The sequence below is a fragment of the Pseudomonas sp. H1h genome, assembly GCF_000633255.1.
Taxonomy (GTDB): Bacteria; Pseudomonadota; Gammaproteobacteria; order Pseudomonadales; family Pseudomonadaceae; genus Aquipseudomonas.
This window is the reverse complement of sequence record NZ_AYMJ01000031.1, coordinates 115343-172425: the sequence shown is the minus strand read 5'-3', so window position 1 is coordinate 172425 and position 57083 is coordinate 115343. Positions and strand designations below refer to the sequence as shown.

Genomic DNA, 57083 nt, shown 5'->3' with positions numbered 1-57083 from the left:
CGGTCGGTGTTGATCAGGGTCTGGATTGCAGATTGTGCGCTCATGGTGTTCTCCGTTTTTTTGTTGTGAAGACACCCTTAGTCGTTCAGCTGTCGAGCAGATCGACAGGCAAAACAAAAAATTTCCGGCAAAGACAAAATCGATAGAATCCAGACTCATCTTTGTAGGAAAAAGGAAATTCCCGTGTCAGCCCAACTCGTGCCGTACAACAGCCTGAACGCCTTGCAGCGCCAACAAGTCGAGGCGATTGAGATCCATCCCGAGCAAATCAAGTTTTCCGGTGATATCCACGGCGCGCTGCATACGCTGCTGTCCAAACCCGGCCCCGGCGTAAAAGGTTTCGCGCTGCTGGCCGATCAGGTGCCGGTGGCATTCCTGCTGCTCAAGCGCCCGCCGGTGTTGCCGGCCTGGGCCGATGAACACAGCGCCACCCTGCACGCTTTGCAGGTCGATCACCGGGCACAAGGCAAAGGTTACGGCAAGGCCTGCCTGCAGGCGCTGCCCCAAGCCGCGCGTCAGGCGTGGCCGCAGATCAAGGGCCTGGAGCTGTCAGTGGACGCCGATAACGAAGCGGCGATCGCGCTATACGCCAAACACGGTTTCGTCGACAGCGGCGAAGCGTACAAGGGGCGGATCGGTTACGAGCGGCGCATGGGCCTGTTTTTCTGAGTCATCCGGGGGAATCCTCTGCCAGTACAGCCGCTCACCAACGACGATCCACCTGTGGGAGCGGGGAAGTTCAGAGGGTGAGGATCATCTCGTGCCACGCCATCCCGCCGTGGTCGGACTCCGAGGGTTTGATGTAGGCAAAGCCGAAACCGGCATACAGCGGGATGTGCTGTTCCTTGCACATCAGATGAATCGTCGCCTTGTCCAGCCCGCGCATGCGCTCGATGAACTCGGCCATCAGGCGTTTGGCCAGGCCCTGCCCCTGATAATCCGGGTGCACCACCACCGACATGATCACCACATTGAGGCCTTTCGGATCATGGCCGACCAATTCCTTGAACGCCTCGTCCGACATCTGCACGTCAAACGCCGCGCCCGAATTGACGAAACCGGCGACCACACCGTCCACCTCGGCCACGATGAAGCCGTCCGGCCAGGTGGCGATGCGCGTGGCGATCTTTTCCCGGGTGGCGGCCTCATCGCCTTCGTAGGCAACGGTTTCGATGGCGTAGCAGCGATCCAGGTCGGCGGCGGTGACGTTGCGGATGACGGTGTTCATGGCGGCTCGAAAATCAGCAGAAGAAAGTGCCGAAAGCATAAAGGAATAAGGTGTTCATATCGATCCGCGCGGGCAGCGTAAAGCCTGCGTATAAGCGCTTTTCTTCGCACGGGCGGCGGGATATTTCTGCGGTGTGTCTCTGATCACCCTGGGGGGAAACCGTTTATGAGCAGCGTTGAAATCGGCCTGTTGATGGTATTGGGCATCAGTACGTTCGGCTTTATCACCTTGGGCATCGACCTGTTGCGGGCGCGACGGGTGGGCAAGGGTAAACGCGGTTGAGCAACATGAGGCGGATCAGTGATCCGCCTCATCGTTGTCGGCTCAGGATTTACTGTCGACGGGTACGCAGATTTCCAGCTTGCCGGTGCGCTGCTTCGGATTGAAATCGGCGCTGTAGCGTTCCAGCTCCGGGGCATTGAGTTCCACGTAGTGGGAAGCCGGCAGCCAGGTCTTGTAGATGTACTGCAGAGTCTGCGGCAATTGTTCGAGCGGGCCCTTGTGCTCGAACACCGCGTACTGGCGCGGCAGCACTTCAACCCACTGGTAGACCTTCTGGTCCAGGTCATCGAGCTTGCTGATTTCCACCCCGGCGATGTAATCGAAGCCGCCCTTGCCGTCGAAATTACTGCACACCCCGTAGGTCACTTCGTTTTTTTGTCCCTGTATCTTTCCCAGGTGCGGCAAGAACTTTTCCCACAGCGCGGGGATGTCCTTGGCAGTGTCCTGAGTAAATCGACCACGAAATCCTGCAATCAGCAGGAAGTGTCCATGTTCGAAGCGAGGTTCAGCCACTTCGACGCGTTTTTGCTCATCCATGACTCGACTCCTGGAACAAAAAAGGGGGCTCGGCTGGTGAGTATAGAAAGCCCCATCCGTTTCGCACTGTTATAGCGCGTGCAACTGCTCGACGGCAGCGGAGCCAATAAACTCGTTATAACCAGAAACGATCACGTACACCGCGAAATAGCAGAAGATCGCTGCAGATGCCATATAGGAATAGCGCAAAAGCTTGTCGCCCAGCAACTTGCCGCCATGGCTCGCGGCAAAGCACAGACCGGCTGACCACAGCAGCCCGGCGCAGAGAAAACCACCGAGAAACAGCGCCGAACTCAGCGGGCCACCGCCACCGGAACGGGCGATCAAGGTGCCGCCGACCGCGGCAAACCACAGAATCGCGCTCGGCGAGGACATGGCAAGGAAGATCCCGCGAAAGAACTCCTTGCGATGCGAGTTCTGCCCCACCTCAGCGGTCGCGGCCAGTTGCGCCTCATGATGGATCGCCGAGTAAATCATCTTCGCCGCGAAGTAGACCAGCAGCGCCGAACCACCAATCCACAGCACCCAGCGCACGCTTTCGTACTGCAGCAGCACGGTCATCCCGGCCAGTGCCAGCACTGCATAGATCAAGTCACCGACGCAGGTACCGAGGCCCAGAGCAAAGCCCTGAAAGTAACCGCGCTGCATTGCCAGGGTAATCATCGCGATGTTGGCCACGCCGATATCCAGGCACAGCGAGAGGCTCAGCAAGAAGCCGCTGGTGAATTCCATTAAGCATTTCCTTGGGAAAAATTATTGTCATGCACGCTGGACAGTCGGCCATCGCTGCCCTTATCTTCCGCCACAGGTCACCGCAGTGACCAGCGTCGCTCGGACGGTTCCGGGCGCTTACGTTATCCGAGGCAACAATGGCTGAACAAGGTTCGCCGCGCCGCTTTGCGCGCATTGATCGACTCCCCCCTTACGTTTTCAACATCACCGCCGAGCTGAAGATGGCCGCGCGGCGTCGTGGTGAAGACATCATCGACTTGAGCATGGGCAACCCCGACGGGGCCACGCCGCCGCACATTGTCGAAAAACTCGTCCAGGTCGCCCAGCGCGAAGACACTCACGGTTACTCCACGTCCAAGGGCATTCCACGCCTGCGCCGGGCGATTTCCAACTGGTACAAGGAACGCTACGCGGTCGACATCGACCCGGAAAGCGAAGCCATTGTCACCATCGGCTCCAAGGAAGGCCTGGCGCATTTGATGCTGGCGACTCTGGATCAGGGTGACACCGTATTGGTGCCGAACCCCAGCTACCCGATTCACATCTACGGCGCGGTGATTGCCGGCGCCCAGGTGCGTTCTGTGCCGCTGGTGCCAGGCGTGGACTTCTTCGATGAGTTGGAACGGGCGATTCGCGGCTCGATTCCGAAACCGAAAATGATGATCCTCGGCTTCCCGTCGAACCCGACTGCGCAGTGCGTGGAACTGGATTTCTTCGAGCGGGTGATCGCCCTCGCCAAGCAGTACGACGTACTGGTGATTCACGATCTGGCTTACGCCGACATCGTCTACGACGGCTGGAAAGCCCCGTCGATCATGCAGGTGCCGGGCGCCAAGGACATCGCGGTGGAGTTTTTCACCCTGTCCAAGAGCTACAACATGGCCGGCTGGCGCATCGGTTTCATGGTCGGTAACCCGGAGCTGGTCAACGCCCTGGCGCGGATCAAGAGCTACCACGACTACGGCACCTTCACCCCGCTGCAAGTGGCGGCGATTGCCGCGCTGGAAGGCGATCAGCAATGCGTGCGCGACATCGCCGAGCAGTATCGCCAGCGCCGTAACGTGCTGGTCAAAGGTCTGCATGAGCTGGGCTGGATGGTCGAGAACCCGAAGGCGTCGATGTATGTCTGGGCGAAGATTCCCGAGGCCTACGCGCATCTCGGTTCGCTGGAATTCGCCAAGAAACTGCTGGCCGAGGCCAAGGTCTGCGTCTCGCCGGGGGTTGGTTTTGGTGAGTATGGTGATGACCATGTGCGCTTCGCGCTGATCGAAAACCAGGACCGGATTCGTCAGGCCGTGCGCGGGATTCGCGGGATGTTCCGGGCGGATGGCCTGGCCCCGAAATCCGGCAACTGACACCTACCCCTGTGGGAGCGAGCCTGCTCGCGAAAGCGGTACACCCGTCAGCATCATCATTAACTGACACACCGCCTTCACGGGCAGGCTCGCTCCCACACTGGTTTTGGGTGAACCACGAAATCCGCCCACAAAAAAACCGCATCGCTGCGGTTTTTTTGTGTCTGGCGTTCGGGATTAAACGAACAGCGACAACAGCAGGATAAAGCCCAACGCAACCACCGAGAGGATGGTTTCCATCGCCGTCCAGGTCTTGAATGTCTCGGCCACGGTCATGTTGAAGTACTGCTTCACCAGCCAGAAACCGGCATCGTTGACGTGCGACAGAATCAGCGAACCGGCACCGGTGGCCAGCACCAGCAGCTCACGGTTGACGCCCGGGATCATCCCCACCACCGGCACCACGATGCCCGCGCCCGTGATGGTCGCCACCGTCGCCGAACCGGTGGCGATACGAATCACCGCCGCCACCAGCCACGCCAGCAGAATTGGCGAGATCTGTGCGCTGACCGCCATGTGGCCGATCACGTCGCCCACACCGCTGGTCACCAGCATCTGCTTGAAGCCACCACCGGCGCCGATGATCAGGATGATCGCGGCCGTCGGCGCCAGGCTTGCGTCCAGCCACTTGAGGATCTGTTGCGAACCAATGCCCTGCTTGTGCCCGAAGGTGTACAGCGACAGCAGCAACGCCAGCAGCAGTGCCGAGATCGGGTGACCGATCATGTCCATCCACGTGCGGAAGAAGTGACCGTCCGGTAGCGCCACGTCAGCGAAGGTTTTCAGCAGCATCAGGAACACCGGCAGCAGCACGGTGATCAGGGTGATGCTGAAGCTCGGCAGTTTGGTCGAATCGGTTTCACGGGCCAATTGATCGACCAGTTCCTGATTCGGGTGACCGGGGATGTGCTTGGCGATGAAGGTACCGAAGATCGGACCGGCAATGATGGCGGTCGGCAGCGCAACGATCAGACCGTAGAGGATGGTCTTGCCGATGTCGGCGCCGAACACGCCGATCGCTAGCAGCGGCCCCGGGTGCGGTGGTACCAGACCGTGTACGGCGGACAGGCCGGCGAGCAGCGGGATGCCGATCTTGATGATCGACACACCGGTGCGACGGGCAACGATGAACACCAGCGGAATCAGCAGCACGAAGCCGATTTCGAAGAACAGCGGAATGCCCACCAGGAACGCCGCGAACATCATCGCCCACTGCACCTTGTCCTTGCCGAAGGCGCGGATCAGGGTCTGGGCGATCTGATCGGCACCACCGGATTCGGCCATCATTTTGCCGAGCATGGTGCCCAGCGCGAGGATGATGCCGACGAAACCGAGCACGCCACCGAAGCCGTCCTGGAACGCCTTGATGATGGTGCCGATCGGCATGCCGGACGTCAGGCCAAGGAACGCGGCCGCAATGGTCAGGGAGATGAAGGGGTGAATCTTGAATTTGGTAATCAGGACAATCAGCCCGATTACCGTGACCACTGCATCGAGCAGCAGGAACGTGTCGTGGGACATGCCAAACATTGGGGGTGTCTCCTGGCTTGTTGTTGTTATTAAAGCGGGTTAAACAGAATTCGTGAGGACAGCGCTAGCTCTTTCAACACACTCATACCGCCTGTTTCAGACCATGGGCCTGCCACCAGACGTGCGCCTGGGACGCCAGCTCATCGACGCTGTGGATCGACGCATTCAGCGCCAGGGTCAGCGGCTCGCCGACCGGCGATTCAAGCGTGGCGAACTGGCTTTCGATCAACGTAGCCGGCATGAAGTGGCCCGGACGATGGGACACGCGGTCAGCGGCCACTTCCGGGGTCAGCTCAAGAAACACGAAGCCCAGGCCCGGCAAGGCACTGCGCAGCACTTCGCGATAACTGTGTTTGAGGGCCGAGCAGGTCAGCACCGGACGCTCGCCCAGCGCATCGACACGACGCAATTCAACGCACAGGCTGTCGAGCCAGCCGGCACGGTCTTCGTCGTTCAGGGGGATCCCCGCGCTCATCTTTTCGATGTTGGCGGCCGGATGAAAAGTATCGCCTTCAATGGCAGTGGCGCCGCTCAATTGGCACAAGGCCTCGCTGACGCACGTCTTGCCGCAACCGGCAACGCCCATGATGACCAGGGCGGTGATGGGATGACTCATATAACACCTCAGCGCGCAGACAGCGCTACCTTTGCTAGCTATGACTCTAGTGCACAGGCAGAAGTTGCCGACGCCTTCTTGTCGTTTTTTTGGGTTGCAGCAGGTTTTCGCCCAACGCCAAAAAGCGAGGATCAGGCAGGACCTCGCTTACGCATTTGCAGCTGCATCAGGACAGCGCTACCTTAGTGCCTTGATTTTTGTTTGGCAAGCCGCCCGATGACCACCCCTAAAAACGATAAAAATACCCGCACCACCGGCCGTCCCACCCTCAATGAAGTTGCTCGCCTCGCCGGTGTCAGTCCGATTACCGCCTCCCGCGCCTTGCGTGGGGTCAGCACCGTGGCCACCGAACTGGTGGAAAAAGTCCAGAAAGCCGCACTCGAACTCAACTACGTGGTCAACCCGGCCGCCCGCGCGCTGGCCTCGGCGCAGAGCCATTCGGTGGTGGTGTTAGTGCCGTCGCTGTCCAACCTGTTGTTTATCGATACGCTGGAAGCCATTCATCGGGTGCTCACGCCCAAGGGCTTCGAAGTGCTGATCGGCAACTTCCACTATTCGCGTGATGAAGAAGAAAACCTGCTGCGCAACTACATGGCTTATCAGCCACGTGGTTTGCTGCTGACCGGGTTTGATCGCACGGAAAGTTCGCGGCGGATGATCGAGGCCAGCAACATTCCCTGCGTGTACATGATGGAACTGGACAGCGCCGCCGGAGTGAACTGCGTGGGGTTCTCCCAGCTCAGCGCCGGTGAAACGGCCGCCGAACATTTGCTCTCCCGAGGGCGCAAGCGTCTGGCCTACATTGGCGCACAACTCGATCAGCGCACTTTGTTGCGCGGCGAGGGTTTCCGCAAAGCCCTGCAGAAGGCCGGTCGCTATGACCCGGACCTGGAAGTGCTGACCCCGCGTTCATCGTCGGTGGGATTGGGCGGTGAGCTGTTCCTGCAACTGCTGGCGGCGCATCCGGACGTCGATGCGATCTTCTTTGGTAACGACGACCTCGCGCAGGGTGCCCTGCTCGAAGCGCTGCGCAACGGGATCAAGATCCCCGAACAGGTGGCGATCCTCGGCTTCAACGACTTGCCGATGTCCGAACACATGGTGCCGCGCCTGAGTAGCATCAATACCCCACGAGAGGCGATCGGCCGGCGCGCGGCAGAGCAGATGCTGACGTTGATGGCGGGCAACAATGTTGCACGTCCGGTGGAAGACATGGGCTTTGAACTGAAAGTCCGTGAAAGCACCTGACCTCTGAAATCCCCGTGGTGGTCACAAATGCCGGGTTGAAACCCAACCCCTGTGGGAGCGGGCTTGCTCGCGAAGGCGTCGTGTCAGCTGGCATTTGCTTATCTGGCACACCGCATTCGCGAGCAAACCCGCTCCCACAATGGGCTCTGCGTGGGCTCAGTGGCTGAGCATGTCGACGAGGGCCAAAGCGCCTTTCTGCAGCGGCTGGCTCTTGAGCCACACCGCATGCACCGGCAGCACCAACCCGTTCTCGATGTTGCGGAAATTCAGTCGTTTCAAACGCCCGCTGTCCAGCCATGGCTGCACCACCGACAGCGGGAAATTGCCCCAGCCCAGCCCCGCCTCGACCATCTCCAGCGCCGCCTCCAGAGTGTCGGTGCGCCAGTGGGATTCGGCCACCAGCGGCCGGGTTTCGCTGATCGGCAGGTCACGGCTGGCGACGAAGATCTGCCGCACGTGCACCAGGTCCTCGAGAAACAGATCCTGCCCCTGCAACAACGGACTGTCCGCCGCCAGGGTGGCGATCATCCGTTCGCTGCCGACAAACTGAAAACGCTCCAGCACGTTCATGCTCAAGCCGGCGAACGCCAGGCAGACGCTGACGCGGCCACTGTGCAGCATCGCCAGCACGTCGTCCTGCGGAGCGGTCAGCACTTCGATGTCGAGCAGCGGATGGCGCTCGCAGATCACCTTGATCGCGGTGAGCAAGCGGCGGCGGTCGATGTCTGCGACCACACCGATCGACAACTTGCTCTCCAGCCCCAGCGATAACTCCACCGCGTGCACTTGCAGCTGCTTGAGCTGCTCGGCAATCAGCCGCGCATGGGGCACCAGTGACAGCGCCATGGCCGTCGGCTGCGGTTCGCGATGGCTGCGGTCGAACAGCGGATAACCGAGTTCGGCCTCCAGATTGCCGATGCCCATGCTGACGGCCGACGGCACCCGGCCCAGCGCTCGGGCAGCGGAGGAAAACGAGCCGCGCTCGATCACCGCGAGAAACAATTCGATGCTGTCACTGTTGAAATTCACACCACCACCTATCACCAAAACTGAAAGCTACTGACTTTTTCTGTCACCACTATTGAAGCTATCTTTCGCCGCCTCCGCCAGTCCCGCCGGCCATCGATGTCAAGACAGAGGCAAATCCGCATGCAAGGCGTCAAACGCAAACTGGTCTATGTGTCGCTTTACGAAGTGATCGGCATGACCTTCTCCGCCCTCGGCCTGGCGCTGTTGTCCGGCACCTCGCCCGGCAGCACCGGGCCGCTGGCGGTGATCATCACCACCATCGCCGTGACCTGGAATTTCATCTACACCTCGCTGTTCGAGCATTGGGAAAGCCGCCAGCCGTCGCGCACGCGCACAGTCAAACGGCGCATCGCCCATGCGGTCGGTTTCCAACTGACGCTGATCGTGTTCCTGATCCCGCTGATCGCCTGGTGGATGAACATCAGTCTGGTGCAGGCGTTCCTGCTGGACCTGGCGCTGATCATCTTCATCCCGTGCTACACGTTCGCCTTCAACTGGCTGTTCGATCGCGTCTTCGGCTTGCCGGCTTCGGCGCTGCCCGATTCCGCCGCCGCGGCATAAATCGTTAATGGCTAAACGGTTTTTGCAAGAAATCGGCGGTTCTTCGCGGCAAACCGCCGATATTCACAATCCGTGAACTCCGGTAGCAGGCTAAGCTTTTCCATCAATAAAAAATGGATCAGCCCCATGACTGCTCACGCCCCCGCCGCCGCGCAACGCGACGGCATCGACCCGATACGCGCCGCCGAGATTTCCGCCCGCATCGACCGCCTCCCTGCCGTCGCCACGATCTGGCGGCTGGTGGCGCTGTTGTCGATTGGCGGTTTCTTCGAACTCTATGACCTGTTCCAGACCGCCTACATCAGTCCCGGGCTGATCCGTGACGGGATCTTCGCCACCGGCAATCAGGGCGTGTTCGGTTTTTCCGATCAGGCGGCGTTTGCCTCGGCGACCTTCCTTGGCCTGTTCCTTGGCGCCAGCCTGCTCAGCCCGCTGGCCGATCGTTTCGGCCGGCGCGCGATCTTCACCTTTGCGCTGGTCTGGTACACGGTCGCCACAGTGCTGATGGGCATTCAAAGCTCGGCGCCGGGGATCATCTGCATGCGGTTTCTGGTGGGCATCGGCCTCGGTATCGAGCTGGTGACCATCGACGCCTACCTCTCGGAACTGGTCCCCAAACGCATGCGCAGCTCGGCGTTTGCCTTTGCCTTTTTTGTGCAGTTTCTGTCAGTGCCGGCGGTGGCGTTGATGTCGTGGTGGCTGGTGCCGCAGGCGCCGTTCGGCGTCTCGGGCTGGCGTTGGGTGGTGCTGGCGAGCGCGGTGTTTGCGCTGTTCATCTGGTGGCTGCGCAAGCGTCTGCCGGAGTCACCGCGCTGGCTGGCGCAACATGGCCGGTTCGATGAAGCAAAACGCATTCTCGACGACATCGAAGCACGCTGCGAGAAAGATCACCGCCAACCGCTGGACGCCCCCGAAGCAGTACCCGTCGACGTTGAGGGCAAAGGCCGTTTCGCTGATATCTGGCAGCCACCGTATCGGCGTCGGGCATTGATGCTGATCGTCTTTCACGTGTTCCAGGCCATCGGTTTCTTCGGCTTCGGCAACTGGCTGCCGGCGTTGCTCTCGGGGCAAGGTGTCAGCGTCACCCACAGCCTGATGTACGCGTTCATCATCACCCTCGCCTACCCGCTCGGGCCATTGCTGTTCGTGAAGTTCGCCAATCGTTTCGAGAACAAGTGGCAGATCGTCGGCTCGGCTCTCGGTGCCATGACCTTCGGCACTTTGTTTGCGTTGCAGACCAGTGCCTTCGGCCTGATCTTCTGCGGCGTGATGATCACCTTCTGCAACGCCTGGCTGAGCTTCAGTTACCACTCGTACCAGAGCGAATTGTTCCCGACCAACATCCGTGCGCGGGCGGTGGGGTTCTGCTATTCGTTCAGCCGCTTGTCGACGGTATTCAGCAGCCTGCTGATCGGGATGTTCCTCGACCACTTTGGCACGCCCGGGGTGCTGGCGTTCATCGTCAGCAGCATGCTGATCGTGATGCTGACCATCGGCTACTTTGGCCCGCGCACGCGCAACCTGGCACTGGAAAACATTGCCCATCGCTGACGGCCGCGCGGTCATCCTCTGCCGCCCGACGGCAAGGGATGACCGCTGCACCTAACGCGTAAAACATCCAACCCATTGAAACAAAAGGATATTCATGAAAGGCACGGTAATTGCTCTGATACGCCCGTCAGCAATTATTCATAGGTCCTCATCATGATGTTGGTCAGTGCAAAACAGCAGCAACTCATCCACCTGCCCAAGCGACTGGCGGAAGATGCGACCACGACCGCCGCTGCCGGCCTGCAAAGCGGCCTGCACGGCGCCATGCTGCAATCGATGCAGAATCAGGCCCAGTCACAAGCCACCGATGCAACGTCCAAGGTGCAGGATTCGGCCACGCAGATCGCCACCCAACAGGTCGCCGCCGCCGCGCGCATCAGCGACAACGTCGATGAGGCATTCGCCAAGACCCGTGTTGGTTTGCAAACCACCGACGCCACGGCTGCCGGCAGCACCACCGGCACCTCGGCTACCGACGCGTTCAAGGACTACATGAGCAAGTCGCCGGAACAGCGTCTGCGCGACAGCATCCTCAAGGACATGGGCATTACCGAGGAAGACATCCAGGCCATGCCGCCGGAGAAACAACTGGCCGTCGGCAAAGAGATCGCCCAGCGCTTGCAGGACAAGATGCAGCTGGCGCAGTCGGACAAAGCGAACGTCAATGACGTCAAGGACAGTGACAAGCTGGCGGACAAATTTCTCGCCGCGCTTTGATCTGAAGATTGCGCAGCAACCAATGTGGGAGCGGGCTTGCTCGCGAATGCGGTGTGTCAATCGGTACAAATGTCACTGATACACCGCATTCGCGAGCAAGCCCGCTCCCACATTTATGCGTTGCAGCTAGTTCAGCTGCAGCGTCGCATTGAACTGCCCGATCGCATCCACCACGTGCCGTGATCCCTGCTGAATCTCCAGGATCACCTCCCCCGCCTCATTCGCCAGTTCCACACCCAACCCGGTGCGGCTCAGGCTCGATTGCATGCTCGACACCGCGCTCAGCGACAGGTCATGGTTTTTGCGCACCACTTCGACAATCTCCAGCGTCGCCTGGCTGGTGCGTGCCGCAAGGCTGCGCACCTCATCCGCGACCACGGCAAACCCGCGCCCATGCTCACCGGCCCTGGCCGCTTCGATGGCGGCGTTGAGTGCCAGCAGGTTGGTCTGGTCGGCAATCCCGCGAATGGTCTGGACGATGGTGCCAATGATGTCTGACTGCTTGCTCACCGCATCGATGCTCAGCGCCGCTTCATTGAGGTCGCGGGAAATGTCCTGAATGATCTGCACGGTTTGCTGCACCACCTGTGAGCCTTTTTGCGCGCAGGCGTCGTTCTGTACCGAGGTGCTGTGGGCCGATTCCGCGGCGTTTTGCAACGTGGTCATCTGGCTGGTGATGTCGCTGGCGAACTTGACCACTTTGTACAAGCGGCCCTTGGTGTCGAACAGCGGGTTGTACGAGGCTTCGAGGTAGACCATCTGCCCGGACTTGTTCTTGCGTTCGAAACGGTGCGAGTGATATTCGCCGCGATTGAGCGATGCCCAGAACGCCTTGTATTGCGCAGATTCGGCTTCGGAACGGTGGCAAAACATGCTGTGGTGATGGCCGACGATTTCGTTGAGCGAGTACTGCATCGTTTTGAGAAAGTTGTCGTTGGCGGTAATCACGTTGCCATCCGGGGTGAACTCGATCACCGCCATCGAACGACTGATCGCCGCCAGCATGCTTTCTTCTTCGTGCTCTTTGTTGATCCGTGCAGTGATGTCCGCCGCCACTTTGATCACACTTTTGACTTGTTTATCCGGGCCATACACCGGCATGTAGCTGGCTTCGAGCCAGATCTCCTTGCCGGATTTGTTCAAGCGCAGAAACGTCCCGCTGATCGGTTCACCCCGCGCCAGGTCACGCCACAACCTGGCGTATTCCTCGCTGCGGTAAAACGCTTCCTCACAAAACACCCGGTGATGTTTGCCACGTACTTCCTCGGCGCTGTAGCCCATGGTCTTGCAGAAGTTTTCGTTGGCATCCAGAACAATGCCTTCGGGCGTGAATTCGATCATCGCCATCGAGCGGCTGATCGCTTCGAGCCTGGCGTTGGCTTCGGTCAAGGCGCAGCTGAAACGCTCGATTTCCTGCAGGTCAGCCTTGTGATGTAGGTTGAACATGGTTGTATCACCTTCCGCGCGGTCTTTTGATTTGATGAAAGTTCGGGTCTTTCAGAATCCACCACTACGTTCCACAGAACAGGCACACGCATTCCTCCACAGGAGGAAGTTGTCAGGTGATAAATGACGTTTAATCGGAGAGTCCATGCAGCGACGCTCTAATCAAGACATCCTTCTCTTGATAGCCCGCGAGCGGGCCAGCCCTAACGTGCAGAAGAACTTCCATGTAAAACAGGCTCCTTGTTGGTTCAGTGTCCGGTGCCTTTGATTGCGCACTCTGGCAGCGTTGAAATCACGGCTAACAGATGACGGTCGACATAGTTAGTTACAGCTCAGCATAGCCAGCGCAAAGCCTTGCGCAAGGCCACTAGTCGGCCAGTATCTGGCACTTTTTGCACAAGAATCGGTTCAGCGCGCGGTTGCGCGAGCCGTATCCGCCAGCAGGTCCATCAAGGCCTGCACCGCCGGTGAGGGCGTCTGTCCCGCTGGCAGCACCAACGAAAACACCCGTTCGATGGGTGGCGTCAGAGCAATGACTCGCAGCCCTTGTCTGTCAGCCGGCAAGGTCATTTCCGGCACCAGGCTCACGCCGAGGTTTTCCCGCACCAGGGTGAAAGCGCTGTTCCATTCGCGCACCTCGACCCGCACATCCTGCAACTGCAACCCGGCACTGGCGGCGAGGCTGCGGGCATTGGTCGAGCAACCGCCGGTGGCCAGCACAAACGGCAACGCCGCCAACTCTTGCAAGCTCACGCCCTGCCCGGTTCCTCGCAGTGCGAGCGGGTGCCCCGCCGGCACCACCGCGACCCAGGCATCGCGCCCCAACGGCCCGGCATTGCGCTCAGGTGTTGGGTTGAGCACCACGCCGACATCTACCAGACCGGCCGCCAACAGGGTTTCGACCTCGTCGTCGCTGACCTCCAGCGCTACCACTTCGATGCCCGGGTACAGGCGATTGAACTGGCGTAGCAGCGGCGGCAGAAAACTCGCCAGGACCATGGGAAAACTCGCCAGACGAATTGTCCCGCGCAGCATCGGGCGCACGCTGTCGACGGTCTGGCGAATGGTCTCCAGCGCACCGAGCATCAGCCGCGCTTGTTCGATCACCGGCAGGCCGATGGCGGTGGGCAGGGTCTGGCGGCTTTCGCGGCTGAACAGTTGCACACCCAGGGTTTCTTCCATCAACGCCAGGGCCTGGCTGGCGCCGGACTGCGTCATGCCGACCCGTTCGGCAGCGCGAGTGATGTTGCCGTGATCGGCCACGGCGACTACCAGCCGCCAATGCATCAGGTTCATCATGCCAGTAGCTGTCCTTATGGCTGCTTTCTGAAAGATTAATTTTACCGAGCGAACGCTGCACTATGACACTGGCGCCAAATCCTCACCAGAGAGCTGCCGATGAAGCTGTATTACGCCCCGCAAGCCTGTTCGCTGGCGCCGCACATTGTGTTGCGTGAACTGAAACTGCCCTTCGTGTTGATCCGTGTCGACAACCGCAGCAAGCGCACTGCCAGTGGCGAAGACTTCCTCACGATCAATCCCAAGGGTTATGTTGCGGCCCTGCAACTGGACAACGGCGCGATGCTGACCGAAGGCCCGGCAATCCTGCAGTATCTGGCGGATCTGCAACCGCAATCGGGGCTGGCCCCGGTGCCGGGCAGTTTCGAGCGGGTGCGCTTGCAGGAGTGGCTGAACTTCGTCTCGAGCGAGATCCATGGCGGACTTGGCGCCCTGTTCGACGAGCGCATGCCGGCCGAGGTGATCAAGGAGAAGTTGTTCAAGCGTTTTGCGGTATTGGTCGCGGTGCTGGAGCAGCAGGATTATTTGCTGCCGGGCGGCTTCAGCGTGGCCGATGCGCTGCTGTTTGTGGTGCTGCGCTGGGCCGGGTTGTTCGGGATTGAGCTGGAGCAGTGGCCGGCGCTGGCGCGGTTTCAGGCACGGATTGAGCGACGGCCGACCGTGATGGCGGCGTTGGCGGCGGAAGCGGCGTAGGCCTTTGGATCATTCGCGAGCAAGCCCGCTCCCACAGGGGTTTGAGCACACCACAAATCCAGTGTGGGAGCGGGCTTGCTCGCGAATGCTATCGGTCATTCAACACAAAAGCCCTTACAGACTCCCACTCACCTTGCTCGCCACCTCCCCCGGCACCCACCCCTTCCACACTTGCGGCTGATCGCGCAAAAACGCTTCGGCGACCTGACGCGGTGGCTGGCGTTTCTCGCTCATTACGGCCAGCGTCCGGTTCAGCAGATCAATCGGCAAATCGACCTTTTCAAAGAACGTCACCAGCTCCGGGTACTGCGCCTTGAACGGCGCCGATACGCCAATCGCCAGGCTCGCCGGCATCGAACGGGTGCCCTTGGGATTCGGGTTATTGGCATCGGCCAGGGTCTTCCAGGCTTCGGCATCGAACGGCGGCTCATCGAGCTTCACCAGTTTGAAGCGACCCAGCAACGGCGTCGGCGACCAATAGTAGAACAGCACCGGTTTGCCCCGTTTGATCGACGACGCCACCTCGGCATCCAGCGCCGCACCTGAGCCGGTGCGGAAGTTGACGAAGCTGTCGGTCAGCGCATAGGCCTTGAGCTTCTGGCTGTTGACGATCTCCGAAGTCCAGCCGGTCGGGCTATTGAGGAAACGCCCACGGCTCGGGTCTTCCGGATCGCGGAACACCTCCTTGTAGCGCGGCAGGTCGGCCACCGACTTCAGCTCCGGCGCCAACGGTTTGATCCCGCGCTCGGGGTCACCCTTGATCACGTATTCCGGCACCCACCACCCCTCGGTCGCACCCTTGACCGTGTCGCCCAGGCCGAACACCTTGCCTTCAGCTGCCGCCTTGACCCACGCCGGACTGCGCCCGGCCCATTCCTCGCCGATCACTTGAATGTCGTTTTTCGCCAGCGCCGCTTCCAGGCTGACGGTGCTGCCCGGCAGCGTGTCGGTCGGGTAGCCGTAGCCTTTTTCGACGATCAGCCGCAGCACTTCGGTGATGAAGCTGCCGCTCTCCCAAGTGATGTCACCGAAGTGGATCGGCGCGGTTTTCTCCGTGGCGGCAACGGCGCCGACGCTCAGGCTCAGCGCCAGCAGCGAGCTGCCGAGCAAGGTTTTGATCAATCTCATGCGGACCTCTTGTCTGTCAGGATTTGATTGGCGCTGTGGCGGTCGCACAGGGCTTGGGAGCGGTTCATGTACACGCTGACCGAACGTTGCGAGATGCCCAGTTCGGCGGCGATTTGCGGGTAGGTCAGGCCATCGACGCGCGCCAGCAGAAAGGTCGAACGGACCTTGCCGGGCAGGCGCTGCAGGCTGCGGTCGAGGCGGCTCAGGGTTTGTCGCTGTTGCGTGAGTTCTTCCGGCGAAGCGGCACACTCGGCCTCGACGTGCTGCGCATGGCGCCGCGCCAGATCGGCACGCCGCCAATGCTGATAGAGCAGGCGTTGGGCGATGGTGGTGAGCAAGGCGCGGGGTTCGCGGATGGCGGTCAGCGCGGGCGCTTCGAGCAGTTGCACGAAGGTTTCGCACGTCAGGTCTTCGGCACTCGCCGGGTCTTGCAGTTGGCGGCTCAGATAGTTGCGCAGCCAGTGGTAGTGGGCGCGGAACAGGCCGTCAACGGTGTGGCGATGTAATGGATCGGCGCCGGACATAGGGGCTCCTTGGCAAGGGGTCGCTGAATGTCCGGTGATCCGGTGGCGCGATCGTAGCAAGGCGCCTTATTCGTTAAAAATACTTAAAAAGAATCTTTATATTCCATAAAGAAATTAGCGAAGTAAGCCATACCCCTGTGCCTGGGCCTCGCGTTGATAACCGAGCAGGACTTCATAATCGCTTTCGCTGGCTGGTAATACGTGGGGCAGTCCAAGCGTGCGCGCAACGTCGGGCAGCTCATCCAGCGACTGATTCATCACCCGGAGCAGCTGTTCGATCTGCTCATCCGTGGCGGTGGCAGCGGTAATGAACGGCAGGGTCGGGCTCAATGCACTGCGCGCCACGATCCGCAAACCGCTGACCTCATCCGGCGCATATTGCGCAAGGTACGCATAGGTCACGCTGTCGATGGCCGCCAGATCGCCGCGATCCTCGCGCACCCAGCTCAGGCTCTCGCGGTGCGCCCCACTGATGCCGACAGTGGCGAAGAACTGCCCATCGCGGTGCAACGGCGCCAGACGCTGGCGCAACAGGTTCATGCCGCTGTTGGAGTCGTCACTGTTGATCACCCCGCGACTGCCGTGAAAATCCACCAGGGTGCTGCGTGCATCGTCAGCACGGCTGAGGATCAGGCTGCAGTGATTGCCGGCACTGGCGTCCGGCAGTTCGTAACGTGGACGCCCGACGATGCGCACCCGATTGCGCAGCAAAGTCATCAGCGGATAGCCGCAGGTTTGCGTCAGCAACAGGTTGGGTGACAACCAGGTATCGGGGAGCGACAGGCCTTCTGCATTCAGGCGGGCATGGCCGAGGTGCTCGAGGATGCGGGTGATCCAGCGTTCGCTGGCCGCACGAATGGGCTCGGGGGCGGTGTACATCAGCAGTTCGGCGAGGTGTTGGGGCATACACAGTGTCCCTGCAAATCAATAACCCTGTGGGGGGCGGTGGTGTTCTTCGGATCAGTGGAAGGGATGCTGCGGACTGTCGATCGGCCTGAACCCGTTCTGCCGCCACAACTGCCCATACCCCTGCACCAGAAACCCGCCACTGCGCGCCACCCATTGCTCGCGGCGCATCCGGTAAGCCTGGGGCAGGTCGTACCACGCCAGCCTCGGCAGGTCATGATGCACCAAATGAAAATTCAGATTCAGAAACAGCCAGCGCCACGGCCAACCGGCCTCGTTGAGCACGGTGCGCTGCTCCGGTTGCGCGTGCGGGCGGTGTTCATAGTAGGAGCGGATCAGCGCAATCGACAGCGCCGGCACACTGATCAGCAGCAAGTAATGCCAGACCGGCAACACGCTGTAGCGGGCGATGAACCACAGCATCAACAAGGTGAACGCGCCGTGGGTCAACCACATCAGCCAGGCCTGGCGTTCGCGGTTCTTCAGGCGTTGCAGCTCTTCACCGGCCAGCGTCAGTAACGCCAGCGGCGCACCGAGCAAAAAGCGCCCGAGCACGGTCTTGTTCAACCAGTGCAAGCTGCGCTCGAACAGCGAACTGCCCTGCCAGCGCGCCGCTGTCAGGTAACGGCTTTCCGGGTCGACACCGGGCACGGTCAGGTCTTCATCGCGGTGATGCAACAGATGGCTGTCACGGTACAAGGTGTACGGATACCACACGGCAAAGGGTGCGTAGCCGAGTAGCTTGTTGAGCCCTGTCCAGCGCGTCGGATGACCGTGCAGCAACTCGTGCTGCACCGACAGCCACAGGACCAGCAGCGGAATCAGCAGCAATGTACTCACGCTTCGACCGAGCCACTGGCTGTTGAGCAGGATGGCGAACCAACCGGCGTACACGCCGATCAGCAGCAACCAGGTAGGCCATTCGGTGCGGGCGGTGAAGCGTTGGCGCAGGGTTTCGATCTGTTGCCGGTGATCGGCGTCGAAGTAATGGGACATGGCGTGGCTCGGAACGGGAATCTTCCCCTTCTGTGCAACGAGGCCGCTGAATCTTGCAGATTATTTTTGCGCTTGAGCGGGAGCCCGAGAACCGGGCCCCCGAGGGACATGATCAATGACCGAAAATATCGACTTTCTTGGCCTTCTTCTCCGCACGCTTTTCAATGGCGGTCTTGGCCGGTTTCTTCTTCGCGGCTTTCTTTGAATCCATACCTTTGGACATGATGCGTACTCCACTCACAGGGATGTAGGCTCAGGTATACACCTATCCTGCGTCGCCCGTTCTTTTATAATCGGCGCTTTGCCCGCCGACAGTCCGATCCCATGTCCGATACCCAGTACGTCCTGCTCGACGAGCCTTTGTGGCCGTTGATGAACAAGTTTTACCGCAGCCACCAATCGTCGATGAAGGCGGTACGCGATGCGCAATTGTGGGTGGCACGCCGCGAAGAGATCGTTGCCGCGCTGTGCTTGCGCCCGGTGGCGGGTGGACGCTGGTTGACGGGGTTGTTTGTCGATCCCGCGTGTCGTGAGCAGGGGATTGCCGCCGAGTTGATCGCGGCGGCCGTGCAGGGTGTGACAGAGCCGGTGTGGCTGTTCTGCCATCCGGACTTGCGCGGGTTTTATGAACGCCGCGGCTTCAGCTTCGACCCTGCCCTGCCCCAGGCGATGGCGGAACGGTTGAGCCGGTATGCACGGAGCAAGCCGATGATTGCAATGGGGCTGGAGCCATAAAGATCAAAATGTGGGGCATTGGAATGAAGGTTCTCAGAATCAGTCGTCCGCAGCGGGATCGAGATCCGGGAACATCACTTCGGTAAAACCGAACTTGCTGAAGTCGGTAATGCGCGACGGGTACAAGCGGCCGATCAGATGATCGCACTCATGCTGCACCACCCGCGCATGAAAGCCAGACGCCACGCGCACGATCGGCTCGCCCTTGGGATCGAAGCCTTCGTAGCGAATCTGCTGATAACGATCCACCGCACCCCGCAGACCGGGCACCGACAGGCAGCCTTCGAAGCCCTCTTCTGTCAGCGGACTCAACGGCGTGATCAGCGGATTGATCAGGATTGTCTGCGGCACTGCTTCAGCCTCGGGATAGCGTTCGCTGTGCTCGAAACCGAAGATCACCAGTTGCAGATCGACGCCGATCTGCGGCGCAGCCAGCCCAACGCCGCCGACGCTTTCCATGGTCTGGAACATGTCATCGATCAGTTGCCACAGCTGCGGGCTGTCGAACATCTCGGCCGGCAACGGCGGGGCGATGCGCAGCAGGCGTTCGTCGCCCATTTTGAGGATTTCACGAATCATGATCAGGCTTCGTCAGTGTCCGGCTTGAGCGAGTGGTCGCGTCCCAGGCCCGAGACATGTTGTTTGGGGTGTTCATCGAGTTCGCCGGGGACTTTCTCGCCCTCATCCTTGCCCTCGCTGGACATGTGTTCGATCACCGCATTCATCTCGGCCCCAAGCAGCAGCACGGCGGCGGAAATATAGAAATACAGCAACAGCACGATGATCGCCCCGATGCTGCCATACATTGCATTGTAGTTGGCGAAGGTTTTGACATAGAACGCAAAGCCCAGCGAGGCGACGATCCACACCACCACAGCCAGCACCGAGCCTGGGGTGATGAAGCGGAATTCCTGTTTGACGTCGGGCATCACGTAGTAGATCAGGGCCACGGCGACCATCATCAGAATCACGATCACCGGCCAGCGCGCAATCGTCCACACCGTGACAATGACTTCTTCCAGACCAACCTGCGCGGCAATCCAGCCCATCACCTGCGGCCCGAGCACCATCAGCGCAGCGGCGGCCAGCAGCATGCCGGCGATGCCGACGGTGTAGAAAATCGACAGCGGAAAGCGCTTCCAGATCGGCCGGCCTTCGACCACGTCATAGGCCGCGTTCATCGCGCTCATCATCAGGCGTACGCCTGCAGAGGCGGTGTACAGGGCGATGACAATACCGACCGAGAGCAAGCCACCCTTGGACTGCTGCAACTGATCGATCACCGGGTTGACCTGTTCGAGCGCCTGCGGCGGCAGCACCAGTTCCGATTGCAGACGCAGCCAGGTGAAGAAGTCCGGCAGGTGCAGGAAACCGATCAGGGCAATCAGGAACAGAATGAACGGGAACAGCGAGAACAGCATCTGGTAGGCCAGTGCCGAGGCGTAGGTCGACATCTCGTCGTCGATGAATTCAGTCACCGTGCGCACCATCACCCGGTGCAAGGGCAGACCTTTCATGTCTGGAAAAATCATTCGCGTCTCCTTTCGCCGCAAAACAGGTTGAAGTCGTGGCGACTCAGGGGCCGTTTTTTACATCACGGTAGCCTACTTGGCGACCTTCGTGGATGACCGTGGGGTTTTGACACAAAAACGGCCATCCTTGGATGGCCGTTCCTGTGTTTCGTTCAAGGCTGGATTACGCCTTGTCGATGGTTTTCTTCACTGCATCTTTGGCTTTGCCGACGGCTTGCTGGGCTTCGCCTTTTTTCTCTTGAACCTTGCCTTCGGCCTGCAGCTTGGTGTTGTCAGTGGCTTTACCAACACCTTGCTTGATGTTGCCGACCGCTTCGTTGGCCATGCCTTTTACTTTATCGCCAGTGCTACTCATGGTGTTTCTCCTTGGTGCATTGAAGGGGAAAAGTCAGTACGTAATGATTGACCGGGCGGGTTTGCCGCGAGTTTCATTTATTTTTGCCCTTCATTTCGTCGTGCAACACAGGTTGGGCTTTATGTTTGCCCCGCAAGCCCCGAGAATGCGCACCTATGGGCGCCGTGCGCCAACGATCAGATCCCGCAGGAATGTTATGAAACTCGATAAAAAGCAGGCCATTGCCCGTCGCAATCAGGAACTGGGCGGTGCTGTGCTCGGCACCAACAACTGCCACTTCGCCGAACTGAACCGCAACCGCAACATCTGGTGGTTCGACCTGCCGGTGTCGCGCCTGGCGATCGGTCAGTACGAGTGGATTCACCTGTTGATGCACACCCCGGCCACCGACGAACTACTGCACCTGAAAGTGCCAACAGTGTTCCTGCGGGAAAAACTCGAAGGTCTGGTGATTCGTAATGAAGGCAAGCGCAAGGCGGCATTGAGCCTGGAACTGAGTGCAGACAAGGATTCGTATCTGCAGGACATGCGTCCGGCGGGGACCAACGTGAATTTCGCGCCGTTCCGCCAGTAACAGCAAAGCTTCGCGAGCACGCTCGCTCCCATATTTGACGGTATTCCAACTGACATGTGGGAGCGAGCCTGCTCGCGAAGCCGGCCTCACCGTCACTACAAATCTACCGCCTGCCCCAACAAAAAGCCCCGCATCTGCGGGGCTTTTTATTCAGGCGGCGGACTTCGCCTTGATCTTCTTCAGCTCTTCGTCACGCAATTCGCGGCGCAGGATCTTGCCGACGTTGGTGGTCGGCAGCGCATCGCGGAACTCCACCGAACGCGGGACCTTGTAGCCGGTGACGTTCGCGCGCATGTGCTCCATCACGGTTTCCTTGGTCAGGGTCACGCCCGGCTTGGCGACGATGAAAATCTTGATCGCCTCGCCCGACTTCTCGTCCGGCACGCCGATGGCAGCGCACTGCAAAACGCCCGGCAGCGTCGCCAGCACGTCTTCCAGTTCGTTTGGATAGACGTTGAAACCGGAGACCAGAATCATGTCTTTCTTGCGATCGACAATGCGCATGTAGCCATCGGGCTGGATCAGCGCGATGTCACCGGTCTTCAGCCAGCCTTCGCTGTCGAGGATCTCGTCGGTGGCTTCCTGACGCTGCCAGTAGCCCTTCATCACTTGCGGGCCTTTGACGCACAGTTCACCGATTTCGCCCATCGGCTGCTCGACACCGGCATCGTCGATGACTTTGCACAGGGTCGACGGCACCGGAATGCCGATGGTGCCGATCTGGATGTTCTGGATCGGATTGACCGTGGCCACCGGGCTGGTTTCGGTCATGCCGTAACCTTCGCAGATCGAGCAACCGGTCACCGCTTTCCAACGCTCGGCTGCGGCCAGTTGCAGGGCCATGCCGCCGGACAGGGTGACTTTCAGGTTGGAGAAATCCAGCTTGCGGAAGCCTTCGTTGTTGCACAGCGCCACGAACAGCGTGTTCAAGCCGACAAAGCCGCTGAACTTCCACTTCGACAGTTCCTTGACCATCGCCGGCAGGTCGCGCGGGTTGCTGATCAGGATGTTGTGGTTGCCGATCAGCATCATCGCCATGCAGTGAAAAGTGAACGCATAGATGTGGTACAGCGGCAGCGGCGTGATCAGGATCTCGCAGCCTTCGTTGAGGTTCGAGCCCATCAGCGCTTTGCACTGCAGCATGTTGGCGACGAGGTTGCGGTGCGTCAGCATCGCGCCCTTGGCCACGCCGGTGGTGCCACCGGTGTATTGCAGCACTGCGACATCACTGCTGTGCGGGTTGGCTTCAGCCACAGGCTGGCCCTGGCCCTTGCTCAGCACGTCGTTGAACTTGACGGCCTTGGGCAGGTGGTAGGCCGGCACCATCTTTTTCACGTACTTGATCACGCTGTTGATCAACAGGCGTTTGACCGGCGGCAGCAGGTCGGCGACTTCGGTGACGATGACGTGCTTGACGCCGGTTTTCGGCACCACGGTTTCCGCCAGGTGCGCCATGTTTGCCAGGCAGACAAGGGCTTTGGCGCCGGAGTCGTTGAATTGGTGTTCCATTTCCCGCGCGGTGTACAGCGGGTTGGTGTTGACCACGATCAGCCCGGCGCGGATCGCACCGAAGACGGCGACCGGGTATTGCAGAACGTTGGGCAGTTGCACGGCGATTCGATCACCGGGCTGCAAGTCGGTATGCTGTTGCAGATACGCGGCAAATGCACCGGACAATTCGTACAGTTCACCGTAGGTGATTGTCTTGCCCAGGTTGCTGAAAGCCGGTTTGTTGGCGAAGCGTTGGCAAGATTGCTTCAACACTGCCTGAATATTCGGGTACTCGTCTGGATTGATGTCGGCAGCAATTCCAGCCGGGTATTTATCCTTCCAAAAGTCTTCGATCATGGAAGCCCACTCCTCAGCAACGCGAATTCTTCACCGCATTTGATGCGATTATTATTGGTGTGTGTTTTGTATTGGTGAATCTGGCTTTTAGATAGGCCGAGAAGTCACAAAGCGCGCCGAGAGTAGCAGCTTTGCCGAGGGCCGACTAGAGCCAAAAGCGGCCTCCATGGTCACTTTGATGACTCAAGACTTTCTAACAGTCATTTTAGAGCAAAAATCCTATAAACCCCTGAAAGCCCCGGTTTTCGGGGTCATCAAACAAAAATTCGCGAGCAGGCTCGCTCCCACAGGGACTACATCTATCCCTGTGGGAGCGAGTCTGCTCGCGAATGCGCGAAGCGCAGCCATCAAGGGCTACGCGATATCGCGCAACTCCCGCCGCAGAATCTTCCCGACGGGCGTCATCGGCAACGACTCGCGCAGCACGATGTGTTTCGGCACCTTGTAAGCGGTGAAATTCTCTTTGCAGTAGGCCTTGAGTTCTTCGAGGCTGATCCCGGCTTCCCGCGCCACCACAAACAGCTTCACCGCCTCCCCTGATCGCTCGTCCGGCACACCGATCACCGCGCAGTTGGCGACTTTCGGGTGGGCCATCACCACGTCTTCGATCTCGTTGGGGTACACGTTGAAACCGGAGACGATGATCATGTCCTTCTTGCGGTCGACGATGCGCACGAAACCGTCCGGGTCGATCACCGCAATGTCACCGGACTTGAACCAGCCCTCGGCGTCCAGCACTTCGGCGGTGGCTTCGGGTTTGTGCCAGTAGCCTTTCATGATCTGCGGGCCTTTGATGCACAGTTCGCCGCGCTCGCCCATCGGCTGCTCGACACCTTCGTCATCGATGACTTTCAGCAGCGTGCCCGGCACCGGCAGACCGACCGTGCCCAGACGCGACTTGTCGCCATACGGGTTGGTGCAGGCCACCGGCGAGGTTTCGGTCAGGCCGTAACCTTCGGTGATGCGGCAACCGGTGATCTGCTCCCAGCGCTCGGCGGTGGCCTTGACCAACGCAGTACCGCCGGAGTTGGTCAGCTTGAGGCTGGAAAAATCCAGGGTCTTGAAGTCCGGGTGATCCATCAGCGCAACGAACAGTGTGTTGAGCCCCAGCAGCGCCGAGAAGCGCCAGTTCTTCAGTTCCTTGATGAAGCCTGCGATGTCCCGCGGGTTGGTGATGAGCACGTTGTGGTTGCCGGAAACCATCATGCACATGCAGTTCGCGGTGAAGGCATAGATGTGATACAGCGGTAGCGGCGCCACCATCACTTCCTGTCCTTCGCGCAATAATGGCTGGCCGTCAGGCCCCAACTGCGCGAGACACGCACGCACCTGCTGCATGTTCGCCACGAGATTGCCGTGGGTCAGCATCGCGCCTTTGGCCAGGCCGGTGGTGCCGCCGGTGTATTGCAACACGGCGATGTCGTCGAGGCCGACTTTCAGCGGCTTGATGCCCAGACCACGACCCAGGCGCAGTGCACTCTTGAACGAGATCGCCTGCGGCAGCGAATAGTCCGGAACCATTTTCTTCACTTTGCTGACCACGGTGTTGATCAGCCAGCCCTTGGCGGCGGGCATCAGGTCGCCCATCTTCGCTTCGATCAGGTATTGGATGTCCGTGTCGGGCAGCACTTCCTGGACCTTCTGCCCGAACATGTTCAGGTACACCAGCGCCCGGGCACCGGAGTCCTTGAACTGGTGGCGCATCTCACGCGCGGTGTACAGCGGGTTGGTGTTGACCACGATCAGCCCGGCGCGCAAGGCACCGAACACGGCAATCGGATATTGCAGGACATTGGGCATCTGCACCGCAATGCGATCGCCCGGTACCAGATCGGTATGCGCTTGCAGATAACCGGCGAAGGCGGCGCTCTGGCGTTCGAGCTCAGCGTAAGTCAGGGTCACGCCCATGTTGCTGAACGCCGGACGGTCCGCGAACTTCTTGCAGGAACGCTCAAACACCTCGATCACCGACTTGAACTCGCCCATGTCGATGTCCAGCGGTACGCCAGCGGGGCGTTTATCATTCCAGAAATCAGGTTGCATTGTTCTTGTCCTCTTTACCTGAATCGATCCGGGAGCCGCTTTTCTGTCGTTTTGCTCTTGTTCCTTAAAAGCAAAAAGCACAAAGCGGAGCTTCACGGACACTAGCAGTTATGGCCATTGAGGCAAATATGGGCGATGGCGACATTGATCGTATGAATCTTCCTGCCGTGGCGTGGGCTGATCGGACGCGCTATACAATGCAACGACTGCGGGCCGTTACCGCTCGATAAAAAGGAATTGCCATGATCCACCACGCCTTCTGGCTGGACGCGAGTGACCGCAGCCGCCTGTTCGTCAACCAGTGGCTGCCGGCCGCGCCATTGAAGGCGGTGATCCTGCTGGCCCACGGCATGGCCGAACACAGCGCACGCTACGAGCGGCTGGCAGAGGCGTTTTGCGCACAAGGTTACGGTGTCTACGCTCCGGACCTGCGCGGCCATGGCAAGACCGCCAACCACGGAACACTCGGGCATTTCGCCGATGACGATGGCTGGTGCAAGGTGATCGGCGATCTGGCCAGCCTCAATCAGCACATCGGCCAGCAACATCCCGACGTGCCGATCATCCTGCTCGGGCACAGTATGGGCAGCTACCTCGCCCAGGGCTATCTGCTGCACCACAGCGCCAGCCTGCACGGGGCGATTCTCAGTGGCTCGAACTTTCAGCCGGTGGCGCTCTATGGCGCGGCGCGACAGATCGCCCGTCTCGAGAAACTGCGTCAGGGCGCCAAAGGGCGCAGTGCGTTGATCGAGTGGTTATCGTTCGGCTCGTTCAACAAAAAATTCAAACCGGCGCGCACGCCGTTCGACTGGCTGAGCCGCGACCCGGTCGAGGTCGACCTGTACGCCAATGACCCGTTGTGCGGCTTTCGCTGCACCAATCAATTGTGGATCGATCTGCTCGGTGGCTTGCAGCAAATCAGCAAAGCGTCCAATCTCGCCCAGATCGACCCGGGCCTGCCGCTGCTGGTGATCGGCGGTGAATGTGATCCGGTGAGCGAAGGCAAGCGTCTGACAGATCTGGCCGGTGCGTTGCGCACAGCCGGCAGCCAGAACCTGCAACTGAAGATCTACCCGCAGGCGCGGCACGAATTGTTCAATGAAACCAATCGCGACGAAGTGATTGCCGATGTGCTGACCTGGATCGACCAGTCGCTGAGCCATCGTCGGCCTCACCGCAGCGAATAATTTTTGTGGATTCACTTTAATCCGTCACAGGAATCAAGACCGATGACCCAGGTTACCAACATCCCTTACGAAGCCCTCGAAGTCGGGCAGACCGCCAGCTACAGCAAAACCGTCGAAGAGCGCGACATTCAGCTGTTCGCCGCGATGTCGGGCGACCACAACCCGGTGCACCTGGACGCCGAGTTCGCGGCCGCCAGCATGTTCAAGGAACGCATCGCTCACGGCATGTTCAGCGGCGCACTGATCAGCGCTGCCGTTGCGTGCGAGCTGCCTGGGCCGGGCACCATCTACATCGGTCAGCAAATGAGCTTTCAGAAGCCGGTAAAGATCGGCGACACCCTGACCGTGCGCCTGGAAATTCTCGAGAAGCTGCCGAAGTTTCGCGTGCGCATCGCCACGCGCGTGTTCAACCAGCGTGATGAGCTGGTAGTGGATGGCGAGGCTGAGATTCTCGCGCCGCGCAAGCAACAGACCGTGACGCTGCCGACTCTGCCGGCGATCAGCATCGGTTAAGCAGTTACGCAAAAAAGTGGGAGCGAGCCTGCTCGCGAAAGGGCCGAGTCAGCAACAACCTCGTTGCATGACACACCGCATTCGCGAGCAAGCCCGCTCCCACAGGTTTTTCAGTGAAGCTTACGAACGGGCGCGAGCCTGATTACGCAGGGCTTTGACCTGATCGTGATTGCGTTGCACACCATGGTATTGGCGCTCGACCAGATCACGAATACCGACCAGGTTGTGCTTGTTGATTTTTTCGATGGCTTCACGATAAGCCTTCAGGGCGTGGTCTTCACCGCGCTCGGCTTCGTTGAGTACGGCCTCCTCGTCTTTGCCGGTGAACATCGCTTTGACGTCGACCCAACGACGGTGCAGGTCGCCGCTGACGCTGGTAGAGGTTTCCGGATCACCGCCCATCGAACGCACGGTGGCCTGCAGTTCAGCCGCAGCTGTAGCGCAATCAGCTGAGCGCTTGGCGAACAGCGCCTTGAGTTCCGGATGCTTGATGTCTTCAGCGCAAGTCTTGAACCCTTCCTGACCGTCCTTGCTGGTTTCGATCAGGTCGTTGAGTACGGAGATGGCTTCTTTATTCATGTCGGTCATTTTTCAATTCCTTGCGATCGGTGGAAGATGCAAGGGTTATTGCAGTGTGCGTGCCAGTTTTTAAAATTGATTTTTTCCTTTATTTATCAATCAGTTAAAAATAAATGAACCATCTGTATCACGGTTATTTGCATGAACTGTCATTTGGCCTGCATGCAGAATGCCTGTATTTTCCAGACTGTTTTGAAACCCGATGATTGTCGCTGATGAATCCTGAAAAGCTTGAACTGCTGATCACCCGTGAAATGCCCTTCGGCAAGTACAAGGGCCGGATCATTGCCGACCTGCCGGGGCCGTATCTGAACTGGTTTGCCCGCGAAGGCTTCCCGCACGGCGAACTCGGCGGGCTACTGGCGCTGATGCACGAAATCGACCATAACGGTTTGTCTGACCTGCTCGAACCACTACGCGCCAAACATGGCAAACCTGCCCCGCGCCACTGAAGCGCCCTCCTCCCTGGAACCGAGCCGATCATGCCTGACAACACCCGCCGTGCCCGTGACGAAGCGTTCTGGCAGACCTTCGCCGACCGCTATGAAGCGCAAACCGGCCCGCTGAACCTGGAGAACGGTTATTTCGGACGCATGTCGCGCACGGTGATCGAGGACTACCAGCGCAATATCGAGCAGATCAACACCAGCAACTCGGTGTATGTGCGCCAGCGTTTCGAACAGCACGACAGCCTCGACATCCGTGCGCAACTGGCGGAGATGATCGGCGTGCGAGCGCAGAGCGTGGCCTTCACCCGCAACGCCAGTGATGCGCTGCAGTCGCTGATCCGCAATTACAACCGCCTGCAACCCGGCGACCAGGTGCTGATCTGCGACCTCGAATACGACACGGTCAAAGGGGCCATGCGCTGGCTGGCACGGCATCGCGGCGTGGACGTGATCGAAATCAGCCACACCCACCCGGCCAGTTTCGACAGCCTGCTGGACACGTACCGCGAAACCTTCATCCGTTATCCGAAACTCAAGCTGATGGCGCTGACCCATGTCACCCACCGTACCGGACTGGTGATGCCGGTACAGGCGATCGCCGCGCTGGCGAAACAACACGGGGTGGACATCATCCTCGACGGCGCCCACGCCCTCGGCCAGATCGAGTTCAACCTCGAAGCACTGGGCATCTCGTTTGCCGGGTTCAACCTGCACAAGTGGATTGGCGCGCCGCTGACCCTGGGTTTTCTGTACATCGCCCCACAACGCCTTGCCGACATCGATCCGGACATGGGCGAAATGCACTTTCCGGCCAGCGATATCCGCGCCCGTACCCCGTACAGCACGCCGAACATTCCGGCGCTGATGACCCTGCCACTGGTGTTCGAGGAACACCGCTCGCTCGGCGGCGCGGCGGCCAAAGGCGCGCGACTCAATTACCTGCGCAACCTGTGGGTCAGCGCGGTGCGGCACCTGCCGGGGATCGAAGTCATGACCCCGGACGATCACCGCCTGTATTGCGGCATCACCTCGATGCGCTTCACCCGCCACGCCGACCAACAGGCGATGGTCGAGCGACTGCTCAACGAGTACAACCTGTTCACCGTGGTGCGCAACGGTGCGGCGAGCGGGCCGAGCATCCGCATTACACCAGGGCTGACCACCACCGCTGCCGACATGCAGACGCTGACCCGCGCCCTTAACGAGCTACGCTGATCCGCTCACACGGTGTACTTGTCGAAGTCTTCGGGTTTGATCTGCGATGAGGCGGCAAAGGTGTCGATGCCGATGGTCAAGTGTCCGAAAAATCCGTCCTCGTGAGAGTCACGGCCGATCGGCCACACGATCAGGGTCGAGGCTTCGCCCCCACCGTTCGCGTAATAGCTGTCTTCGGCATTGTTCAAGGGGGCCGAAGCCCGCCCGCGATAATCCCGGGCATTGAGCACCGAGCGGGAAACCACTTCAGGGAAATACAGCTGCCCGACCCAGGCGACGTTGCGCTCCTCGAGATATTCACTGCCGGCCACGATGCGCACCGCGACGTGAATGTGCAGTGCGCGACCAGCGTAGAACCCCGGATAGATCGTGGTGAACCGTGCCCGTCCCAAGTGATCGCAGAACTGGCTGCCGCGCAGGTAGGTGTCATCGTCGGTGCGCGGGATCGAACCGATGGCATCGGTGCCGACTTCCAGATCCGGATTGATCCGACTCCACCCCGAGTAGGCACCCCGCGCGTTGCAGTGCCAGATATCGACCAGCGCCCCACTCACCGGCTCGCCGGTCATGGCGTCGACGATGCTCAGGCGCAGCAGCAATGGCAACCCTTCGGCGCCTTCGCTGATGTCGCGGCGCAGCAGCTTGGGATTGCGGAAGTACGGCCCGGCGATTTGCTCGGGGGCCAACTGATAGATCGGTTGTGGCGATGAGGCTGAAGTATCTCGTTCCATGACACGTTCTCTCTTCCATAAGATGAACGCAGATTAACGACGCACGAGGCTCTCGGTGCGGTAACTATGTATCGCGCCATGTCTCATGACTTTTTCCGGGCAAAAAAAACGGTGCACCGACCAAGCGCACCGTAAAGCCGTAGAACACACAACGAAGTGTCAGGTAAAACTTTCAATCCAGCAGCATCAGTCCAGCAGCGCCAGGGCCTCGGCGGTGCATTCCTGAATGCGCGCCCAGTCGCCGTTCTTGATCCATTCAGGATCAAGCATCCAGCTACCGCCCACGCACATGACGTTTTTCAGCGCCATATAGCTCTTGATGTTGGCCGGGCCGACGCCGCCAGTCGGGCAGAATTTCACTTCGCCGAACGGGCCGCCAAGCGCCTTGATTGCCGCCACACCGCCGCTGACTTCAGCCGGAAACAGCTTGAAGCGGCGATAACCCAGGCCATAGCCTTCCATGATGCCGGAGGCGTTGCTGATGCCGGGCAACAGCGGGATCGGGCTGTCGACGCTGGCTTCGAGCAGGTCACGGGTGATGCCGGGGGTGACGATGAATTGCGAACCCGCCGCTTCGGCAGCCGCGAGCATGTTGCGATCGAGCACGGTGCCGGCGCCGGTCATCAGTTCCGGACGCTGCTCGCGCAGGATCTGGATCGCCTTGAGACCGAACTGCGAACGCAGGGTCACTTCCAGCGCCGTCAGGCCACCGGCCGCCAGGGCGTCGGCCAACGGCAGCACGTCCTGTTCACGGGCGATGGTGATCACCGGCAGGATCCGCGCCTTGGCGCAGAGGCTGTCGATCAGGGCAACTTTGTCCGCCATGGAAACGGTCGGGGATGGGGTTGTCATAGCGGCTGTTCCTTGGCTCATGGGCACCAGTAAATCTCTAACGTAGGTTGCAGAAACGCGCGAACCGGCATGGCCGCGACGTCGTCAGATGCCAGTGCGGCATTCAGGGTGGTCAGTTTCGATTGACCGGAAATCGACAGAATCCTGTGCTTCGCCGAAGCCAGCAGCGCGCGGCTCATGGTCAAGCGCTGACGCGGCACACTTGGCGCCAGCATCGGCCAGCAGCGACGGGTACCGTCCGCCTGTAGCGCTTCAGTCAGGTTCGGGCTGTCCGGGAACAGCGACGCGGTATGCCCGTCATCGCCCATGCCCAGCACCAGCACATCGATCGGCGGCAGTTCGGCGAGCAAGCGGTCGGCTTGTTCAGCAGCCTGCTCGACGTTGGCCGCCGCGCTGTAAAGGCTGAGGAACTGCGCTTTGGCGGCCGGCCCCTTGAGCAGATACTGCTTGAGCAGACCGGCGTTGCTGTCGGCGTGCTCGACCGGCACCCAGCGCTCGTCGGCGAGGGTCACGACGACCTTCGACCAGTCCAGCTCCTGCTTGGCCAGGTGCTGGAAAAACGCTACCGGGCTGCGACCGCCGGACACCACCAGCACCGCGTTGCCGCGAGCGCCGATGGCTTCATTCAGTTGCTTGGCCACGTTCAGCGCCAGACCTTCGGCCAACAGCGCCGGGTTCTTGAACTGGTGGGCGTGCACGCCCGCAGGCAGTTTCACATCAGATATCGCCATACCACGACCTCCCGTCCCGCGTGATCAGTGCAATCGAGCTCATCGGCCCCCACGACCCGGCCGCATACGGCTTGGGCGCGTCACCGGATTTTTTCCACCCGGCGATCAACTGGTCACACCACTTCCACGCGGCTTCGATTTCATCTTTACGGACAAACAGGTTCTGATTGCCGTTCATCACTTCCAGCAACAACCGCTCGTAGGCGTCGGGGATCCGCGCACTGCGCCAGGTGTCGGAGAAATTCAGTTGCAGCGGACCGCTGCGCAGTTGCATGCCCTTGTCCAGGCCCTGTTCCTTGGTCATCACGCGCAAGGAAATGCCTTCGTCCGGTTGCAGACGGATGATCAATTTGTTGCTGATCTGCAGGCGTTGTTCCGGCGCGAAGATGTAGTGCGACGGTTCCTTGAAGTGGATGACAATCTGCGACAGTTTCTGCGGCATGCGCTTGCCGGTACGCAAGTAAAACGGCACGCCGGCCCAGCGCCAGTTGCGGATATCGGCACGCAGGGCAACAAAGGTTTCGGTGTCGCTCTGGGTGTTGGAGTTCGGTTCTTCCAGGTAGCCCGGGACGGACTTGCCTTCGCTGTGACCGGCAATGTACTGACCGCGAACCACTTGCGTGGTCAGGCCTTCCGGGCTGATCGGCGCCAGGGCCTTGAGCACTTTCACCTTCTCGTCACGGATACTGTCGGCGGACAGGTCGGCCGGCGGGTCCATGGCGATCAGGCACAGCAGCTGCAGCAGGTGGTTCTGGATCATGTCGCGCAGTTGGCCGGCCTTGTCGAAATAGCCCCAACGGCCTTCGATGCCGACCTTCTCGGCCACGGTGATTTCCACGTGGGAGATGTAATTCTGGTTCCACTGGGTTTCGAACAGACTGTTGGCGAAACGCAGGGCGATCAGGTTCTGGACGGTCTCTTTGCCCAGGTAGTGGTCAATGCGGTAGGTGCGGTTCTCCGGGAAGAACTGCGCCACGGCGTCGTTCACTTTGCGCGAAGATTCCAGATCGGAGCCGATCGGCTTTTCCAGCACCACGCGTGTGTTTTCTGCCAGACCGACTTTCGCCAGGTTCTCGCAGATCGCGCCGTACACCGCCGCCGGGGTGGCGAAGTAGGCAATCATGCGTTGGGCGCTGCCTGCCAGTTCGGCCAGCGCCACGTAATCTTCAGCCTTGAGGAAGTCGACGTGCAGGTAGCTCAGGCGCGCCAGAAAGCGCTCGGCCACGGCCTCGTCCAGCTCTTTGCCGACGTAACGGCGCAATTCGGCGGCGATGAACGCCAGGTGCTGCTGCTCGGTGCCGTCTTCACGGGCCAGCGCGATGATGCGCGTGTCCTCATGCAGCAGGTCGGCGCCATCAAGGTGATAAAGGGCAGGAAACAGCTTGCGCAGGGCCAGATCGCCGAGAGCGCCGAACAAGGCAAAGGTGCACGGTTCAACCGTAATCGAAGGCATGATGTTTGTTCTTTTATCAAGTTAAGCTACAAATACCTTTTTTCAAGGCATCACTCAAGGGAAAATGTAGTAATAACCACAACATTTTCGCAAAATACAGATTCCGAGTGGTGGTCGGTCGGAGCCATCAGTAGGATAGGCCACCGTCACGGGCCACATCAAAGGCCCAATTTGCATAGCCCGGCGCACCTTTGCGCAGGTGAATTAGGAATTCCATATGGACCGCGTGCGAAATTTACTGGAACAGATCCAGAGTCGCCTTGAAGAGCTGAACAAGGCCGAACGCAAAGTCGCCGAGGTGATCCTGCTCAACCCGCAGCAGGCCACCCGCTTCAGCATCGCCGCCCTCGCCCAGGCGGCGTCGGTGAGCGAGCCGACGGTCAACCGTTTCTGCCGTTCGTTCGGTGTCAGCGGCTACCCTGAACTCAAGCTGCAACTGGCGCAGAGCCTGGCCAGTGGCGCGGCGTATGTCAGCCGTGCGGTCGAGGCCGATGACAATCCCGAGGCGTACACGCAGAAGATTTTCGGCAGCGCCATCGCCTCGCTGGACAGCGCTTGCCAGGCGCTGGACCCGAACCTGATCAGCCGCGCCGTCGACCTGTTGATTCAGGCCCGGCAGATCCACTTCTTCGGCCTCGGCGCTTCGGCGCCGGTGGCGCTGGATGCGCAGCACAAATTCTTCCGTTTCAATCTGGCGGTCACCGCGCATGCCGATGTGCTGATGCAGCGAATGATTGCGTCGGTGGCGCACACCGGCGAACTGTTCGTGATCATTTCCTACACCGGGCGTACGCGTGAACTGGTGGAAGTGGCGCGCATTGCTCGGGAGAACGGGGCTTCGGTGCTGGGTCTGACGGCGGAGAATTCGCCACTGGCCAAGGCGAGTACCTTGAGCCTGAATATTCCGCTGCCGGAAGACACCGACATTTATATGCCGATGACGTCACGGATCATTCAGTTGACCGTGCTTGATGTGCTGGCGACCGGGATGACCTTGCGTCGTGGCGTGGATTTCCAGCCGCATCTGCGCAAGATCAAAGAGAGTTTGAATGCCAGCCGGTATCCGGTGGGTGACGAGTTCAACTGATCCAGAATCTCGGCTGATTGATCCGGCCTCTTCGCGAGCAAGCCCGCTCCCACACTCGACTGTATTTCTCCAGATGGAATGCAGTCACCTGTGGGAGCGGGCTTGCTCGCGAAGGGGTCAGCCGACTCACCGCAAATCTAGGCCGCCGCCCACGCCTGCAAGCTCAAATGCGCCTTCTCTCTCGGCGCCAGATGCAGGCTGTCCGTCCCGCCCGCCGCCGCCTCGACACAGACAAACTCCCACACTCGACTGTATTTCAGTCACCTGTGGGAGCGGGCTTGCTCGCGAAGGCGTCAGCCGACTCACCGCAAATCTAGGCCGCCGCCCACGCCTGCAAGCTCAAATGCGCCTTCTCTCCCGGCGCCAGATGCAGGCTGTCCGTCCCGCCCGCCGCCGCTTCGACACAGACAAACTCGCTCACCTCATCCCAGCTCACACCCAGCAACGGCCGCGAACCCGGATGCCAGACCACCGTGTCGGCGCTGTCGCCCGTATCAATGCACAGCTCGCGCTGCCAGGCGTGATCTTTCAACTGCAATTCGCCGTCATGCTGGAACACCCGCTGACAACCGCCATCGACGCGCAATTCGCCTTCCTGCTGGCAAGACTGGCGGCTCAACTGGTCATATCCTTGCGCGCCTTCGAGCCCAGACAGCGCTATCTCACCGACATCGCCAATACGCCAGTAAGCATGCAAAGCCTGGCTCAACTGGCACGGCATGTCGTCCTGATGCTCGGTGCTCAGGCGCAAGTCCATGCGTTCGCCCAGGTGGGCGTGCAGGTCTGCCTGCCAGTCGCACAACTGCAACTGCCAATGCAGGCGCACGCCATCGTCGGCACTGCTGCTGTCGATCAGTTTCCAGTCGAGCAGCCGCGCCCAGCCATGGGACGGCCAGGCGTTTTCGCTCGGATGACGGCCATACCACGGCCAGCACACCGGCACGCCACCGCGAATGGCACCGACATGCGGCCACTTCGCCGCACACCACAACCACGGTTTCTGTCCGCGTGGCTGAAAGTGCAGCAATTGCGCGCCCTGACGACTGAACACCGCCTGGCACAGCGGATGATCAATCACCAGCACATCGCGCATCTGATAGCGCTCCCAGGCGAACACCGGTTGTTCACGCAGGGATTTGAAGAAGCGTTGCAGCGGATGCTCATGCATTGGCCACGGTCCTGAACTCGTCTTTCACAGGGGGGCGCCTGTCCCCAAAAAAAAGCGGACAGCCTTGGCCGTCCGCAAATATGCGCACATAGAGAGGAGCTTATCGCAGACGCGTTAGAACACCGACTGAATTTTCAGGCCAGCGACCAAAGCGTTGTCCACCGCATCAACACCGCCCGGATGGGTGATGTATTGCAGGTTAGGACGCACCGTCAGCCAGTTGGTGACGTGGAAGCCGTAGTTGATCTCGTAGTTGTATTCAGTATCACGAATTGGCGAGAACACCGGATTGTCGTAGTCCGAAACACCGTTGGAAGCATTCAGCAGCTCGGCGTTTTTCTTCACATCATCGTTGACGTGGATACGCGCCGCACCGATGCCAACGTCATCCTTCGGACGAGCGTCGAACGGGCCTTTGTAGACAAACATCAGCGACTGGTAGTTGTCGATGAAGTTGGTGTCCTTGTCGTGGAAGGTCGCGTTGGCGGCAATGTTCAGACCGCGAGTCGCATCACCGTTGTGGCTGGTGAGTTGCTGTTGCGCGACGAACCAGTAACCGTGCTTGCTGTTGTGTACGCGGTAGGCATCACCGGTGGTCGCAGCGTCGTTGCCGTTGGCGTCTTCACGCACGTCATTGGCGTCAGCGGTGCTCTTGTAGTAACCGACACGGTATTCGCCCGGCAGGCTGTTGACCTTAGGCGACCAGACCAGCTCGACCGGCAACACAGTACCGGCGGTGCCGCTGCCGCTGAGTTTGAAACCGTTGCCGTGTTCCAGTTGCGACGGGTTCTGGTTGTACGCGCCGATTTGTGCGTAGAGCTCGTCGTTGATGTTGTACTTCACGCGGATCGCGGCCTGGCTGACAGGCCAGTTGTACCAGATGTTGGTCGCCCAGTTACCCACTTGCGAGCCGCAGAACGCCAGGTTCTGGAATTCGCACGGGAAGGTATTGAAGTCTTCGCCTTCGCCGAAGTAACCGGCCTTCACGTCGAGCTTGTTGTCGAAGAACTGGTGCTGAATCCACAACTGGGTCAGACGCACCATGTGGCCACGACCGTAGACTTCCTGCGACGACGACAAGGTGCCGGCACGCGGATCGCCAACACGGTCGTTGGAGATGTTTTGACCGTTACGGTTGGTCAGCTGGATCTTGGCCTGAGTGTTGTCCCAGCCCCAGAGTTTTTGCAGGTCCAGTGCCACGCCCAGACCGAACTGGTCGCTGTAGCGGCCGGTCTTGTCGTCGTTATAGCCGCCATGCAGGTTGGCGCCCATTTCCCCGACGTAATCAGCTTTGATGTCGATACCTTGCTCGATCAGCTTGGTACGCTCGCCACCCCAGTCGCCAGTCATCCATTTCGAATCGGAACTGAATGCATCGGCAGCCATTGCATTGCCGGCCAGCACCAATGCCGCCGCAGCTGACACTTGGCAGATCAACCGGGCATTGACGTGTTTCTTTTTCATCCCTACATCCTCGTCTTTATTGTTATTAACTGTTTTTTTCCAACGTGGTTTACATAAAAGTGCGGTGAACGACAGGCCGAACACCACTTTTCCCCTGTGGGAGCGGGCTTGCTCGCGAAGGCGTCATGTCAGTCGACATATGTATTGCCTGGCACTCCGCTTTCGCGAGCAAGCCTGCTCCCACCTTGTTCTTCAGCGGCCCTTGAATTGCGCCACGTTCGCCGACCGCGCTTCGGTTTGCGCCTGGCCCGCAACGCCCAGACGCTCGCCAGTCTTGGCATCAAACAACAACACTTTCGACGGATCGAACTGCAGTGTCAGGGTCTCGCCCACCTGCGGTGCCACGTCCGGTGCCAGACGGCAGCAGACCTTGGTTTCATTCAGGTTGACGAACACCAGGGTGTCCGGACCGGTCGGCTCGGTGACCTGCACCTCGGCCTTGATGCTCGGCAGGCCATTGCCCTCGCCATTCGCCAGGACGATCTGCTCCGGGCGCAGGCCGAGGATCACTTCGCGATCTTCCAGCCCGGCGTCCTGCATGCTCATCGGCAACTCGCAACGCGCCTGGCCGCTGTCGAGCAGCGCCAGCAGGCGACCGTCCTTGCGTTGCAGGCGCAGCGGGATGAAGTTCATCGGCGGCGAACCGATGAAGCTCGCCACGAACAGGTTGGCCGGGTCGTTGTAGATTTCTTTCGGTGTACCGAATTGCTGAATGATCCCGTCCTTCATCACCGCCACTTTGTCGCCCAGGGTCATCGCTTCGATCTGGTCGTGGGTCACGTAAACGGTGGTGGTTTTCAGACGCTGGTGCATCAGCTTCATTTCGGTGCGCATCTCGACGCGCAGCTTGGCGTCGAGGTTGGACAGCGGTTCGTCGAACAGGTAGATCTTCGGCCGCCGCGCCAGCGCACGGCCCATCGCCACACGCTGTTGCTGACCACCGGAGAGCTGGCCCGGCTTGCGGTTGAGCAGGTGTTCGATCTGCAGCAGCTTGGCCACGCGCGCGACTTCTTCGTCGATCGCCGACTGCGGCATCTTGCGGATCTTCAGACCGAACTCGATGTTCTCGCGCACGCTCATGGTCGGGTACAGCGCGTAGGACTGGAACACCATGGCGATGTCGCGATCCTTCGGGCTCATGCCGCTGACGTCCTGATCGCCGATCATGATCGCGCCGCCAGTGATGGTTTCGAGGCCGGCGATGCAGTTCATCAGGGTCGACTTGCCGCAGCCCGACGGACCGACCAGGATCAGGAACTCACCGTCCTTGATCGACAGTTCGATGTTCTTCAGGGTGTCCGGCAGGCCGGCACCGTAGGTCTTGTTTACGTTGCGAAGTTCGAGCGTTGCCATGATTACCCCTTGACTGCGCCGGCCGTCAGCCCGCGCACGAAATACTTGCCTGCGACCACATAGACCAGCAGGGTCGGCAGCCCGGCGATCATCGCCGCTGCCATATCAACGTTGTATTCCTTGGCGCCGGTGCTGGTGTTGACCAGGTTGTTCAGCGCGACCGTAATCGGCTGCGAATCACCGCTGGAGAACACCACACCAAACAGGAAGTCGTTCCAGATCTGGGTGAACTGCCAGATCAGGCAGACCATGATGATCGGGGTCGACATCGGCAGAATGATGCGGCGGAAAATCGTGAAGAAACCCGCGCCATCCAGACGTGCAGCTTTGACCAGTGCATCAGGAATGCTCACGTAGTAGTTACGGAAGAACAGCGTAGTAAACGCCAGACCGTAAACCACGTGGACAAACACCAGGCCAGTGGTGGTGCTTGCCAGGCCCATCTTGCCGAGGGTAAACGACGCCGGCAGCAACACGGTCTGGAATGGCAGGAAGCAGCCGAACAACAGCAGACCGAAGAACAACTGCGAACCACGGAAGCGCCAGAACGACAGCACGTAACCGTTCAACGCACCGATGGCGGTGGAGATGATGACCGCAGGAACGGTGATCTTGATCGAGTTCCAGAAGTAACCGTCGACCGTGGCCCAGGCCTTGACCCAGCCGATGCCGCTGACCACGGTCGGCCAGCTCAGCAGGTTGCCGGTGCTGATGTCTTCCGGGGTCTTGAAGCTTGTCAGCAGCATCACCACCAGCGGGATCAGGTACAGCAATACCGCGAGGATCAGCACCGCGTAGATCGCCACGCGGCTCAGGCTGAAGGCAGGTTTGGCAGCGAGACTAGTCATTGCGCTTGGTCCTCAGCTCGGAATACAGGTAAGGCACGATGATCGCGAGGATCGCACCGAGCATCAGAATTGCACTGGCCGAGCCCATGCCCATCTGACCGCGACTGAAGGTAAAGGAATACATGAACATCGCTGGCAGGTCGGAGGAATAACCCGGACCACCGGCGGTCATCGCCGCGACCAGGTCGAAGCTCTTGATCGCGATGTGCGCCAGGATCATTACCGCACTGAAGAACACCGGACGCAGGCTTGGCAGCACCACTTTCCAGTAGATGGTCGGCATGCTCGCGCCATCGATCTGCGCCGCACGGATGATCGATTGATCAACGCCACGCAGGCCGGCAAGGAACATCGCCATGATGAAGCCCGAGGCTTGCCACACAGCGGCGATCACCAGGCAATAGACCACGCGATCAGGGTCGATCAGCCAGTCGAGACGGAAACCTTCCCAGCCCCAGTCACGCAATAATTTGTCCAGGCCCATGCCCGGGTTGAGCAGCCATTTCCACGCGGTACCGGTGACGATCATCGAGAGCGCCATCGGGTACAGGTAAATGGTGCGGATAAAGCCTTCGCGACGGATGCGCTGGTCGAGGAACACCGCCAGCAGCACGCCGATCACCAGGGTGATGCCGATGAACATGCCACCGAACACCGCGAGGTTCTTGCTCGCCACCCACCAGCGGTCGTTGTCGAACAGCCGTGCGTATTGCGCCAGCCCCGCCCACTTGTAGTTCGGCAGGAAGGTCGAGGTGGTGAACGACAGCACGAACGTCCACAGGATGTAGCCATAGAAGCCCACCAGCACGATGAACATGCTCGGCGCCAGCACCAGTTTCGGTAGCCAGCGCTGCAGCGCATCGAACGGCGAGGCCTTGCTGAACACAGCAACAGAACTCATGGGAAAATCCAGTACAGGGAATAAAACTACGGTGAGTTCCCTTGTGGGAGCGGGCTTGCTCGCGAAATCGGTGTGTCAGTCGACGGATGGAGCAACTGACACGACGCCTTCGCGAGCAAGCCCGCTCCCACAGGGAGGGGCCTGCGCTACTGACGGTTACTTGGCTGACTGCACCGCTGCGCCGAGTTTCTTCGCAGCATCGGCCGGGTCGGCTTTCGGGTCGTTGATGTAGTTGGTCACGACATCAAAGAACGCGCCCTGCACGGCCAGCGTGGTCGCCATGTTGTGCGCCATGCTTGGCTGCAGGCCGCCGGACTTGGCGTCCGCCAGGAAGTCCTTGGCAGCGGTCTGGGCGCAGGAATCGAAGCCGAGCTTGTCCATGTTGTTCAACATGTCGTTGCGAACCGGGATCGAGCCTTTGTTGATGCTGAAGACTTTCTGGAAGTTTTCACCCAGCACCACTTTGGCGATGTCCTGCTGACCGGCCGCGGTGCCCGCGTCCTTCTGCTTGAACACAGCAAGGGAGTCGATGTTGTAGGTGAACGCCTTATCGGTGCCCGGGAACGCTATGCACTCGTAGTCCTTGCCGGCGACTTTCTTGGCGGCGGTCCATTCGGACTTGGCCCAGTCACCCATGATCTGCATGCCGGCCTTGCCGTTGATGACTTTCGCCGCTTCCAGGTTCCAGTCCTGGCCTTTGCCGTCCTGGTCCATGTAGGTTGCGACTTTCTTCAGTTCGGTCAGGGCCTTGACCATTTCCGGGCCGGTCAGCGCCTTGTTGTCCAGATCGACCAGGGCTTTCTTGTAGCCATCAACTCCCATGACCGAGAGCACCACGGCTTCGAACACGGTGCTGTCCTGCCAGGGTTGACCGCCGTGGGCCAGCGGGATGAAGCCCGCAGCCTTGAGCTTGTCGCCGGCGGCGTAGAATTCTTCGAGGGTGGTCGGGTTCTTGGTGATACCGGCTTTCTTGAAGACTTCCGGGTTGATCCACAGCCAGTTCACGCGGTGAATGTTCACCGGCACGGCCACGTAATCACCGTCGTACTTCACGGTATCGGAGACTTTCTTGTCGAGCAGGCTGTCCCACTTTTCCGACTTGGCGACGTCTTTCAGCACGTCGGTGTCGAGCAGACCGGTGGACGCCCATTCCTGGATGTCCGGGCCTTTGATCTGGGCGACGCCTGGCGGGTTACCGGCCACGGCGCGGCTTTTCAGCACAGTCATGGCAGTTGCACCGCCACCGCCGGCGACAGCGCCGTCTTTCCAGGTGAAACCGTCTTTTTCGACTTGGGCCTTGAGCACATCAACGGCGGCTTTTTCGCCCCCGGACGTCCACCAGTGCACGACTTCGACCGAACCTTTGGATTCGGCAGCGGAAACACTGAGAGGCAGAATTGCGAGCGGGAACAGGGAGGCGACAGAAATGACAGTAGCGAGGCGAGAAATCGCATTCATCTGAGATGTACCTTTCTTGTTGTTATGCATGCAAGTCTGGTGCTTGCGCTGCACAGGAGTTTAAACAGGGCGATTCCCTTCGCAGGTAACGAAGGGACGCGCAAATGTCACCACATGGTTACACATGCCGGTGCAGGACAGCGCTCTGGGACGACTGCGCCAGCGCAGTGGCCATACTGGGTGACAAGGGTAGACGAGGAATCAGCACCGCCTGCCACGCGTGGTAGAGATCGGGTTTGCCCGCCCAGATATCGGCGCTTGGCATGTTTTGCGGGTTGAGTTCGTGGTGCCAGCTGCCGTCGCAACGGTCGATGAAATGGCTTTCGCAGAATTCCCAGAACAGCCGGTACCAGGTTTCGTATTGCGCATCGCCGGTGCGCTTGAGCAAGGCACTTGCAGCGGCGCTGGCCTCGGCATGTGTCCAGTGCAGGCGATGGCGCACCACGGCTTTGTTGTCCCAGTCCAGGGTGTAGACGATCCCCGGTGCGCCATCGACGTCCCAGCCGTGGCGGCAGTTCTGCTCGAAGAGTTTCTGCGCATCGGTTGCAAGCCAACCGGGGGTGAGCATGCCGGCCTGGACCCGCGCCGCTTCAAGGTGCAGCAACAGCCGCGCCCACTCGAAACCGTGGCCCGGCGTGGTGCCGTAAGGACGGAAGCCGTCGGCCGGATTGTCGTGGTTGTACTCGCGCAGCGGTTGCCAGTCACGGTCGAAGTGTTCGATGACCATGAATCCGTTGGCAGCGGCGTGACCGTGAATCACCCGTTCGACGATGCGTTGCGCGCGCACCAGCCAGCGTGGATCTTCAGTGACGTCCGCCAGCGCAAGGAACGCTTCGGTGGCGTGCATGTTGCTGTTGGCGCCGCGATAGGCTTCTTCTTCGCGCCAGTCGCGGTTGAAGAATTCGCGCATGGCGCCCTCTTCTTCGCACCAGAAATAAGTGTCGATGATGTCGATGGCGTCATCCAGCAACGCTTGCGCCCCGGGACGTTGCGCGACCACCGCAGAGCTGGCTGCCAACGCCACGAAGGCATGCAGATAAGCATTCTTGCCGGTGTTGCCATCGCGGTGTTCGGCGACCGCAAACCAGCCGCCATGCAGCGCATCACGCAACGGGCCGCGCAGGGCCGCGATGCCGTGATCGACCAGTTCGGCGAACCCCGGCAGCCCCTGAATATGGGCCATGGCGAAGCTGTGGGTCATGCGCGCGGTGTTCATGGTTTCGGCGTGCGCGTGCGCAGGCAAACGGCCGCGCTCGTCGAGGTTGCCGAAACCTTCGGGCAGTCTGGAGTTCCTGGCGAATGCCAGCAGGCGCAGACCTTCGTCGGCGAGCCATTGCTGGTGGGCAGGGGCGTTCAGCCAACTGCTGAAGCCTGGGTGAAAAAGATCCATGGGTGGCCTTTTTTGTTGTTATGACTGCGGGGAGTCTAAACAACGGGCCGGGGTGGTCATGTAACGAAGGGGGCGGGTTTTGTCACCAGTCCGTGACATTTATGGTGTATCGGCTGGCGCCTTCGCGAGCAGGCTCGCTCCCACATTGACCGCGTTCCTCCAGATGGAGCGCCATCACCTGTGGGCGCAGGCTTGCTCCCACATTCGATCGCATTCCTCCAGATGGAACACAATCACCCGTGGGAGCGAGCCTGCTCGCGAAGAACGATAACGCGGTCTGACTAATCAACACTGCGCGGCAACTGCAACGTCACCCTCAACCCACCCTCACGCAGATTCTGCAGCGTCACCTCGCCGCCATGACTGTGAGCGATGTTGCGTGCAATCCCCAACCCCAGACCATACCCCTGCTGCTGCCCCGCCAAGCGAAAGTGCGGCTCGAACACCTGCTCCAGTCGTTGCTCCGGCACACCCGGGCCTTCATCGTCGACGTGCAGGACAAACGCGCGCTCGTCGTCGTCGATGTGCAGATGAGCGTTCTGCCCGTATTTCAACGCGTTGTCGATCAGGTTGCCGATGCAACGCTTCAACGCCAAAGGCTTGCCCGGATACGCCGCCAGCGCCTTGCCTTGCTGGGTCACGCGGCCATTGCCGTTGGGTGCCAGATACGGCTCCACCAGACAGTCGAGCACATGGTTCAGGTCCACCGGCTCGATGTTCTCGTGGATGTCGGTGTCTTTCACGCACTGCAGCGCACCTTTGACCAGCAACTCAAGCTCATCCAGATCGCGGCCGAACTTGGCTTGCAGTTGCTCATCCTCCAGCAGTTCGACGCGCAAGCGCAGGCGGGTGATCGGCGTGCGCAGATCATGGGAAATCGCACTGAACAACTGGCTGCGTTCGGTCAGGTAACGGCTGATGCGCTCGCGCATGGTGTTGAAGGCACGGCCCACTTCCACCACTTCACTGCCGCCGCCCTCGGCCACCGGCTCGACATCGGCCCCCAGCGACAGATCCCGCGCCGCTCGCGCCAGACGCTTGAGCGGTCGGCTCTGCCAGTGCACCAGCAGACCGATGAACAACAGCAAAAAGCCGCTGGTGAGGACGATGAACCACACCTGCTGCGCCGGCAGGCCTTGTTCTTCAAGACTGGTGTAGGGCTCAGGCAACAGCGACGCGATGTACAGCCATTCTCCCGGCGCCATCTGGATCTGCGTGACCAGTACCGGCGGATTCACCGGCTCCAGGGTCAGCGCGTAATGGGCCCAGGAGCGCGGCAGTTCGTCGAGTTTCAGCCCGGCGTTGAAGATCCGCAGATCCTCGGGGCTGACGAAACTGACCGAGATGTCGGTGTCATGGCCGAGCGACTGGCGCAGCACTTCGTCCACTGCTTGCATCACAGCGGCCTTGCGCGGTGTGACGGGCAGCACGTCCATGCCCAGTGGTTTGTCGTTGAGCGTCACCACGAAACGGGTGCCGCCCATGCTGCGCAACTGGTCGAGCACCAGCGGGCGGTACGCCACCGGCAGCGAACGGAAATAACTGACGCTGGCGGTCATCGAATGAGCGAGGCTGCGGGCGCTGGTGACCAGGCCTTCGAGCTGGGTCGCGCGCAGTTGCGAAACCCAGATCACGCTCGACAGCGTCTGCGCAAACAGCACCGCCAACAAGGTCAGCAGCAGCATTCGTCCGAGCAGCGAACGCGGTACCGGCACCCTGCTGGCGAGCCGACGCAGGGACTCAGTGACCATTGCCGGCAACCACATTGGCTGCCAGTTGGTAGCCACTGCCGCGCACGGTGCGGATCAGGCGTGGCGGTTTTTCCGTGTCGCGCAGGCGCTGGCGCAAGCGGCTGACCGCCATGTCGACGATGCGATCCAGCGGCATCAGGTCACGGCCACGGGTGGCGTTGCCGATGGTGTCGCGGTCGAGGATTTCCTGCGGGTGATCGAGAAACAGTTTGAGCAAGGCGAAGTCGGCGCCGGAGAGAATCACTTCCTCGCCGTCGGTGTGAAACAGCCGATGGCTGACCATGTCCAGCCGCCACTCGTCGAAGGCCAGCACCTCACTGCCGCTGCGCTCCTGACCGAACTGCGCACGACGCAGCAACGCCTTGATCCGCGCCTGCAGTTCGCGGGGGCTGAAAGGTTTGCCGAGGTAATCGTCAGCGCCGAGCTCCAGACCGATCACCCGGTCGGCCTCGTCGGAACTGGCGGTGAGCATGATGATCGGCACCTGCGCCTGACGCGGATGCTGGCGCACCCAGCGGCACAGGCTGAAGCCGTCCTCGTCGGGAAGCATCACATCGAGGATCACCAGATCGCTGGGCGCCTCGTTGAGTGCCTGGCGGAAACTGGCGCCATCGGCCGTGGCCCGTACCTGAAACCCGGCACGGGTAAGGTAGGTTTCCAGCAACTCGCGTATTTCCTGGTCGTCATCGACCAACAATATCGACTTGTTGACTGAGCTCACTTCGAAGGCATCCTTGTTGTTGGAATTGGGGCGGATTATGCCTTAAGCATCGAACTTGCAAACACCACAGAACCACTGTGGGAGCGGGCTTGCTCGCGAAAGCGCTGTGTCAGTCACCTTGAATGTCTCTGATACACCGCATTCGCGAGCAAGCCCGCTCCCACAATTTTGATCGTGTTTCAGGCAGGGATTGATTGTTCCAGCGCCACACCGGCACCGACAAGCCCGGAATACGGCGCCGTCACCAGCCACACCGGAATGCCCTTGAAGTAATCACTCATGCAGCCCTTGTCAGCGAAGCTGCGGGCAAAACCGCTTTCGAGGAAGAAGTCGGCAAAGCGTGGAATCACCCCGCCAACGATGTACACCCCGCCACGCCCACCAGTGGTCAGCACGTTGTTGCCAGCCACGCGGCCAAGCCAGCAGCAGAACTGCTCCAGCACTTCCAGCGCAATCGGGTCACCAGCGAGGCCCGCTGCGGTGATCGATTCTGGAGTGTCGAGTTTGGGTTCATGACCATCCACCGCACAGATCGCCCGGTAAACCCGTGGCAATCCACCTCCGCTCAACGCGGTTTCCGCGCTGACGTGGCCGATTTCGTTGTGGATGTGCTGCCAGAGTTGGGTTTCTCGCGGACTGCTCAGCGGCAGATCGACGTGGCCGCCCTCCCCCGGCAATGCGGCAAACCTGCCTTCGCCCAGATCGAGCAACGTGCCGACGCCCAGGCCAGTGCCCGGGCCGATCACCACCGCCGGACGCAATGGCTCCGGCGTGCCTTCGCAGACCACACGAAATTCGCCGGGCTGCAAGCGGGTCATGCCCAGCGCCATCGCCGAGAAGTCGTTGATCAGCAGCAGTTGCTCGACCTGCAAGGTCTTGCAGAACGCCGTGCGGCTCAGGCGCCAGTGATTGTTGGTGAACTTGAATTCATCACCACTCACCGGCCCCGCCACCGACAGGCACACCGAACCGATCGACCCCGGCGCCAGACCGAGGCCGCTCAGGTACAGGCTGATCGCCTCTTCCGGGCTGGCGTGGTCGGCCGTGGCCAGCACTTGAACCGATTCCAGTTGCTGGTTTTTCCACAACGCGAACCGCGCGTTGGTGCCTCCGATATCACCGACCAAAGCCAGTTTCAATTAAGCGTCTCCAGGGCAGAAGTGAAGGCGCTGGCGCCCTGCTCCGCCGAGCTGAAGGCCAAACGCATGAAGCCAAACAGTTCGCGACCGCTGCCGATGTTGTTGCCCAACAGGCCTTTGGCGGGTTCGCGCGCTGCAAATTCGGCGGCGTCGACCTTGAGTTCCAAAGTGCCTTTGACGCCATCGACGCGGATGATATCGCCCTCTTGCACCCGCGCCAAAGCGCCGCCGACATAAGCTTCAGGGCTGACGTGAATCGCCGCCGGGATTTTCCCCGACGCGCCGGACATGCGCCCGTCGGTGACCAGCGCGACTTTGAAGCCGCGATCCTGCAGCACGCCGAGGAACGGCGTCATCTTGTGCAGCTCGGGCATGCCGTTGGAACGCGGGCCCTGGAAGCGCATCACCGCAACGAAATCCTTCTCCAGCAAACCAGCCTTGAACGCATCGGCCAGATCCTGCTGATCCTGGAACACCATGGCCGGTGCTTCGACAATCTGGTTTTCCAGCGCAACGGCAGAGACTTTCATCACGCCACGTCCGAGATTGCCTTCCATCACCCGCAGACCACCCTCGGCCGAGAACGCTCGGGCGACCGGACGCAGGATATTTTCGTCGAGGCTTTCGATCGGGCCTTCGCGCCACACCAGCTCACCGTTATCGAGGAACGGTTCTTTGGTGTAACGGCTCAGGCCATGGCCGAGCACGGTGTTGACGTCTTCGTGCAGCAGGCCCGCTTCGAGCAGTTCGCGGATCAGGAACGACATGCCGCCCGCCGCCTGGAAGTGGTTGATGTCGGCCTTGCCGTTCGGGTAGACGTGGCTCAGGGTCGGCACGACTTCGGACAGGTCGGCCATGTCCTGCCAGGTCAATTGAATGCCCGCCGCCATGGCGATGGCCGGCATGTGCAGGGTGTGGTTGGTCGAACCGCCGGTGGCGTGCAACGCAACGATCGAGTTGACCAGCGCCTTCTCGTCGACGATTTCGCCGATCGGCATGAAATTGCCGTTCTGCTTGGTCAGGCGCGTGACCTGATGCGCGGCTTCGCGGGTCAGGGCCTCACGCAGCGGGGTGTTCGGGTTGACGAAAGACGCGCCCGGCAAGTGCAGGCCCATGACTTCCATCAGCAACTGGTTGGTGTTGGCGGTGCCGTAGAAGGTGCAGGTGCCCGGGCTGTGGTAGGACTTCATTTCCGATTCCAGCAGCTCTTCGCGGGTCGCCTTGCCTTCGGCGTACTTCTGCCGCACGTCGGCTTTTTCCTTGTTGGAAATCCCCGAGACCATTGGCCCGCCCGGGACGAAAATCGTCGGCAGATGACCGAAGCGCAGCGAGCCCATCATCAGGCCCGGCACGATCTTGTCGCAGATGCCGAGCATCAGCGCACCGTCGAACATGTTGTGCGACAGCGCCACCGCCGTGGACATGGCGATCACTTCACGGCTTGGCAGGCTCAGCTCCATGCCCGGCTCGCCCTGGGTCACGCCATCGCACATCGCTGGCGTACCACCAGCGAACTGGCCGACCGAGCCGATTTCGCGCAGGGCGTTCTTGATCTGTTCAGGGAACACTTCGTACGGCTGGTGCGCCGAAAGCATGTCGTTATAGGAAGAAACAATGGCGATGTTCGCCGAGTTCATCATCCGCAGGCTGTGCTTGTCTTCGCTGCCACACCCGGCCACGCCGTGGGCGAAGTTGGCGCATTGCAGCTTGCCGCGCATCGGCCCGTCAGTGGCGGCGCCGCGAATCAGTGCAAGGTAAGCCTGACGCGTGGCGCGGCTGCGGGCGATAAGCCGTTCGGTGACCTCAAGAACGCGGGGATGCATGTGTAGAACTCCAGGCTAACGGATGTGGCGACCTGATTGTCTATGCTGATCAAACGCCGTTGTTGTTGGAATGACAGACGGCTTTTTTGACCATTCGGACCAGTTGATTCAGGTCACTCGTTGTAGATAAAACAAAATATTGCCACTAAAAAGGCTTGTTTTCTATTTTTATGCGAATAATCTTGTAATTCCAACAACAAAACGACGGCGGCGCTGTTCAATGACTCTTCGAATCGCAATCAATGGTTTTGGCCGCATCGGCCGTAATGTCCTGCGCGCACTGTATACCCAAGGCTATCGACAGGATTTGCAGATCGTCGCCATCAACGACCTGGGCGACAGCGCCATCAACGCCCATCTGCTCAAATACGACACCGTTCACGGCACATTCGACGCCGAAGTGGCCCATGACAACGAAAGCCTGACGGTCAATGGCGACCGCATTTCGGTCAGCGCCATCCGCAACCCGGCCGAACTGCCATGGGCTGCGGAAAAGATTGATGTGGTGTTCGAATGCACCGGTCTGTTTACCGACCGCGCCAAGGCGGCCGCGCATATTACTGCCGGCGCGCGCAAAGTCATCATCTCGGCACCGGCCAAAGGCGCGGACGCCACCGTCGTTTATGGTGTAAACCACGACATTCTGCGCCAGTCGCACCAGATCATCTCCAACGCTTCGTGCACCACCAACTGCCTGGCGCCCGTGGCGCAGGTGCTGCATCGCGAGCTGGGAATCGAAAGCGGTCTGATGACCACCATTCACGCCTACACCAACGACCAGAACCTGACCGACGTCTACCACACCGACCCTTACCGCGCGCGTTCGGCCACGCAGAACATGATCCCGAGCAAGACCGGTGCCGCCGAAGCAGTGGGCCTGGTGCTGCCGGAACTGGCCGGCAAATTGACCGGCATGGCCGTGCGGGTGCCGGTGATCAATGTGTCGCTGGTCGACCTGACCGTGCAGCTCAAGCGTGAAGCCTCGGCCGACGAAGTCAACGCGCTGCTGAAGGCTGCCAGCCAGCACTCGAAAATTTTGGGTTACAACACGTTGCCGCTGGTTTCCAGCGACTTCAATCACAACCCGCTGTCGTCGATCTTCGACGCCAACCACACCAAAGCCAGCGGCAAACTGCTGAAAGTGCTGGCCTGGTACGACAACGAATGGGGCTTCTCCAACCGCATGCTGGATAACTGCCTGGCGCTGTGCAACGCGGAGTAATCCCCAATCCCAATGTGGGAGCGAGCCTGCTCGCGAATGCGGTAGGTCAGTCAATACATTTGTTGCCTGACACGACGCTTTCGCGAGCAAGCCCGCTCCCACAGGTTTTTGATTTCAATCTGAAATCAACACTTGACCATTCGACTAGATGATAAGCATTATCATTCGCTAGAAATGGATCAGGTTACCCCGTGAGTCAATCGCGCTTCAACCACGTCTTCCTCTCTCAGCGCACGTCCCTGCTGCGCACGATCGAGCGGATGGTCAACAACCACAGCACCGCCGAAGACCTGCTGCAGGAAACCTACCTGCGCGTCACGCGGGCGCTGAGCGAACGCGCCATCGATCACCTTGAACCCTTTGTGTTCCAGACCGCGCGCAACCTGGCGCTGGATCACTTGCGTGCGCGCAAGATCCGTTCGCGCACCATGGTCGATGACGTGCCGCAGGACGTGGTGCACAGCATCGCCGCCCCCACCAGCAGCGCCGAAGACGCCGCCCACGCCGAACAATTGCTGGAGCGCCTGAACGTGAGCCTCAGTCAACTCAGCCCACGCCAGCAGCAGATTTTCATCCTCAGCCGCCTGCACGGGCACAGCTACCAGGAAATCGCCGACGAACTGAACGTGTCGCTCAGTACCGTGCAGAAGGAACTCAAACTGATCATGTCGATCTGCATCGGTGTCGCCGAACGGCATGACGGCAGCGGCAAGCTGTGAGCTTCGAGCGGCAAGCCAAAGACTGGAAGTCTCGACGCGGGAACGAGCTTTAGCTTGCAGCTTGTAGCGTGAAACTTGAAACTGCTTTGCAAAAGCTCGAGGACCCACCGTGACGGACACCCACCGCTCGCTTTCGCCCGACACGGCGCAGGATACCGCCAGTGCAATGGACCAGGCTCTGGACTGGCTCATCGTGCTTGGCAGTCCGGACGATGAGCAGACCCGGCAGTTTCACGCGTGGCTGGCGGCCGATCCGTTGAATGCCGAGGCGTTCGCCAAGGCGCAGGCGATCTGGGATGGCCCGCAAGTGGTGCAATGTGCGCAGAATCTCGCCGCAAAGCCTGCGAAAGTAACCTTGCTCAAACGTCTGCGCCCGCACTGGAAGCCGCTGGCGACCGCCGCCGTATTGATCCTCGGCCTGTTCAGTTTCAGCAATCTGCCGATGCGCATTCAGGCCGATCACCTGACCGTGGTCGGCGAGCGCCAACGCCTGCAACTGGAAGACGGCTCCAAGGTGTTGCTCAACACCAACTCGGCATTCTCCAGCACCATCAATGAACGCCAGCGCGTCGCACGGTTGTTTCAGGGCGAAGCGTTTTTCGAGATTGCCGCCAACCGGGCTCAACCGCTGGAAATCGACGCTGGCCCGGTACAGGCCAGCGTGCGCGACACTGCGTTCGCCGTGCGTTATCTGGACGGCGTGGCGCAGGTCAACGTGCAACGCGGCGATGTCGATCTGCGCGCCACGCACAACGATGCGCGGGTGCGTTTGACCGCCGGGGAGAGCATCCGCATCGGCCCCAACGGTTTCGATCGTCCGGTCAAACTCGATACCGCCACGGATCTGGCCTGGGTACAAGGTCGGTTGATCTTCGAGAACTGCCCGCTCGACAAGGTGCTGGCCGAACTGCGCCGCTACTACCCGGGCTGGATCATCAACACCAACGAGCAGTTGGCCGACGTCAACGTCACCGGCAACTACCGCCTCGACCAGCCGCTGGACGTAGTGCGCTCCCTCGCCCACATCACATCGGCGCGCTTGCAGGAATTCCCCGCACTGGTGATTCTGAACTAAATGAGAATTATTTTTACTCGATAGCCGAATCCCGTTCGTCTCGTTATAGCCAATGCAATTGATTCGCATCTTCTGACGTGAATCAGCACCTATAAAGATTCGTGCGACACGGAGCGCTATCGATGTCCTCTCGCCTTACCCGCCAGACTGCTTCCCCTTCCCGCGTATTGTCGTTGCTGACGGCCGCCATTCTGATGGCCGGCACCGCACCGCTGATGGCTGCCACCGAACAGCCGGCGCGCAGCATGGGCAATTATTCGTTCTCTATCGGCCAGCAGCCGCTGGCGTCAGCGCTTAATGCCTTCACCGCCGTGACTGGCTGGCAGATCGGCTTGCCAGCAGAACTGGGTCAGGGCGTGTCGTCGCCGGGTGTGCGCGGTTCGCTGCCGCCGGAAAAAGCCCTGGAGCGCCTGTTGGTGGGGACCAACCTGAGCGTCCGCAAGCTGAGCAACAACAACGTGGTGCTGGAAAAGCGCAACAACAGCGGCACACTCAATCTGGATCAAGTGACCATCAGCGCCACCCGTCAGGAACAGTCGGTCAACAGCGTGCCGGCCACCGTCACCGTGCAGACCCGCGAGGATCTGGATCGCAACAACGTCAACACCATCAAGGATCTGGTGCGTTACGAGCCAGGTGTTTCGGTGGGTGGTGCCGGTCAACGTGCCGGCCTGACCGGCTACAACATCCGTGGTATCGACGGTGACCGCGTCCTGACCCAAGTCGACGGCGTGCAAGTGCCGGACAGCTTCTTCAATGGCCCTTACGCACAGACCAACCGCAATTACGTCGACCCAGAAATCGTCAAACGCGTCGAAATTCTCCGTGGCCCGGCGTCGGTGCTGTACGGCAGCAGTGCAATTGGCGGCGCAGTCAGCTACTACACCCTCGACCCGGACGACATCATCAAGCCTGGCCAGGACGTCGGCGCACGTCTGAAAACCGGTTACAGCTCGGCCGACGACAGCTGGCTGACCTCCGGCACCGTTGCCGGCCGCACCGGCGACTTCGATGGTTTACTGCACCTGAGCCAGCGCAACGGTCATGAAACCGAGTCCTACGGCGAAAGCGGTGGCACCGGCCTGAACCGCACAGAGGCCAATCCGGAAGATGTGCGCACCACCAACGTGCTGGCCAAACTCGGCTGGAACTACGCTGACGACGCGCGCTTCGGCCTGACCTACGAACACTACAAAGACGATCGCGACACCAACCAGTTGAGCGCCGTCGGTGGCCCGTTCAACGCTGGGCGCGGGTTTGGTTTCTACAAGGCGCGCACCGGCAACGACACCGTCACGCGCGAGCGTTTTGGCTTGGAGCACCGCTTCTCACTGGACACAGCGCTGGCCGACAACATCAAGTGGTCGCTCAACTACCAGATCGCCAAGACCGACCAGAACACCCAGGAGATTTACGCACCGTCGCGTACCGTGCTGCGCAACCGCGACACAAATTACAAAGATCGCCAGTGGGTATTCGATGCACAGGCTGACAAATCGTTTGCCATCGCCGACACCGATCACATCGTGACTTACGGCACGACCATCAAGCAGGACAAAGTCACCGGACTGCGCACCGGCAACGGCACCTGCCTGACCGTCAGCGGCGCCTGCCGCGTGATCGGTGCGCCAAGCGCCGCCGACACCCTGAAACCGGCCAGCGACTTCCCGGACCCAACCATCAACAATTACAGCCTGTTCGCTCAGGATCAGATCAGCTGGGGGAACTGGACGTTCCTGCCGGGTGCACGTTACGACTACACCGAACTCAAGCCGCACATCACCGATGAGTTCCTCGCGACTGCCGACCAAAGCGGTAACGGTCAGATCAGCGACAAGAAGAAAACCTGGCATCGTCTGTCGCCGAAGTTCGGCACGACCTACAGCTTTAACGATAACTACACCTGGTACGGTCAGTACGCCGAAGGCTTCCGCACGCCAACCGCCAAGGCCTTGTACGGTCGATTTGAAAACCTCGCAGGCGGCTACCAGGTCGCACCGAACCCGAACCTTGAACCGGAAAAAAGCAAAAGCTATGAAACCGGGCTGCGTGGTCAATTTGAAGCGGGGACGTTCGACGTCGCGGTGTTCTACAACAAGTACCGTGACTTCATCGATGAGAACGCCATCACCCCCGGTTACACCGAGACCACGTTCCAGAGCAACAACATCAAACACGCCACCATCAAAGGTGTTGAGCTCAAAGGTCGCCTGAACCTCGACACCTTTGGCGCGCCGACCGGCCTCTACACCCAAGGCTCGATGGCGTACTTGTATGGCCGCAACGACGACAGCGGTCAGCCACTGAACAGCGTCAATCCGCTGACCGGCGTGTTCGGTCTCGGTTATGACCAGGACAAATACGGTGCGCTGCTGAGCTGGACGCTGGTCAAGCGCAAGGATCGTGTCGACAGCACCATGTTCAAGACACCGGACGGCACCAGCACCCAGTTCAAGACACCGGGATATGGTGTGCTCGACCTGGCCGGTTTCTACAAAGTCACCGACGACGTGACCGTCAATGCCGGCCTCTACAACCTGACAGACAAAAAGTACTGGCAATGGGATGACGTGCGCGGTTACGACAGCGTCGGCGAAGCCTCGGTGACGCAACCGGCCAACCTCGATCGCCTGACCCAACCGGGCCGCAATTTCGCGATCAATCTGGTCTGGGACATCTGATCCGGACGGCCCTGCGACGCGCGCATTGATCAGCGTGTCGCGGGGCTTTTTTTACTGTCCGGCACTTGCCCGTTCGTCTCGTTATCAAGCGCCTCTTTTATCAAGGACATCTCATGACCACTTCGGAAAAAGCCCTGCGTTCACAACGCCTGAACCAGATCACCCACGAGCCGCACAGCAAGCTCGACGCACTGGTCAAGGCCCACGCGCCGTTCGAAACCCGTGCCAGTTTTGCGCGCTTCGTCGTCGCGCAATATCTGTTCCAATCGGAGCTGGTTGATCTCTACAACAACGCCGAACTGACCGCCATCGTCCCTGACCTGCCGGCCCGTTGCCGTGCTGAAGCGGCCAAGGCTGACCTGGCGGATCTGCACACCGACATCCCGGCACCGGTGGCCGGTGCGCTGAAAAACCCGAGCAAGGCCCGTGCCTTGGGCTGGATCTTCGTCTCCGAGGGTTCCAAACTCGGCGCAGCGTTCCTGATCAAACGTGCCGTGGCGCTGGAGCTGAGCGAAACCTTCGGTGCGCGGCACCTGGGCGAGCCCGAGGGCGGTCGTGCCGAAGGCTGGAAAAGCTTCGTGCGCACCCTCGACTCGCTGCAATTCACGGCCGAAGAGGAAGCCGAAGTCGAGCAAGGGGCGCTGGATGCATTCAACCGCTTCACCGTGCTGCTGGAACAGGCTTACGCCACCGAAGCCGAACTTGCCTGAAGCAACATGTATCCATTGTGGGAGCGAGCCTGCTCGCGAAGACGGCAGCACATTCAACATCTATGTGACTGATCCACCGCCTTCGCGAGCAGGCTCGCTCCCACATGGGAACTGCAACAACCTGTAAGATCCCGATTCCGCTTCAGAAGCCACCGCTGAACCCATGCCGCAACCAGCCTCCTCCAAACTCGCCCGTCTGCTGTTCGGCCTCCTGGCCTACGTCAGCCTCGGCATCGGCCTGATTGCCATCGTCGTGCCCGGTCTGCCGACCACCGAGTTCATCCTGCTCGCCGCCTGGGCCGCGACCCGCAGCTCGCCACGCCTGAGTGCCTGGCTGGAAAACCATCGGCTGTTCGGGCCGATCCTGAGCAACTGGCGCAACGGCAAGATCATCGCGCGCAAGGCCAAGGTCAGCGCCACAGTCAGCATGTTGCTGTGCGCGACGTTGATGCTGGTGATGCTCGATCACGGCTGGCCAGTGTACCTGGCGATTGCCGGCATGACCCTGGGCAATCTGTGGATCTGGTCGCGCCCGGAAGCCTTGCCGCCCCCTTCCTGAACACCATCAGCCATTCATCAGGCTGAAACTTCCCTGTAATTAATCGCCTTTTCAGCACAATCCCCTGCGCAAACGTTTAGCGCTGACCGTTCGTCGGCCAGCGCCTCATGCGCCCTCGTCCGACGCCGATGAGCATTGAATGGCGCTGAATGGATTTGGCGAACCGGTTACTCCGCCCGGGCCACCTGCTCATTCATTCACGAGATCGCCCCATGTTCGACTCTCTCTCCATTCGCCTGAAAATCGTCCTGCTCTCCGGTCTGTACCTGCTCGGTGTGGTCGCGCTGATCGTCGGCATGAACATTTACCAGACCAACCAGAACGACGAACTCGTCAGCGACTCCAGCAGCAAGATGCTCACCGCCAGTGTGCAGAACCTGTTGCAGGCCAAGGCTGCCGAGCAAGCGGTGCGGGTGCAGAAGACCTTTGGCGAAAGCCTGACGGTGATCACCGCGCTGGCCGACCAGATCAAGGACATGCGTGCGATGGCCACCAAGCGTTCGCTGGACGCCGGTGCCCTGCGTGAGGAGTTGAACCAGAGCCTGAAAACCGCATTCGAACGCAACGACAAGGTGCTCGGCATCTGGCTCGCCTTCGAACCCAACGGGCTGGATGGCAAGGACAGCGAGTTCGTCAACGACGCTGCGCGCCAGTCCAACGAAGCCGGGCGTTTTGCGACCTACTGGAGCCGCGCTGCCGGTTCCGCGCTGAACACGATCATGGTCGAAGAAGACATGACCAAGACCACCCTCAGCGTCAGCGGTACGCCGTACAACAGCTGGTACACCTGCCCTCGCGACAACAAGCGCACCTGCCTGCTCGACCCGTACGCCGACACCGTGGGCACCAAGGAAATGTTGATGACCACCATTTCGGTGCCACTGATCGTCGACGGCAAGGCCATCGGAGTGGTCGGCGTCGACATCGCCCTCGATGCCCTGCAGGCGGCGGCCGTGGATTCCCAGCGCAACCTCTTCAACAACGCCGGGCACATGCTGATCGTCTCCGGCAGCGGTGTGCTCGGGGCCGACAGTTCCGACGCGACCAAAGTCGGCAAAAAGATCAGCGACACCCTCGGCGCCGACGGCAAAGACCTGCTGCAACTGGTCAGCAGCGGCACACCGAAAATCCTTGAACAGGGTGACCTGATTCGTGCCGTGTACCCGGTCGATCCGATTGGCAACTCGCGGGCCTGGGGCGTGGTCATCGACCTGCCGAAACAGGTGCTGCTGGCCGACTCGGTGAAACTGCAAGCGGTGCTCGACGACGCCCAGAAAACCGGCTTGATCACCGCGCTGCTGGTGGCCGTGGTGGCGGGACTGGTCGGTCTGTTGCTGATCTGGCTCACCGCGTCGGGCGTGACCCGGCCGATCAACAGCGTCGCCGACATGTTGAAAAATATCGCCAGCGGTGAAGGTGACCTGACTCAACGCCTGAACTACAGCAAGCAGGATGAACTGGGCGAGCTGGTGAACTGGTTCAACCGCTTCCTCGACAAGCTGCAACCGACCATTGCCCAGATCAAACAGAGCATTACCGAGGCACGGGGCACTGCCGACCAGTCTTCGGAAATCGCCCGCCAGACCAGTGAAGGCATGCAGGTGCAGTTCCGCGAGATCGACCAGGTTGCTACCGCCTCCAACGAAATGAGCGCCACCGCCCACGATGTCGCCAACAGCGCATCGAACGCGGCCAACGCTGCCAAGGGCGCCGATCAGTCGGCCAGAGACGGCATGTCGATCATCGAGCGCAGCACCCGCGACATCAATCAACTGGCTGATGAAGTCAGCAAAGCCGTGACCGAAGTCGAAGCGCTAGCGGTCAACAGCGAGCAGATCG

At 60.3% G+C, this 57083-nt stretch carries 54 protein-coding genes and 4 pseudogenes (2 of these 58 running past the window's edge); 22 read left to right on the top strand and 36 right to left on the bottom strand.

All coding sequences use genetic code 11. The features are described from left to right. Positions 1 to 44 carry the beginning of a nuclear transport factor 2 family protein gene (locus U862_RS0124725; RefSeq protein WP_025112861.1) on the bottom strand. It extends 382 nt beyond the left edge of the window, so only the first 44 of its 426 coding nucleotides appear in the window; its start codon is at positions 42 to 44; the stop codon falls past the left edge of the window. A 139-nt stretch (positions 45 to 183) separates the two neighbouring features. On the opposite strand from U862_RS0124725, the gene U862_RS0124720 reads away from it, so the two are divergent. Next, positions 184 to 669: an N-acetyltransferase gene (locus U862_RS0124720; protein WP_025112860.1), complete on the top strand. Its 486-nt coding sequence runs from the start codon at positions 184 to 186 to the stop codon at positions 667 to 669. Positions 670 to 739: 70 nt separating this feature from the next. On the opposite strand, the gene U862_RS0124715 is transcribed toward U862_RS0124720, so the two are convergent. From U862_RS0124715 to U862_RS0124700, 3 genes are all read right to left on the bottom strand, one after another. Further along, the gene (locus U862_RS0124715; protein ID WP_025112859.1) at positions 740 to 1228 is read right to left on the bottom strand and encodes a GNAT family N-acetyltransferase; all 489 of its coding nucleotides are present in this window, start codon (positions 1226 to 1228) and stop codon (positions 740 to 742) included. A gap of 324 nt (positions 1229 to 1552) precedes the next feature. Continuing rightward, a complete protein-coding gene (locus U862_RS0124705; RefSeq protein WP_025112858.1) occupies positions 1553 to 2047 on the bottom strand; it encodes a GyrI-like domain-containing protein in 495 nt (164 codons plus the stop codon). A gap of 69 nt (positions 2048 to 2116) precedes the next feature. Then, positions 2117 to 2779, bottom strand: coding sequence for a LysE family translocator (locus tag U862_RS0124700; protein WP_025112857.1), 663 nt, complete (start codon positions 2777 to 2779; stop codon positions 2117 to 2119). 137 nt (positions 2780 to 2916) lie between these two features. Here U862_RS0124700 and alaC point away from each other — a divergent pair, with 137 nt between their 5' ends. Further along, positions 2917 to 4134, top strand: coding sequence for an alanine transaminase (gene alaC, locus U862_RS0124695; protein ID WP_025112856.1), 1218 nt, complete (start codon positions 2917 to 2919; stop codon positions 4132 to 4134). Positions 4135 to 4311: 177 nt separating this feature from the next. Here alaC and U862_RS0124690 read toward each other — a convergent pair whose 3' ends face one another. Then, on the bottom strand, positions 4312 to 5664 hold the full coding sequence (locus U862_RS0124690) for a GntP family permease (protein ID WP_025112855.1): 1353 nt from the start codon (positions 5662 to 5664) through the stop codon (positions 4312 to 4314). A gap of 82 nt (positions 5665 to 5746) precedes the next feature. Then, complete coding sequence (locus U862_RS0124685) at positions 5747 to 6280, bottom strand: gluconokinase (RefSeq protein WP_025112854.1); 534 nt, start codon at positions 6278 to 6280, stop codon at positions 5747 to 5749. A 216-nt stretch (positions 6281 to 6496) separates the two neighbouring features. On the opposite strand from U862_RS0124685, the gene U862_RS0124680 reads away from it, so the two are divergent. After that, complete coding sequence (locus U862_RS0124680) at positions 6497 to 7528, top strand: LacI family DNA-binding transcriptional regulator (protein ID WP_025112853.1); 1032 nt, start codon at positions 6497 to 6499, stop codon at positions 7526 to 7528. Between the two features lie 156 nt (positions 7529 to 7684). Here U862_RS0124680 and U862_RS0124675 read toward each other — a convergent pair whose 3' ends face one another. Next, a complete protein-coding gene (locus tag U862_RS0124675) occupies positions 7685 to 8557 on the bottom strand; it encodes a LysR family transcriptional regulator (RefSeq protein ID WP_025112852.1) in 873 nt (290 codons plus the stop codon). A 120-nt stretch (positions 8558 to 8677) separates the two neighbouring features. On the opposite strand from U862_RS0124675, the gene U862_RS0124670 reads away from it, so the two are divergent. From U862_RS0124670 to U862_RS0124660, 3 genes are all read left to right on the top strand, one after another. Beyond that, entirely contained in the window at positions 8678 to 9118 is a 441-nt protein-coding gene (locus U862_RS0124670) for a PACE efflux transporter (RefSeq protein WP_025112851.1), read from the top strand. Between the two features lie 126 nt (positions 9119 to 9244). Beyond that, a complete protein-coding gene (locus U862_RS0124665) occupies positions 9245 to 10669 on the top strand; it encodes an MFS transporter (RefSeq protein ID WP_025112850.1) in 1425 nt (474 codons plus the stop codon). A gap of 156 nt (positions 10670 to 10825) precedes the next feature. Continuing rightward, a complete protein-coding gene (locus U862_RS0124660; protein WP_025112849.1) occupies positions 10826 to 11386 on the top strand; it encodes a hypothetical protein in 561 nt (186 codons plus the stop codon). A gap of 126 nt (positions 11387 to 11512) precedes the next feature. On the opposite strand, the pseudogene U862_RS31540 reads toward U862_RS0124660, so the two are convergent. From U862_RS31540 to U862_RS0124645, 3 genes and pseudogenes are all read right to left on the bottom strand, one after another. Then, positions 11513 to 11944: pseudogene (locus U862_RS31540) on the bottom strand (methyl-accepting chemotaxis protein); the annotation flags it as partial. A gap of 111 nt (positions 11945 to 12055) precedes the next feature. Next, positions 12056 to 12832 (bottom strand): annotated as a pseudogene (locus U862_RS31535) (PAS domain-containing protein); the annotation flags it as partial. A 408-nt stretch (positions 12833 to 13240) separates the two neighbouring features. Beyond that, positions 13241 to 14131, bottom strand: coding sequence for a LysR family transcriptional regulator (locus U862_RS0124645; RefSeq protein WP_025112847.1), 891 nt, complete (start codon positions 14129 to 14131; stop codon positions 13241 to 13243). 99 nt (positions 14132 to 14230) lie between these two features. Between U862_RS0124645 and gstA the strand changes: the two genes are divergently transcribed. Continuing rightward, positions 14231 to 14824: a glutathione transferase GstA gene (gene gstA / locus U862_RS0124640; protein WP_025112846.1), complete on the top strand. Its 594-nt coding sequence runs from the start codon at positions 14231 to 14233 to the stop codon at positions 14822 to 14824. Between the two features lie 114 nt (positions 14825 to 14938). On the opposite strand, the gene U862_RS0124635 is transcribed toward gstA, so the two are convergent. From U862_RS0124635 to U862_RS0124620, 4 genes are all read right to left on the bottom strand, one after another. Next, entirely contained in the window at positions 14939 to 15952 is a 1014-nt protein-coding gene (locus U862_RS0124635; RefSeq protein ID WP_025112845.1) for an ABC transporter substrate-binding protein, read from the bottom strand. Beyond that, positions 15949 to 16476: a sigma-70 family RNA polymerase sigma factor gene (locus U862_RS0124630; protein WP_025112844.1), complete on the bottom strand. Its 528-nt coding sequence runs from the start codon at positions 16474 to 16476 to the stop codon at positions 15949 to 15951. The genes U862_RS0124635 and U862_RS0124630 overlap by 4 nt, the downstream gene beginning before the upstream one ends. A 114-nt stretch (positions 16477 to 16590) precedes the next feature. Further along, on the bottom strand, positions 16591 to 17382 hold the full coding sequence (locus U862_RS0124625; protein ID WP_025112843.1) for a phosphate/phosphite/phosphonate ABC transporter substrate-binding protein: 792 nt from the start codon (positions 17380 to 17382) through the stop codon (positions 16591 to 16593). 54 nt (positions 17383 to 17436) lie between these two features. Then, positions 17437 to 18378 (bottom strand): fatty acid desaturase, encoded by a 942-nt coding sequence (locus tag U862_RS0124620; RefSeq protein ID WP_025112842.1) that lies wholly within the window; start codon positions 18376 to 18378, stop codon positions 17437 to 17439. Between the two features lie 324 nt (positions 18379 to 18702). On the opposite strand from U862_RS0124620, the gene U862_RS0124610 reads away from it, so the two are divergent. Continuing rightward, positions 18703 to 19113: a GNAT family N-acetyltransferase gene (locus U862_RS0124610; RefSeq protein ID WP_025112841.1), complete on the top strand. Its 411-nt coding sequence runs from the start codon at positions 18703 to 18705 to the stop codon at positions 19111 to 19113. Positions 19114 to 19152: 39 nt separating this feature from the next. Here the strand turns inward: U862_RS0124610 and def are convergent, their stop codons facing one another. The 3 genes from def to U862_RS0124595 form a co-directional block, all read right to left on the bottom strand. Beyond that, complete coding sequence (gene def, locus U862_RS0124605) at positions 19153 to 19692, bottom strand: peptide deformylase (RefSeq protein ID WP_025112840.1); 540 nt, start codon at positions 19690 to 19692, stop codon at positions 19153 to 19155. Positions 19693 to 19694: 2 nt separating this feature from the next. Then, the gene (locus tag U862_RS0124600) at positions 19695 to 20645 is read right to left on the bottom strand and encodes a YihY/virulence factor BrkB family protein (RefSeq protein ID WP_025112839.1); all 951 of its coding nucleotides are present in this window, start codon (positions 20643 to 20645) and stop codon (positions 19695 to 19697) included. A gap of 163 nt (positions 20646 to 20808) precedes the next feature. Then, the gene (locus U862_RS0124595) at positions 20809 to 21000 is read right to left on the bottom strand and encodes a CsbD family protein (RefSeq protein ID WP_025112838.1); all 192 of its coding nucleotides are present in this window, start codon (positions 20998 to 21000) and stop codon (positions 20809 to 20811) included. Positions 21001 to 21196: 196 nt separating this feature from the next. On the opposite strand from U862_RS0124595, the gene U862_RS0124590 reads away from it, so the two are divergent. Next, entirely contained in the window at positions 21197 to 21574 is a 378-nt protein-coding gene (locus U862_RS0124590) for a hypothetical protein (RefSeq protein WP_007951149.1), read from the top strand. Between the two features lie 150 nt (positions 21575 to 21724). Here U862_RS0124590 and fadD1 read toward each other — a convergent pair whose 3' ends face one another. Both fadD1 and fadD2 read right to left on the bottom strand, forming a co-directional pair. Continuing rightward, positions 21725 to 23422 (bottom strand): long-chain-fatty-acid--CoA ligase FadD1, encoded by a 1698-nt coding sequence (fadD1, locus tag U862_RS0124585; protein ID WP_025112837.1) that lies wholly within the window; start codon positions 23420 to 23422, stop codon positions 21725 to 21727. A 354-nt stretch (positions 23423 to 23776) separates the two neighbouring features. Then, a complete protein-coding gene (fadD2, locus tag U862_RS0124580) occupies positions 23777 to 25465 on the bottom strand; it encodes a long-chain-fatty-acid--CoA ligase FadD2 (RefSeq protein ID WP_025112836.1) in 1689 nt (562 codons plus the stop codon). A 242-nt stretch (positions 25466 to 25707) separates the two neighbouring features. On the opposite strand from fadD2, the gene U862_RS0124575 reads away from it, so the two are divergent. After that, complete coding sequence (locus U862_RS0124575; RefSeq protein ID WP_025112835.1) at positions 25708 to 26652, top strand: alpha/beta hydrolase; 945 nt, start codon at positions 25708 to 25710, stop codon at positions 26650 to 26652. A gap of 42 nt (positions 26653 to 26694) precedes the next feature. Next, positions 26695 to 27165: a MaoC family dehydratase gene (locus U862_RS0124570; protein ID WP_003227420.1), complete on the top strand. Its 471-nt coding sequence runs from the start codon at positions 26695 to 26697 to the stop codon at positions 27163 to 27165. Between the two features lie 120 nt (positions 27166 to 27285). Here U862_RS0124570 and U862_RS0124565 read toward each other — a convergent pair whose 3' ends face one another. Next, positions 27286 to 27753 (bottom strand): PA2169 family four-helix-bundle protein, encoded by a 468-nt coding sequence (locus tag U862_RS0124565; protein WP_025112834.1) that lies wholly within the window; start codon positions 27751 to 27753, stop codon positions 27286 to 27288. A 206-nt stretch (positions 27754 to 27959) separates the two neighbouring features. Here U862_RS0124565 and U862_RS0124560 point away from each other — a divergent pair, with 206 nt between their 5' ends. Together U862_RS0124560 and U862_RS0124555 are read left to right on the top strand one after the other, a co-directional pair. Continuing rightward, positions 27960 to 28196 carry a DUF3820 family protein gene (locus tag U862_RS0124560; RefSeq protein WP_025112833.1) on the top strand — a complete coding sequence of 79 codons (237 nt, stop codon included), beginning with the start codon at positions 27960 to 27962 and terminating at the stop codon, positions 28194 to 28196. Positions 28197 to 28226: 30 nt separating this feature from the next. After that, positions 28227 to 29408, top strand: coding sequence for an aminotransferase class V-fold PLP-dependent enzyme (locus U862_RS0124555; protein ID WP_025112832.1), 1182 nt, complete (start codon positions 28227 to 28229; stop codon positions 29406 to 29408). 5 nt (positions 29409 to 29413) lie between these two features. Here the strand turns inward: U862_RS0124555 and U862_RS0124550 are convergent, their stop codons facing one another. From U862_RS0124550 to zwf, 4 genes are all read right to left on the bottom strand, one after another. Further along, complete coding sequence (locus tag U862_RS0124550; protein ID WP_025112831.1) at positions 29414 to 30139, bottom strand: intradiol ring-cleavage dioxygenase; 726 nt, start codon at positions 30137 to 30139, stop codon at positions 29414 to 29416. Between the two features lie 186 nt (positions 30140 to 30325). After that, positions 30326 to 30991: a bifunctional 4-hydroxy-2-oxoglutarate aldolase/2-dehydro-3-deoxy-phosphogluconate aldolase gene (locus U862_RS0124545; RefSeq protein WP_016773539.1), complete on the bottom strand. Its 666-nt coding sequence runs from the start codon at positions 30989 to 30991 to the stop codon at positions 30326 to 30328. 17 nt (positions 30992 to 31008) lie between these two features. Then, positions 31009 to 31722 carry a 6-phosphogluconolactonase gene (gene pgl, locus U862_RS0124540; protein WP_025112830.1) on the bottom strand — a complete coding sequence of 238 codons (714 nt, stop codon included), beginning with the start codon at positions 31720 to 31722 and terminating at the stop codon, positions 31009 to 31011. Beyond that, a complete protein-coding gene (gene zwf, locus U862_RS0124535) occupies positions 31709 to 33175 on the bottom strand; it encodes a glucose-6-phosphate dehydrogenase (protein WP_025112829.1) in 1467 nt (488 codons plus the stop codon). Before zwf ends, pgl begins: the two co-directional genes overlap by 14 nt. Before the next feature lie 226 nt (positions 33176 to 33401). Here zwf and U862_RS0124530 point away from each other — a divergent pair, with 226 nt between their 5' ends. Next, entirely contained in the window at positions 33402 to 34262 is an 861-nt protein-coding gene (locus U862_RS0124530; protein ID WP_169842436.1) for a MurR/RpiR family transcriptional regulator, read from the top strand. 137 nt (positions 34263 to 34399) lie between these two features. Here the strand turns inward: U862_RS0124530 and U862_RS31260 are convergent. The 12 genes and pseudogenes from U862_RS31260 to edd all read right to left on the bottom strand — a co-directional run. Further along, a pseudogene (locus tag U862_RS31260) lies at positions 34400 to 34501 on the bottom strand (D-hexose-6-phosphate mutarotase); the annotation flags it as partial. A gap of 74 nt (positions 34502 to 34575) precedes the next feature. Beyond that, positions 34576 to 35430, bottom strand: a complete 855-nt coding sequence (locus tag U862_RS0124525) for a D-hexose-6-phosphate mutarotase (protein WP_025112828.1) — start codon at positions 35428 to 35430, stop codon at positions 34576 to 34578. A 114-nt stretch (positions 35431 to 35544) separates the two neighbouring features. After that, positions 35545 to 36894: a carbohydrate porin gene (locus U862_RS0124520; RefSeq protein WP_025112827.1), complete on the bottom strand. Its 1350-nt coding sequence runs from the start codon at positions 36892 to 36894 to the stop codon at positions 35545 to 35547. 192 nt (positions 36895 to 37086) lie between these two features. Continuing rightward, positions 37087 to 38247 (bottom strand): ABC transporter ATP-binding protein, encoded by a 1161-nt coding sequence (locus U862_RS0124515; RefSeq protein WP_025112826.1) that lies wholly within the window; start codon positions 38245 to 38247, stop codon positions 37087 to 37089. Positions 38248 to 38249: 2 nt separating this feature from the next. After that, positions 38250 to 39095 (bottom strand): carbohydrate ABC transporter permease, encoded by an 846-nt coding sequence (locus tag U862_RS0124510; protein ID WP_025112825.1) that lies wholly within the window; start codon positions 39093 to 39095, stop codon positions 38250 to 38252. Continuing rightward, a complete protein-coding gene (locus U862_RS0124505) occupies positions 39088 to 39996 on the bottom strand; it encodes a carbohydrate ABC transporter permease (protein WP_007917874.1) in 909 nt (302 codons plus the stop codon). Before U862_RS0124505 ends, U862_RS0124510 begins: the two co-directional genes overlap by 8 nt. Before the next feature lie 156 nt (positions 39997 to 40152). After that, positions 40153 to 41454: an ABC transporter substrate-binding protein gene (locus tag U862_RS0124500; protein ID WP_025112824.1), complete on the bottom strand. Its 1302-nt coding sequence runs from the start codon at positions 41452 to 41454 to the stop codon at positions 40153 to 40155. A 118-nt stretch (positions 41455 to 41572) separates the two neighbouring features. Next, entirely contained in the window at positions 41573 to 42844 is a 1272-nt protein-coding gene (locus U862_RS0124495) for an AGE family epimerase/isomerase (protein WP_025112823.1), read from the bottom strand. A 281-nt stretch (positions 42845 to 43125) separates the two neighbouring features. Next, complete coding sequence (locus U862_RS0124490; protein ID WP_025112822.1) at positions 43126 to 44595, bottom strand: ATP-binding protein; 1470 nt, start codon at positions 44593 to 44595, stop codon at positions 43126 to 43128. Then, positions 44585 to 45316: a response regulator gene (locus U862_RS0124485; RefSeq protein ID WP_025112821.1), complete on the bottom strand. Its 732-nt coding sequence runs from the start codon at positions 45314 to 45316 to the stop codon at positions 44585 to 44587. Before U862_RS0124485 ends, U862_RS0124490 begins: the two co-directional genes overlap by 11 nt. 179 nt (positions 45317 to 45495) lie before the next feature. Continuing rightward, the gene (locus U862_RS0124480) at positions 45496 to 46455 is read right to left on the bottom strand and encodes a glucokinase (protein WP_025112820.1); all 960 of its coding nucleotides are present in this window, start codon (positions 46453 to 46455) and stop codon (positions 45496 to 45498) included. Next, on the bottom strand, positions 46452 to 48278 hold the full coding sequence (gene edd, locus U862_RS0124475) for a phosphogluconate dehydratase (protein ID WP_025112819.1): 1827 nt from the start codon (positions 48276 to 48278) through the stop codon (positions 46452 to 46454). The genes U862_RS0124480 and edd overlap by 4 nt, the downstream gene beginning before the upstream one ends. Positions 48279 to 48498: 220 nt before the next feature. On the opposite strand from edd, the gene gap reads away from it, so the two are divergent. The 8 genes and pseudogenes from gap to U862_RS31525 form a co-directional block, all read left to right on the top strand. Continuing rightward, positions 48499 to 49500: a type I glyceraldehyde-3-phosphate dehydrogenase gene (gene gap, locus U862_RS0124470; protein WP_025112818.1), complete on the top strand. Its 1002-nt coding sequence runs from the start codon at positions 48499 to 48501 to the stop codon at positions 49498 to 49500. A gap of 191 nt (positions 49501 to 49691) precedes the next feature. After that, complete coding sequence (locus U862_RS0124465) at positions 49692 to 50219, top strand: RNA polymerase sigma factor (RefSeq protein WP_025112817.1); 528 nt, start codon at positions 49692 to 49694, stop codon at positions 50217 to 50219. A gap of 109 nt (positions 50220 to 50328) precedes the next feature. Beyond that, positions 50329 to 51294 carry a FecR domain-containing protein gene (locus U862_RS0124460; protein WP_025112816.1) on the top strand — a complete coding sequence of 322 codons (966 nt, stop codon included), beginning with the start codon at positions 50329 to 50331 and terminating at the stop codon, positions 51292 to 51294. A 122-nt stretch (positions 51295 to 51416) separates the two neighbouring features. Continuing rightward, on the top strand, positions 51417 to 53975 hold the full coding sequence (locus tag U862_RS0124455) for a TonB-dependent receptor (protein ID WP_025112815.1): 2559 nt from the start codon (positions 51417 to 51419) through the stop codon (positions 53973 to 53975). Between the two features lie 113 nt (positions 53976 to 54088). Beyond that, on the top strand, positions 54089 to 54685 hold the full coding sequence (locus U862_RS0124450) for a biliverdin-producing heme oxygenase (RefSeq protein WP_025112814.1): 597 nt from the start codon (positions 54089 to 54091) through the stop codon (positions 54683 to 54685). Between the two features lie 163 nt (positions 54686 to 54848). Beyond that, positions 54849 to 55244, top strand: a complete 396-nt coding sequence (locus U862_RS0124445; protein ID WP_025112813.1) for a YbaN family protein — start codon at positions 54849 to 54851, stop codon at positions 55242 to 55244. A 149-nt stretch (positions 55245 to 55393) separates the two neighbouring features. Further along, positions 55394 to 56689 (top strand): annotated as a pseudogene (locus U862_RS31530) (chemotaxis protein); the annotation flags it as partial. A 150-nt stretch (positions 56690 to 56839) separates the two neighbouring features. After that, positions 56840 to 57083: the 5' end (the start) of a methyl-accepting chemotaxis protein gene (locus U862_RS31525; RefSeq protein ID WP_371260381.1), read on the top strand. Its footprint extends 512 nt past the window's final position; 244 of the gene's 756 nt are visible here — the first part of the coding sequence; its start codon is at positions 56840 to 56842; its stop codon lies beyond the right edge, outside the window.

Bases quoted from the DNA above. Each gene is read 5' to 3' on its own strand.
- U862_RS0124715 (WP_025112859.1), bottom strand. From the start codon at position 1,228: ATGAACACCGTCATCCGCAACGTCACCGCCGCCGACCTGGATCGCTGC.
- U862_RS0124705 (WP_025112858.1), bottom strand. From the start codon at position 2,047: ATGGATGAGCAAAAACGCGTCGAAGTGGCTGAACCTCGCTTCGAACAT.
- U862_RS0124700 (WP_025112857.1), bottom strand. From the start codon at position 2,779: ATGGAATTCACCAGCGGCTTCTTGCTGAGCCTCTCGCTGTGCCTGGAT.
- alaC (WP_025112856.1), top strand. From the start codon at position 2,917: ATGGCTGAACAAGGTTCGCCGCGCCGCTTTGCGCGCATTGATCGACTC.
- U862_RS0124690 (WP_025112855.1), bottom strand. From the start codon at position 5,664: ATGTTTGGCATGTCCCACGACACGTTCCTGCTGCTCGATGCAGTGGTC.
- U862_RS0124685 (WP_025112854.1), bottom strand. From the start codon at position 6,280: ATGAGTCATCCCATCACCGCCCTGGTCATCATGGGCGTTGCCGGTTGC.
- U862_RS0124680 (WP_025112853.1), top strand. From the start codon at position 6,497: ATGACCACCCCTAAAAACGATAAAAATACCCGCACCACCGGCCGTCCC.
- U862_RS0124670 (WP_025112851.1), top strand. From the start codon at position 8,678: ATGCAAGGCGTCAAACGCAAACTGGTCTATGTGTCGCTTTACGAAGTG.
- U862_RS0124665 (WP_025112850.1), top strand. From the start codon at position 9,245: ATGACTGCTCACGCCCCCGCCGCCGCGCAACGCGACGGCATCGACCCG.
- U862_RS0124660 (WP_025112849.1), top strand. From the start codon at position 10,826: ATGTTGGTCAGTGCAAAACAGCAGCAACTCATCCACCTGCCCAAGCGA.
- U862_RS0124645 (WP_025112847.1), bottom strand. From the start codon at position 14,131: ATGATGAACCTGATGCATTGGCGGCTGGTAGTCGCCGTGGCCGATCAC.
- gstA (WP_025112846.1), top strand. From the start codon at position 14,231: ATGAAGCTGTATTACGCCCCGCAAGCCTGTTCGCTGGCGCCGCACATT.
- U862_RS0124635 (WP_025112845.1), bottom strand. From the start codon at position 15,952: ATGAGATTGATCAAAACCTTGCTCGGCAGCTCGCTGCTGGCGCTGAGC.
- U862_RS0124630 (WP_025112844.1), bottom strand. From the start codon at position 16,476: ATGTCCGGCGCCGATCCATTACATCGCCACACCGTTGACGGCCTGTTC.
- U862_RS0124625 (WP_025112843.1), bottom strand. From the start codon at position 17,382: ATGCCCCAACACCTCGCCGAACTGCTGATGTACACCGCCCCCGAGCCC.
- U862_RS0124620 (WP_025112842.1), bottom strand. From the start codon at position 18,378: ATGTCCCATTACTTCGACGCCGATCACCGGCAACAGATCGAAACCCTG.
- U862_RS0124610 (WP_025112841.1), top strand. From the start codon at position 18,703: ATGTCCGATACCCAGTACGTCCTGCTCGACGAGCCTTTGTGGCCGTTG.
- def (WP_025112840.1), bottom strand. From the start codon at position 19,692: ATGATTCGTGAAATCCTCAAAATGGGCGACGAACGCCTGCTGCGCATC.
- U862_RS0124600 (WP_025112839.1), bottom strand. From the start codon at position 20,645: ATGATTTTTCCAGACATGAAAGGTCTGCCCTTGCACCGGGTGATGGTG.
- U862_RS0124595 (WP_025112838.1), bottom strand. From the start codon at position 21,000: ATGAGTAGCACTGGCGATAAAGTAAAAGGCATGGCCAACGAAGCGGTC.
- U862_RS0124590 (WP_007951149.1), top strand. From the start codon at position 21,197: ATGAAACTCGATAAAAAGCAGGCCATTGCCCGTCGCAATCAGGAACTG.
- fadD1 (WP_025112837.1), bottom strand. From the start codon at position 23,422: ATGATCGAAGACTTTTGGAAGGATAAATACCCGGCTGGAATTGCTGCC.
- fadD2 (WP_025112836.1), bottom strand. From the start codon at position 25,465: ATGCAACCTGATTTCTGGAATGATAAACGCCCCGCTGGCGTACCGCTG.
- U862_RS0124575 (WP_025112835.1), top strand. From the start codon at position 25,708: ATGATCCACCACGCCTTCTGGCTGGACGCGAGTGACCGCAGCCGCCTG.
- U862_RS0124570 (WP_003227420.1), top strand. From the start codon at position 26,695: ATGACCCAGGTTACCAACATCCCTTACGAAGCCCTCGAAGTCGGGCAG.
- U862_RS0124565 (WP_025112834.1), bottom strand. From the start codon at position 27,753: ATGACCGACATGAATAAAGAAGCCATCTCCGTACTCAACGACCTGATC.
- U862_RS0124560 (WP_025112833.1), top strand. From the start codon at position 27,960: ATGAATCCTGAAAAGCTTGAACTGCTGATCACCCGTGAAATGCCCTTC.
- U862_RS0124555 (WP_025112832.1), top strand. From the start codon at position 28,227: ATGCCTGACAACACCCGCCGTGCCCGTGACGAAGCGTTCTGGCAGACC.
- U862_RS0124550 (WP_025112831.1), bottom strand. From the start codon at position 30,139: ATGGAACGAGATACTTCAGCCTCATCGCCACAACCGATCTATCAGTTG.
- U862_RS0124545 (WP_016773539.1), bottom strand. From the start codon at position 30,991: ATGACAACCCCATCCCCGACCGTTTCCATGGCGGACAAAGTTGCCCTG.
- pgl (WP_025112830.1), bottom strand. From the start codon at position 31,722: ATGGCGATATCTGATGTGAAACTGCCTGCGGGCGTGCACGCCCACCAG.
- zwf (WP_025112829.1), bottom strand. From the start codon at position 33,175: ATGCCTTCGATTACGGTTGAACCGTGCACCTTTGCCTTGTTCGGCGCT.
- U862_RS0124525 (WP_025112828.1), bottom strand. From the start codon at position 35,430: ATGCATGAGCATCCGCTGCAACGCTTCTTCAAATCCCTGCGTGAACAA.
- U862_RS0124520 (WP_025112827.1), bottom strand. From the start codon at position 36,894: ATGAAAAAGAAACACGTCAATGCCCGGTTGATCTGCCAAGTGTCAGCT.
- U862_RS0124515 (WP_025112826.1), bottom strand. From the start codon at position 38,247: ATGGCAACGCTCGAACTTCGCAACGTAAACAAGACCTACGGTGCCGGC.
- U862_RS0124510 (WP_025112825.1), bottom strand. From the start codon at position 39,095: ATGACTAGTCTCGCTGCCAAACCTGCCTTCAGCCTGAGCCGCGTGGCG.
- U862_RS0124505 (WP_007917874.1), bottom strand. From the start codon at position 39,996: ATGAGTTCTGTTGCTGTGTTCAGCAAGGCCTCGCCGTTCGATGCGCTG.
- U862_RS0124500 (WP_025112824.1), bottom strand. From the start codon at position 41,454: ATGAATGCGATTTCTCGCCTCGCTACTGTCATTTCTGTCGCCTCCCTG.
- U862_RS0124495 (WP_025112823.1), bottom strand. From the start codon at position 42,844: ATGGATCTTTTTCACCCAGGCTTCAGCAGTTGGCTGAACGCCCCTGCC.
- U862_RS0124490 (WP_025112822.1), bottom strand. From the start codon at position 44,595: ATGGTCACTGAGTCCCTGCGTCGGCTCGCCAGCAGGGTGCCGGTACCG.
- edd (WP_025112819.1), bottom strand. From the start codon at position 48,278: ATGCATCCCCGCGTTCTTGAGGTCACCGAACGGCTTATCGCCCGCAGC.
- gap (WP_025112818.1), top strand. From the start codon at position 48,499: ATGACTCTTCGAATCGCAATCAATGGTTTTGGCCGCATCGGCCGTAAT.
- U862_RS0124455 (WP_025112815.1), top strand. From the start codon at position 51,417: ATGTCCTCTCGCCTTACCCGCCAGACTGCTTCCCCTTCCCGCGTATTG.
- U862_RS0124450 (WP_025112814.1), top strand. From the start codon at position 54,089: ATGACCACTTCGGAAAAAGCCCTGCGTTCACAACGCCTGAACCAGATC.
- U862_RS0124445 (WP_025112813.1), top strand. From the start codon at position 54,849: ATGCCGCAACCAGCCTCCTCCAAACTCGCCCGTCTGCTGTTCGGCCTC.